Below are 57,671 nucleotides of genomic sequence, written 5' to 3' on the forward strand. Positions count from 1 at the left end.
CAATTATATCTTTTATTACTCCTCTTATTCCCTCATTTTTTTCACACTCAAATATTTCTTCCATATCTTCATCTTTAAATATCTCCCATGTTATTTGAAACAAATCTATTTCCAATATCTTCAACTTTGATTTTTCAATAATAAATTCAATTTCTTTTCTCATTCTAAGCTCTTCTTTTGGATTATAATCAAAAATGTAATAAGGCATTTCATTAGCCAACCCTATTCCCTGGAGAAACTTATCACTATGTATAAAATCGTATAATTCATCCATGGTTCTCACCCTCTATTCTAATAAAATATATATCAAAATTTTCTTGTATTCATCATTATCTTTTATATAATTTCTTAGTTCAGCACTTATTTGTAAAGGTTTTATGTTAAACTCACCCTTTTCCTTTTCTAATATACCACATTGCGTACAAAATTCTAGCACCCTATTTTTTATTCTCTTTGATGTACTTTCTGTCCATTTAGAAATCACATCACTCTGCTGAGCTTTATCATCGAAAAAACAATTAATATCAGCAGTTGTCACTATTTTTTTATAATTAAACCAGTTATGGTAAATCACTTCAACAACGAATTCCCTAGCAATCCTAAATGAACTTAAAAATGTATAAAATAAAATTGCCATGCTATCATTGCTATTGCTATTTACATAAATTCGCATTAAATTTTCATCTAGGTAATTAATCCTGCGATTTATCTTTGATAAGCTCTCCTTAATTGCAGCTACACTTCTCATATTAAATAAATTTTCATCTATAACGATATCTCTAATCTCATCCTTTGTTTTACCTTGCAAATATAACCTTATAACTTGAGTCATTTCATTTTTTATTACTCTTTCCGATGTAAATCCTGATGAATATTCTTGCATACTCTCTATTTACCTCCACAATTAACTGTTGATTATTTCAGCAAAAACTTATAATTTTATCTTTTATTATAAAAGCAAATTTATAATCTATATTGATATTAATTTTGATACTATTTTCAAAACTAAATATAACCTTCTACAGTATTCATGTTTTTCCCTTCTTTTGCAAGAGACTTTCAACATTTATTATAACAATTATCTAAAATCACTTTCTAATACCTCAATAGTATAATTAGAGTTTCTTATATTACAATTAGATTATTATCTTGTTTAGTTATTGCAACTTTACTTGTACTATTATTATCATTTTCTATAACTTCATCAGTAGGCCCTGTAGATTGCTTAATTATTGCTGTAACCCTTCTATTGTTATTTGGTGTTGTACGTTTATAGTATTCCCTTTGTAATAATGTTATGAGATAATATAAAAAGAAGATATCTAAATACCTTCTGCTGCTTCAATAATTTTAATATACTTATCTAAACTTGGTCTTGATGTATCACACATTCTAGCACATTCACTCTTATTTATTCTGCCATTCTTTAATAGGTTATATGCTTTAGTTACTGCAACTGGAACATCTTCTATAGTAGTTGTAGGTCTACCTATTAATTTCCCTTTAGCTTTAGCATTAACCATACCACTTTTAACACGTTCTGAAATCATATTTCTCTCCAACTCCGAAAACACACCCATCATTTTTAGCATGCCCTCCGTCATCGGATCAAGTTGTTTTGTACAATCTACAATAAAGGTTCCTAACACTAATTTAATTTTTGTAATCTTAGCTAGCTCTATAACTTCACATAATTGTTTTGTTGAGCGTGTTATTCTGCTAACTTCTGTAGCATGTATTTACACCCTTTCATTTACACCTCTTAATATTATAGTATTGTAGTTATTCCAATTTGTAAACCAAGTGGTATAAATATTATCATTTACACATTTTAATATAAAAATATCTTCAAACCATTATAAAAATAGTGCAAACTAATCAGATGTGCATAATTTGAAATGCAAAAGAAAACTAATGTTTTTATTACTCATATTCCGCACAATGATTTTCATATTTACTATATTTAAATTTCCGCCGTAAATATTCGTAATATAACAGAAAAACTATTATGAAAATGCTTTTAATATTCGTAAATTGACACCATTTAAAGTTAAAAACTGTATAAAACATTAAATTGCTTAAGTTTTTATGCATTCAGCGGAATATGAGTTATTACATACATATGTTCTTAGTTGCTAGAGGTATAGATAAATCGAATTTAGCAACGGTAGCTATTTTTATAATATAGTGAAAAACGCATTCTCGACATTATAAAAAGACACCTTTTCAAGTGCCTTAGTTACCATATTATTGAATAATACGGTATTTTCAAGGGATTATTCAGTTTTATTAGTTGTGACGTTTTATAAGAAAAAAGCAAATTAAAGTATTTGGGTTTGGTCTTGTTCCAACAATGAACTGGCATACTTAAAATAATCCAATTTTTCTATCTGATTTAAATACTCTTTAAATTTTATCTCTTTTACAGAACTAATCTCTACGTCTATAATCCACTCCTCACCATCAACATAATTACTATGAAGATAGTGACAAGAATCTATAGTGCAAACTACCTTTTTAAAAAATTCTCTTTCAAATAGTGCTTTAAATTGAACACAAGTAAAGTCAAATATAGTTTCCGTATCTATATCTCTTATATAAGCATGCTTACCAATCTCATAGCGATTATATAAATGTTCGACCTCCATTTTCCCTACTATTACTTTTACATTGTAACCTAAATTGCGCAAGTAATTGCCTATTACTTCTGAACTTAATAAACAACAATGAGGATAATCCTTTACAGTCAATTTTAACCAGCTTACATATTCCTCTTCTATCTCTTTAATTAATTTTTCAATTGTATCTGCTCTCATTCTTCTATCTCCTTAATGCTCTTATTTTTATTCAGTTAGCTCCATCATTAATCCCGCATCTCTTTGTATTGTGCTAATCATAACTCCACAGTTTCCTATTGTTGCACTCTCCCCTATTTAAAATGATTTTTTTCTTATTACTATTTTAATACTATATATAATACCACCATTATTATGATCACTAGCTCTTATAAAATGTTCTATATTATGTCTCTCTCACCCATTTCTTGTAAAATCATTGGTTATTTCTAAATTCGATGATTTTGACTTCCTCTTTTAACTCAGCAGTTTGTATTAATTCTTATATCTAAAGCTTTCAAAATATTTCATCTGCTTATTGTTAATTTTATCTACCTACATTGTTCAAGCGTTTAATTTTCTTTACCAATTCAAAGTTATCAATGCTTTCCTTATTCATTTCTTAACTTTACATCATGAGTACCTCTTAAACATTCTCTTAATATAGTTCAATTAAAGCTTTGGGTCAATATTGGGATCTATATTATTATTTGCTGCAGCTACTTTTAAATTCTCTTTATCAAGTTTCTAATATAATATTATTTTTTCATGTTTCGCAGTTTGTAAATCTACAATCCATCCTCTTGCCGTAGTTTCATCACAAGCAGCGTTGAAAACAAATGTATTATATAGCTTTCTAAAACCAAAGGCATTATGTACATGTCCGCAGAAAAAATATGCAGGTTTTTTTACCTTTATCATATCTCTGATAGCTCTACTGCCGCAATAAGCACTATTATTAGTTTTATCTAAGCATTTATATGGTGGAAGATGTGATATGATAATACTTTTATTATCTATATTAAGTTTCAATATCCTAGACACCATATCTTGTTCATTTCCTTCTCGCTTTGTTCCATACATAATGAAATTACTATATTCTATAGGTACGAATTTATTGAACTCTTCTGCATTACAATAAGGTAAGTAATTTGCATCCCCCTTATCAACGTTAAAAACATCGTGGTTACCTAAAATAAATAAAACTCTTTTATTTAATTGATGCAATATCTTCATATTTTTTTTATAATCTTGGTATTGTCTATCTTCAAGCTCATTAAAAGAATTAACTACATGATCTGCTGTTATATCTCCACATAAGATTATGCAATCTATATCCTCCCTATCTCTGATAAACTCTACAATCTTACTAAGTAAATCAAATCTTCCATGGATATCACTTGTTATAAACACTTTCATAGCTTTTGTATCAGCTCCCTGTAGCACTTTCTAATTTTCTTATTTCGTTTTGAATATATATATTTCTACTGTAATAGAGATCATATTAACCCGCCTTTAATTTTCAGGTAGTACCTATGTATTTGAAGATTCTCTCAAAATTCTTATACATTCAAAATCTACGGGTTTATACCCGGTTACCTCAACGCTAACATTTATATATTTATCACTTTCAAGAGTATTACTATGGACATGACCATGAATATTAAAGTAAGGCATATCATCACTCATACTTATAGGTTTATGAGATAATATATAGCATTTTTCTAATATAATTGGATACTCTATAACCTCATCAAACCCAGCATCACTCCACCATCTTCTATTCCCTCTTCTTCTGTCGTGATTTCCCATGATAAGTACCTTATACCCTTTAAGTCTACTCAATAATTCCTTAGTTTTTTCTTTGTTATAAAATCCAAAATCTCCAACAACAATAACTTTATCTTCTGATGCAACTTCTTTATTCCAGTTATTAATTAACGTTGAATCCATTTGCTTAACATCATCAAAAGGCCTGTTTTCATATTTAATTACATTGTCATGTCCAAAATGTAAATCTCCTATTATAAAAGTTCTTTTCACCTGCTAAATCTCCTTTCATAAATCTTCCACGTTACGTTCTTTATAATCCTAGTGGCAGCATAGAAATAATTTCAAGTTAATATCATCAGTGTTAATTACATAATAAGGCATTAACCTAGTTTCAAAACACTATAAAAATAAGATTTTATAAAAGAAAAATATGTACGCATATCAACCGTCTGAGTAACATCATTGTTACTAATTTTATTTGCAATCTAATATATCTTTAAAACATTTGTAATTATTTTTATTAGGTGTTTTATCATATATAGCAAATACAATCTTTTTATATAAAGATGTGTATTTATCACTATTTAATAGTATACTTTTAAAATAATCAGCAACTTTATTTGGATCATTCGCAAAGACTCCACACCCAAATGCTCCAAGGACTATGCAATCCACCCCATGTATTACTCCTATTGAAAGTATCTTATCGATACGATTTATCATAACTTCATCGATCTTAGAAATATTGTAAGGTTCACTGCGCTTAATCACTCCCGCATTTACTGCTGCTGAAGTAATTACAGATGCTAAATATGGATTTTCTAACAAACCTCCATTATCATCCTTAAAAAATGGTACTTTTGGTGAGTAAATCATATAATCAGAATAAAGTGCGGTTTTTTTATCATATAGATGATAATTATACATTTCTTGGATTTGAGATATGCATGGGTATAACCCTGAAGATCTTGCCAAGGTTTCTTCTTGTGCTACAGATCCTTTTAAAAACCCTCCCCCTGGATGTTTAGCAGAAGCAAAATTCAAACAGCAAAGATTATTATCTCCTTCTTCGCTAAGTCTTTCAGTTGCCTGTAACGTTGTTTCATTTGTAATTTCTATTATTGCTTTATTCGAATCATTTACTTCTATTTCTTTAAATTTAGAATTTATAATAGAACCCATATCCGGATTATATAATACAGTATTTTTAATGGCAAACTGCAAGTAATCTTTGATTTTTACAGGGCCCTTTCTAGTTTGATAATATCCTAGTTTTATAATATTTAGCGTATCATTAGCAATTTCTACCTTTTTATTGTTTATCATACAATCCTTCCTTTCAAGAAGCTTATTTGTTTAATTCCAGTTTGAGTCAATGGTGCTAAATCCCTACCATGTCCGATAAACTTTCTTTCGTTAACATATTGATACGTTTCTTCTCCATGCCTTATCAAATAAAATAGTGTCATAAATCCACCCTTGAAATAACAATTATATTTCTACTATCTTTTCATAAAGTAATGATTGCCTATCAAAAATATCTAAAACATCCTCATGATAATGTCCAAAATACCAATGCCTATATTTAATATCAGTCTGAATACTATCAAAATATTTATTCAAAGTATCAATTTCATAATTACCTTTAAAACCACAATAACGACTGACGATTTCAAGTGTTTTGCTGCTAGCGCAGTGAGTTAAAATATAGTCTATCTTCAAATTATTTAGCTCAAGATTCCTGAGGCCTTCTTCAGTTTCTTTAACAGTTGGCATTTCTTCTTTCCACCAGGATATATTTTCAGTTCTATATACTTTACCTATAGATGTGGCACCCCCAAAAGTAAAAAAGGTTTTTCCTTCAAGATAAAATACTTGTCCTCGCATCAGATGAATTACACTGTCATTAATAATATGAAATTTTCCTTCATTCCAATATTCAGAAGAATATTTATTTAAAAGATCAAAATTCTCATGATTTCCATCGATAAATAGAGTAGTAAATTTCCTATCTTGAAGCCATTGTAGCCAATATTTTTCTTCCGCTGAACCATTCCATATAAGGCCAAAATCACCACATACAATGACGTAATCTTCTTTTGTTAAAAATTTTCCCTTTGGAAAGTTTTCATCATTTAATCTATTAATACCATTTGAACCATGAATGTCACCTGTAATATATATCATATTTATTCCTTTCTACCCGCATCTTTACCAGCGTTTCTCTTTATTAAATCTATCCAGTAGTTTATCTTCTAATTCTTTTCTTATTTTCATCACCTATTTTTAACTTCTATTGTGAGCACTAAACATTTACATCAAATTCCATCAACTTTTTAATAATTTTATTAATCAATCCGTATCTTCCAAGGTTTCCTACTTTATGTTTGAAAAATTCATTTCTAAGTCTATAAGCTTTAAACTTTGTATTAATACTTTCTAAGTCAATCTCATACTCAAAACATACCTGATCACTTATAATAATAGAATCTTCTAATTTACAATTAAACCTAATAGCTCTTAATTTCTTCAAATCATCTTGTAGAAAAACTTCATTGTTAATTGGTCTTAGAATCATATTTTCTAAATCCTCAAAACTCTCTTGGAAACCAAAAACTTTTTTACATGTCCAGTCATAATATATACTGTTTATCGTAAGATCTCTTGAAGAAAAATCCTCTTCAAAGTTTTCAGCAAAGCTCATTGTATAATAATTACCTGTAGATTCATCACACACTATTAAAACTCTTTCAAAATCTACCACTACTTCATAATCCTTATTTTTGCTTAGAAAATACTCCTTGCCGCAAAGACAAAATAAATCAAAATCATGATACTCTATATTAAGCATTGCATCTCTAACACATCCTCCTACAAAATAGGCTTCAACGTCTGATTTTTCTAAATTTTTAACAAACTCCAAATAGGATTCAGGAATATCTATAGTTATATCAATTCGCTCTATAATTTTACTCATACATTTCTCCATATTCAGTTAGATCTTCAAAATTTTCTTCGTTACCACATCTGCGTAAATATTCTTGTCCACCATCCACGGCAATACTGTGGCAAGAACAAAATTTAAAATCATGTACAGACTCACTTACAATAGTATCCCCACATAGTTTACATCTGATTTTATTAACGTTTATACTTTTCACTACACTAGTCTTTGAAAAGTTCTTATTGTAATACTCCAGTATTTTTTGTGGATCTCCAGTGAAAACATATTGAGAATTTCTGGTAATAAGTCTTATATTAGTATTACTATTTTCTAATACAATTTTTCTAACCGAGGAAGTATGAATATTACGTTCAAAATCTTTGCCTTCATCATTTTCCTTATTGTTATTGCTTAAAAGCAAATGTACCCTTTTGCACTTATTCCATTCATCCATTCCATAATATAAGCCTATTTTCTCATACTTTCTTATAGATTTTCTTAATTGTGGATTGTATATTTGAGACAGTTCATCGTTAAATTTCAAGTCTCCTAAAAACTGTTCTGGTATTCTTTCTGCAATGTTAGTCCTTAAAATTCTATTTTTTCCAAAGCCATCAAAGATATCATTATCTATAAGCATTATGTTATAAATAGAACTAAAATCAGTGATGTTATTATATTGTAAAAACAAACGCCTAATATTGCTGTTTTCAAAATCCTTCAATATAGAAATATCTACAATATGATTGTGTCTTAGATTTAAATAATAAAGACCTTTTAACCCCTTAAGTGGATTAATATCCGTAATATTGTTATACCTGATTGTTAAATAGTACAGTGAGGATAAATTTGAAAGAGGACTTAAATCACGAATCTTGTTATGTGAAAGATTTACATCTGAAAGATAACTACATTCTGAAAGTGATGAAATATCCGAAATGTTGCAGTCGTCTAAATATAGATTTTCTAATCCACTAAAAAAATTAAACTTTTGATCATTAACATCATTTTTACCTTTATTATAAAACTCTAACTGTTTTTTATAAAGAATAGCTATTGGTGTAATGTCATTAAAACCACTTTTATGCACCGATAAATATCTAAGCATAAGCATATTTTCAATAAAGGACCATTCTGTTTCATTTGAGTCTTTTATATATAACTCCTTCAAGGCTGTAAATTCATTTAGTAAAGATAAATTATCTACAGCTACATATAAATATAAAGACTTAATATGTTGAAATAGCTTCAAATCTTCAAGCCACTTACCATTTTCCGAATTATTAATGTTAAATATAACTTCTGGAAAAGTCATATTAAATACATCTGCATCACAGTGCCATGGTATTTGTATTCCATCCACATCTTCATCTGTAATCAATATACCATTTACCCCTATTAAATCCTCACTTTTTAATTTTCCATCTAGCTTTTTCAAAGCTGCTCTAACTACTTTTTGAAAACCACTATCCTTTAATTCAATGAAATCCATATTTTATCTTCTCCCCTCTCTTAATGCTCATGAAACCATTTCACTCACTTATATCCGTCTCAATTGATACATATCCTACTGAAACAAAATCTACTAACCATACCATATTTTTCGAAAGGTAAAATTTAAACCCATCCTCATGCATTTTTTCAGCATCAATTCTCATTATAATAGGTTTTCCATGGCGCTTACCAACTGCATAAGCGGTTTTAATATCCAAAGATAAATGTACATATTGTCTGTTTTGCTTTTGAATTCCTAAGTCCATAATGCTAGCGGAAGATCTTTCGGATGTACCATGATAGAGATATTGTGGTGGAATCTTTTCTTCAAATTCAATATTCACATCAACTGAATGCCCTTGGTTAGCCCTTATTTTTGTATTATCTTCATTAAAACTATATCTTTGTTTATTGTTTTCATCAACGATACGATTAAGAGTCTGCATATCTATTTTTTTGCCACATTCACACACTCCATTTATTAAATCCTCGACGTTTGCCCAACCAAATTCATCAAGGGTTATACCAACAGAATGTGGCTTATGTCTTAAAATTAAACTTATGAATCTACTCAATCCCACGTCTCTATTATTAAACTCTTTAACCATATCAAAATTCTCCTAAAGTATATTATTGCAATTTCTATATTTCATTTTCTTTATCTTTGTTTAAAAATCCTTTTAAGGACATTTCAGAAGGGAAGTCCGCCACTTCTATAAGTGAGAGCTACATACTATAACAAAGAAAAAACTTGAGTGGGAGTATAAATCTCCTTCTGAAGTCGTTAACATTACAGCACCACTGGTGATGATTTAACAATGGTTTAGTTCCTTTTGAGTCTTATAACAATCTAATAACTTTAGTGTAAAGTAATGTATGTTTTTTATCTTCAAAAACCCAGTTTCTATGAAAATGCCCGAAGTACCAATGTTTATACTGCAAGTCCCCCTCTAACATGTCAAAGAAACTATTTAACTCATTGTTTTCTTTTCTATAACACATTTCTTCCATTAATCGCAAAGATGTTGTATGAGTAATTACATAATCAACTTTCCAGTTATGCTTCTCCAAATTATTTATAGCTTCATCGAATTCTTGCTCAGATGGAATTTCTGCCTTCCACCAAGAAGTACCCTCTTTTCTAAATTCCTTATCGATTGACGTGGCCCCTCCCATGGTAAAAAATTTATTATCTTCTATATTGAATACTTGTCCTCGCATTAAATGTATAACAGATTCCTCTATAAAATGAACCTTTCCGCCATTCCATTCTTTAACTTGAAATTTATTAAGCAAGTCAAAATTTTCATGATTTCCATCAACAAAAAGTGTTGTAAAAGGCTTTTCATTCAGCCACTGACGCCAGTATAAATCAGCCTTTTTATTATTCCATACCATTCCAAAGTCACCACAGATAATTACATAGTCAGACTTTGTCATATTTTTCTGCTCCGCAAAGCTAGTCGTAGTAAATTTTTCTAAATCTAAACTTCCATGAGTATCTCCAGTAACATAAATCATAGCTATCACCACCTAAGAGTTTAATAAACTTCTCACCTTATGGATTTTATAATCCTAGCCGAAGTATGGAAAGAGTTTTAAATCAACTTCATCACTATCAAACACCAAATAATCCCTTTTGAAGCATTCATCCAATATATCAACTAGTTTTAAATCATTCCTTACTTCTGGCTTCTTTGGAAATACTTTTAATTCCCATGATTGTCTTTCAGTCTCATCATCTTCATGTCTCTCTACCCACCAATCTTCGCCAACAATTTTCAAACTCATATCTGTATCAGGTTCAGAATAGCAATCAAAATCAGCTATAGTTTTAAAGTGTTCCCATGTAGTATATTTATCTTCACATTGAACCCACAAAATATCGGTTTCAGTGTATCCATTCATAATTATAACCTCTATGCAAGACTCTACTAAATTTTCCCTTTCATATGTTTCAAAATTTTCATGTAATCTATTACCATAATATCCGCCTGAATATAAAACCCAATTCAAACTAACAATTTTCATGTTACCAACTATAATAGGCTCACCTTTGCTAGAATTGTTTTTAAAATCAGATATGGTTTTAAAGTTTTCCCACGTTGTTATATAATGATCTTTATATTCAACCCACAATACATCATCCTCAGTATATCCTTCTTCAACTATAAGATTTTTACATTCTTCAAGTAAAATCGGGTTATAAGCAAATTTTATATTATTAGAAACTTTTAATTTAAAATCTTCTATTGAAATATTAAAATTTAATTTAAAATATATATTACAAAGTTTATAAACACCCTTAACTACTTGAGTTGAATTATACTTTACTATTAAATGTTGGATTAATTCCCCAAACGTATATTTTTTTTCTAAGTTTATTTTAATATTCTCAGTACACTTTTTGAAATTAGACAAGCTCTGCATTTTATCTGAACTAAATATAAAAATAAAATTATCCTTACTATCTAAAAAATAAAATTTTTCTTCTGCTTTACCAATGAATATTTCTGGATCAGGTATTAGTAAGCAGCCCATGCTCACCCGAGCTCCTATCCATCTAATATCTCCAGTACAAAATTTAAGTAACATTTTAAGATTCACATCTTCTTCTTGACATATCTCTTTCCCTAAATCCGTAAGGGCTAACCCTTTACTGCCATCTTCTTTTATTTTTTCATACACTATTTCTTCTGCTTCATACTGTTTTTTATTTTCCAACATTCATTCCCCTCATTTCATTACTTCATTTTTTCAACTAAGTTAATTAAATCCTTTTTAGATTCTTCTGGTAATATCTCTAATAAATGCTAGAATCCTTAACTATATAGTAATCCCATTAGTACTCTATCTCTTTCGATTTCTGAACCAAATGGCATTCCATCAAATCCCCATTTATATTCATGACTTGTTTGAACATCCCAATCAAATATATCCATCTCTTGACCATCGCTCCTTGGAACTAAATAACTTACCGGAACTCCAGCTTCATATAATGGCTCATCAGAAAAATGTTTTTTTGCATAATATCCTTAAACGGCTCTCCATTGTTAATAAGTTCCTTTATTTCTAATATTAGTTTTTTTAATAACTTCCCAATAAAAACTCTTTTTTCCACATATCAAATTTTTTCATTTCATTTTCCGAACCAAATGGCTTTCCATCAAATCCCCACTTCCATTCATCTAAATCCATCTCTTGTCCATTGCTCCTTGGAACTAAATAACTTACCGGGACTCCAGTTTCATATAATGACTCCTCACAAAATTGATTTCTTTTGATAATATCCTCAAAAGATTCTCCTTCGTTAATAAGTTTCTTTATTTTAAATATTTGTTCTTTTTTAGTGACTTCCCAATAAAAAATCTCTTTTCCCAACGCCGTAATAACTAATTCTTCGCTGCCATCTTCGTTTATTTTTTCATGTAATATTTTTGCAATTTCATAATATTTTTTCTTTTCCATATTCATTTCCCTCATTTCATTACTTTATTTTTTAACTTACTTAATTAAATCCTCTTTCAATTTCCGGAAAACATATACTCTCCATATCAGCATATACCCCTGTAAATACTGAATGACTTTCTACGATTTCTCCAAAGCATTTATACTTTTCTTTTAAATGTTTAACACATAGTCTTCACCAAAGGTACCTATACTTCTTTTTACTTGTATAGTCTCACATGCCACCTCGTCATTTTTATCAAAATCTTCATTATCTAATGTGTAATTATAATTTTCAATACTTAAATGGTGAACGTTATTAACCACACTCTTGCCATCCATTAATCTTAATTGCTCCTTTGCAAGCTTTATTGTCTCTGATAACATTCCTGCTCTTTTTAAAGCTTGAAACTCTAAAAAATCCGGTTTTTCTTGTTCTGATAAATTATCTACCATAGTTTCTAAATTTTTAGAGGGAAATTTCAAAAGCTTTACTATAGGATTATGTCTATTAAATTTTATGTTATAACAGTTCAACTTTTACTTAACCCCTTATAGCTAATAAAACTGACTTTAAAAGTTTTAATTAACTTATATGCATTTTAATACCATCATTTAAATATAGTATATATTAATGATTTTCAGTTGTCAATATATCCAGTATAGTTATACTTATATCTATTTCAAAGTATATATATCAACTGCATTTTGCTTGCGACCTGTTTATGCTTAAAAAAAGTAAACCCAATTCCAATAAAAAAATGTTTATTGGAATTAGGTTTACTTAAATCACTATATTTTCTTAAATCTTAAAGGCTTTCCATCCGTTTTATTTATTTCATCATAAACACATACTAAAAATTCATTTTCAGGCTGCTTATGTAAAGTAGATTCCTGTAATATAGGTTTTTCTACAATTACTTTAATGATTTTTTTCATATCTTCTTTTACCCATTGACCAATGCATTTCTTTAAAGTAAAGATACATAATGAGCAGCCTTTAGTGCAGCTTGTTCTCCTCAGCTCATATCTATCTACAACTGAAGCACTTGTACCAACAGAATAATTTCTAATTTGTTCTTTTGTATAATCATCTATATATTCAAAAACATCTTTTCCGTCTATAAATTCGTTAAACTTCAAAACAAATTCAATAGTATCTTCAATATTTTCTTGGTATTTACATTCATATTCTTTCTTATATCCATACTTCTCAAGTGCATCATTTTCAAACTTGGATATTTCCTGAATAATAATATTATAATATGCTCTTAAATTAACAAGTTCACTATATTTTTTAACTACTTTTTCTATCTGATAATACTTAGAAAAAGGAGCATCTGCTAGTGTATAATAGTAAGAAGTATGAGTATCCTTATTATCTTCTTCATCCCCTTCATCACCTATCTCTCTATCATAGCAATCTTTAAAGTCTTCATTACTAGGTAACATTATTCTTACAATATTGTCTTTATCCGCTTTTTTTAATGCTGCAATAGGACCTGAAATTTCTTTTTCAATTAAAGCAATTGCAAACATCCTATACTTTTCAGCATCAAAGCCATATAGATTAACATATTCTGAATGCTTTAACTCTAGCTTTTCAAACTCTTTAATAAACCTTATGGGTCTTAAATTTAATAATTTATTTAATAAATTATCTATCTCAGCTATTCCTAAATCACATAACTCTTTTAACGAGTATCCTATATAGTCCTTATCATAAATACATACCTTTGAGCCTTTATAACTTGACATTATAATATAATTTTTAAGTTCCGCTTTGGTTATATTATATTTTAATTTTTTAGCACCAATAAATGCAAAATAAAAAACTGCATAATCATAGTATTTAAATGTTAATAATAATTTATTTTTAGCCATTACATCTATTCCTCTTTTATTACTTATTTTTGAATTTTCTACAAAATTATAGACATATTTTCTTCAATTAACACATGTAATTATCTTTATAATAACACCAATGTAGTTGACAATTTTTTTTACAAAAACTATGTAAGTTTATACATACAAAGTAATATATTTATATAATTATTTTTACTAACTTCTAACTTTATATACCTTTAATTTTATCTTTTAAATTATAGTATTCAAAATCCGAATCTACATATTGTACAAATGCACTTTGTATATCTTCATTAGTTAATAAATCCAAACTCGTAGTTTTATAATCTTCATCATTTTTATATCTTAAACAAGCATTAACAATAGACTTTTCTAATATAATTCTAGCTAACCTGGCATTAGCAAAATCTTTAGTTTTATTTTCAACTAACAAATTAAAATTATTAATCAGTACTTCTCTATATTGTTTATCCATACACCATTTTTTAGATTTTGCCATCATTTCAAATATTTCAACTAAATCATGGGCATTATAATCATCAAAGTTTATATACGTACTAAATCTGCTCTTTAAGCCTGGATTAGAATCAATAAATTTTTTCATTTCTTTTGGGTATCCAGCTACTATAATAGTTATTTCATGCCTATGATCTTCCATATATTTAAGTATTGTATCAATAGCTTCTTGTCCAAAATCTTTTTCACCTTTACCTGCTAAAGTATAAGCTTCATCTATAAATAATATACCACCTTTTGCCTCTTCCAACTTTTCTAAAGTTTTTACAGCAGTTTGTCCAACATATTCTGCAACTAACTGTGTTCTATCAACTTCTACCACTTTATCACTCTTCAAAACTTCCATTTTATTAAATATTTTAGCAAGTATTCTTGCAACCGTTGTTTTACCCGTTCCTGGATTTCCTGTAAAAACATAATGTCGTGTTAAAGGTTCATCCTCATATCCTTTTTGTTTTCTAGCCTTTAAGATTTCTGTAACAGCTATAGCATCATTTACTTCCTTTTTCATTTTTTCAAGCCCTATCAATGTATCTAATTCTTTTTCTATTACTTCTTCAACCGTTTCTTCAACTTCCATAATTTGATCCATATGTTTATTAATATTCTCTAATTCTTTAATCTTCTCACCATAACTCGTATACAAGCCTGCATTTAAATCCTGAAGTACTTTTGTAGAAGTATTCACATCTAATTCATCATGCTCTTGTTTTAACATATCATCTACATAATAATTATATTGTGGATTTATTGTAGTCCTTTTTAAATCTAATTCCTCAATCTCACCTTCATTGTAAACTATTTCTCTTCTATAACTAATTTTATTAAATATACCTTGTTTCTTATTATTTTGCCAATTACCCATTAATATCTCATATTCAACTAATCTGGATTTTTCATTTTTAACTTCTCCTTTTAAAGTTACCTCAAATCCAACTCCACTTCTTTCTCCTTCTATATACCAACCTTTAAATCTAGAATTTTCTCTACCATTATATTCAAATACTTCACCATGTAATTTACCTAACTTAGAAATACCACCTTCAATATATTTATTGTTTTTCTTATCATGATAACGAGTAACACCCATAATTTTATTATTATTATAATTTGCATACATTAGCACATCTTCATTTTCAAATAATGTTTTTCCATTTATCATTCCTTTTATAAAACAAGTGCTAAATTTGCCAACATTATTTCCATTTTCATTGTTTTTTTCACAATAAATTTCACCATCTGCATGGCCATCCTTAAAATTCATTTTCACTGAAGTATATGTCTTCAATTCATCTGTATAATCTTTCATATTATTATCTAAAAAATATTTCCTTGTTAAAATGTATAATGGGTAAAATCCATTTTCTTGAATTAAAAAATCCGGTATTATAATTATATCCTTTGAATCTTTGGAAAATTTCATTTCACCATTAAGTTTTCCATTTATATAAATTGCAGATAATTTTGCATTATCACAGAAGCTATATTTATTTTTATTACGACCATCGCAAGATGTCTCTCCTCCGCTAAGTAAAATATCTATTTCACCATTTAATTGGTCATTATTCAACGTACAATTTATTTTTATTTCAAAAAAGCGCTTGCTAGATTTCACTCTATTAGTAATATATTTTACTGTATAATTTAATTTACTAGGCATACATTTAAAATAGTTTCCTTCAAATTCTGTCTCAGGAAAAGCGCCTCTCATTTGTACTGAAAATTCTTCATATTTAATTTCAAAATCTTCTATCGATTCTTTAGACCATGATACTTCTTCACAATAGAAACATTCTGATTTATTATTATCTAAATCAACTTTTATTATAAGATCCCTTTCACTTATAACATATTTTTGTGTCTTTGTACGTAAGTTTATTATAAATTTTTTACCAAGTTTATCAAATAAATCTCCTTCTTTTTCTACATATTCCTCTGAATATGCCCAAGCTACATATCTGTTTTCCGTCATTAATGTTATTGGATTAAAATATTTATTTATTTTAGTTGAAAAAACATTTTTTGCTTCTGTTACGTTTGAACTATTTATCATATTTTCCCAATCTAAATACACAAATACATTAGTTTGTTCTCCCAATTCATATTTTTCAATATCTTCACAACACAAAACATCATAACCTTTAATAATTTTCCCTCTCCCTGACCTTTTTCCATTTTTAAATTCGCCTATATAAACCTCATTTCTATTTTTATATTCAAACTTACCAATTCCTTCTATAATGCCATTTGGCATCGTTCCCGTAAAAGTCCCTTCTTCTAACTTAACTGATGCACTCTCAAAATTATCAAATTTATAATCTTTTAAATTCATAATATCCCATCCTTATAATCTAATTATATATTTCTATATTTCTCATTTTAGTTATATTTTACTTATAAAGTATAATATCGTATTTTTACTATAATGTCAATTCGAAAATAGTGTTTTTATCTTTTTAGCTATATATATATCCAATATAGATAATAAGCATCCTTCTTGTTACGCTATATTCTATTTCATGCAACCAATATTTGTAACCAACATAGTTTTCTATAAGTTTCACTTTTGCATTTAATACAGTTAATATTCTATTTTCAGAACTTATATTTAGCTTTTTTCATTTTGTTTATCAAACAGTAGTTGTTCACTACGCTACCATTTCTGTAATATGGTCGTGTCTGCCGCCAATTACTATTTTTATTATCATAGGTTATAATTGACGTTATATTCTTAAAATTTTCTTATGCCTTGTATATTCAAACTCAAGCACTCTCCCGTTAACAGGAGAATGTATCGACATTACTTGTATTTTTTAGTAGGTTCAACTATATGTTCATACTTTGAAATTTAATCTATTGACTTTTAAATCTCCTGATATTTGTAATCCTATCACCAAATCAGTGTATTTTTTCACTTTAAATGTGTTACTCATTAATTTTCTTTCAACAAGCTGTTTTATCATACAAGGCGTTATATTACAGCCTACCTCAAACACATTATATTTAAATGCTATTTCATTTTTATCTAGTACAATAGTAGTGCTAGATGCAGTTAATCCAGCATTATCTCCTTGATTAAAATTAAAATAATTTAAACATAATATATTGTTATTTATATTAATTACCTCTAAATCTCTAAATTTTTGATCATATTCAAATTCCAGCGTAAACAATTCTTCCAAAAGTTCATTAAAATCTTTTACATCTGCTAGGTACTCTTTTATCTTACTGTACCTATATTGTTCTGCTGCTTTGTGTCCACTTTCAATACTCAAAAAATCTAATATTGATAAAAAAATAGGACTTGCATCTCGCGCATAATTATATTTACCTCGAAAACGTTCTTTAACGAAAGCGTGGATTATTTCATGTTTTATAGTGTTTTTTAGTATCTCCTTAAGTTCATTTGTTTTATAAATACAGTATTTCTTATAGTTTTTCGTTTTAACAATTATTGGTTGATATACTCTTAATAAATACTCAGTTAAAATCTTGTTTGATATTTCTATTTTGTGGATATATTTATGCTTATTCCTAGTTTTTAACGTCAGATACCTTCCAAGTGTTGTTACTGGCATGCTGTAGGTGAGATCCTTATATTGTTATGCAAAACCCTAATATGCCTTCTTCCAAACATCTGCTCATTTAGCTCTATACTACACTCATTTAACAATTCATTTAATAAAGTTTGTTTTTTTATCTTATCCTTAATCATATATTTCTCCCCCTATACAATTTATGGTATTTTCTTATTGGTAATATTTTTTTAATCCTTAAATTGTCGTTGTTATTGGAACTTAAACATGCTCCTTTTTCTTTAGTTCTGAAATCAAATATCCAAGTTCATCCCCTGTTAACATATCTGCTACAATACCAGCCAAAACCTCTGAATATTTTCTTTCTAATATCGTCCTATCCTTTGGAATAATTAAAGTTACTGTATATTTGTTCTTCATAAGTTCCCCCCCATGTTTGTCCTCTTTTTATATTCTTTATTTTTTATTTATTTAATTTGTATATTGGGTATAGTACAGACGACATTAAAAAAATATACGCTATTTAAAATTATTTTTTCATAAATTAAAATTCCACAAAATATAGACTTAATTAAATAGAACAAAATTCACATAATTATTTTCCAAAATGATTAAGCCCTCTATTTTAGAGGGCTATTTATCGCAATTGAACTAAGTATTGCTATACTACTTAGCTTGTAATTTCTTATTGAACTATGTTCTCCTTTTTCTTTAACTCGGAAATCAAATATCCAAGTTCACTAATTGATAACATATCTACTACGATATCAACTAAAACTTCTGAATACTTTCTTTCTAGTATTGTTCTATCTCTAGGAAGTATTAAAGTTACTTTATATTTAGTTTTCATAACAACCTCCTGAATTGTTCAGTATATAATACTCCCAGCAGATCGCTTTTGTTACATTATTGAAAAAAATTGTTTTTATCTAAAAACGAATATATAATGTATAAGATAACCCTTAGTTATATAGTGGGATGATAAGAGTTAAAATTTATAGAGCATGCATTATATGGAATAGTTAAGTTAGGTATTCAAAATGTAATAAGGAGGAGATATTCATGCAAAAAGTAGCTATCTACAGTAGAAAGTCCAAGTTTACCGGCAAAGGTGATTCTATTGAAAATCAAATAGAAATGTGTAAGGAATATATCTCAAGTCATTTAGGTAAAAATGTTGAATACATCATTTATGAGGACGAGGGATTCAGTGGCAGCACATTAAATAGGCCTAATTTTTTAAAGTTAATGCAAGATGTAAAACTTAAAAAAATCAATGTTTTAGCTTGCTATAGGTTGGATCGTATAAGCAGGAATGTTGCTGATTTTTCTTCAACATTAGAAATGTTAAATAACAATAACGTTGACTTCATTAGCATAAGTGAGCAATTTGACACTTCATCTCCTATGGGTAAAGCCATGATATACATAGCTTCTGTTTTTGCACAGCTAGAACGTGAAACTATAGCTGAAAGAGTAAAAGATAATATGTTAGAACTTGCTAAAAATGGCAAATGGACAGGTGGAAGAATACCATTAGGTTTCATCTCTAAGAAAACAAAATATACTGATGAAATGGGATTACAAAGAGAAATAACTACGCTTACAATAAATGAAATTGAAATGAAATTTGTTAAATTCATATATGAGAAGTATTTAGAATTAGGTAGCTTACATAAGCTAGAATGTTATATAACTGAAAATGATTTGAAATCCAGAAATAATATTTTATTTGAAAAGACAAGTTTAAAAATTATACTTCAAAACCCTGTTTACGTAAAAGCTAACGATTTAGTAATTGAATATTTAAAAACTTCAAATTGGATTGTTTATGGTGAAGCTGATAACATACATTCATTATTAACCTATAACAAGACTCAGCAGTCTATTGTGGATGGTAAGCATATTAAAACACTTAAAAGTAAAGAAGAGCGTCTTGCTGCAGTTAGCAATATAGAAGGTGCAATTGAACCAGATTTATGGTTGCAGGTTCAAACTCAATTCGAAGATAATAAAGATAAGTTTCCAAGGCTAGGTAAAACAAATAATGCTTTATTAACTGGAAAACTTAAATGTGGTGTATGTAAAGAATATATGCTTATTCAGCACGGAAGAGTTTCTAAAATTACTGGTGTAAAGGCATTTTATTATATGTGCTCTCTAAAAAGGAAGTCTCATAAAAAATGTTGTGATAATTCAAATGCTAACGCCGCTGATTTAGAAAGTTTAGTTCTTTTAAGTTTAAAAAACTTAGGTAGTACCAAGAAAGTTTTTATTGATGGTCTAATGGCTAAATATAATTTAGATCTTAAGAATAATGAAAAGACGGATGAAAAACTTGCATTGAATAAATTACTTTCTGAAAAGAAAAAACAAATTTCTGGTTTAATAAGCGAGCTTTCAAAAGAAGAAGATGAATATATGAAGGGGCTTATTCGTATCGAGATTAATCCGTTAAAAAACGACTGCATTAAAATTGAAAGTAAACTAATTGCTTCTGAGAACAAAATTAAAAAAGAAAAAGTAGATAAAATTAATCTACAACTAATAGAAAATGTATTAAGTGAATGTGGAATGATAGATACTCTCCCAAGAGAAAGACAAAAGCAAATTATTGATATATTGATAGAGAGTATATATTGGTATGGCAATGATAAAAATAATGGAGAGATTAAAATTAAATTTATTGGTACAGATGGGGAAGATAATGAAGAGTTAGAACTATATGAATCAATGTTGCAGTTTAATACACCTAGCATGACCTGTATCTAAAAGAATTATATTCTCTGCAAACTCTTTAAGTGCATACTGCTGACATACCTTTAGTTTAAGTTTATCCAAATTAATATCTTCTTCTGGAACTTTTAAAATAACTAATCCTGTTTCATCCAGTTGTTTAATAACATCCTCTGCTAATGAATCTTTGGCTAGTTTGCAAGAACCACTAATAGCTCCATATACATCTTCTTCTCTCTCACCCTTTAGGTCTTCAATGCCTGCTCTGTAGCTTATGCTTACCCTTGGCCCAAAAGCTGGACATCTTAAAATGCACATTGAGCATCCATTTCCATATTTTAAACAGTTACCCATTGGCCCTGTGGAGCCTGTAGTTTCTATAAATACATCAGCCTGCACATATTCTCCATCTGATAAATATATGCCTTTTATTCTGTTGCCTTCCTTTTCAACATCTACTATTCTTGTTATCAAGTTTATTTCTATATCCATAGCTTTTAAATATTTTAGAACTGCTGGCTCAATCTTGTTTACATCATAAAGCCAGGCATGTTTATGTCCAGGAAAGTCAATATTTTTATGTCTACTATTTCCATCAGTCAAATGTATTAAATCTCCTGCCCCTAGCGCTATCATTTCTTCTGACGCGGTATACCTTCCATTATTTCTCATTATACCACCTACATTACCAAGTCCTAAAAGCATATCTGTTTTTTCGTATAATACAACCGTAGCACCCGCTTTTTTTGCTGCTATTGCCGCACTACAACCAGACCACCCACCACCAATTACAATAACCTTCAAAATATTCTCCTCCCCTCTAATACATATTTAGGTTCTGTCTGCATTTTGCAGAGCCTTCTTAGTTTACGGTCATTATTTTTTCTTGTGCAGCAACCACATATACCTTCTCCACAGCACATCTTTGCATTATTACAACATGAATATTTAATATTCTCATCTATACCTTCTACGACCTTCATCAATTCATAATTTAAAACATCTGCAGCATCACAATGCACTAATTTGATATCATTATTACTAATTAAATCCTTCAATATATTATTAAATTCCTCTGTGATCTTTCCACGGCATATAGTACTTACAAGTATAACTTTTGAAGCATACTTTTCCATGTATTCATTAACAAAGCTATTTTTATAGGGGGCATTATCAATTATAACGGTAATTTCATTATTATTTCCATGCAAATGTTTAAGCGGGGGTATCATAGGGGCCTGCCCTATACCTCTTGCTACAATTAAACATTTACTATTCTTAATATTATTTATGTTTTTCACCCCTAAAATACCATTCCAAAATGGTGCTTTTACTAACATATCTTCTCCTTCTTCTAATATATCTAAGTCCTTGGTTTTTGTTCCTTTTAGTTCTATAGCAATAGTTATCGTATTATTTCTCGTATCAGTATCCATTATTGATATCGGAGTATCAAACCTCGTATCTGTATCTGGACGGCGAGCAAAAACATAGCTCCCCGCATGAACCAATTCACTTACCAATTTATCACTTACTTCAAGAGTAAATATAACAACATTATCTTCAAACTTATTTTTCTCTACTATTTTGCAATGATAATATTTCCTGCTTTCTTTAGCTTTGTAACTGTTTGAAGCATAGTCTTGATATATGCATACCCCATTCCAATTACAACAATCACAGAAATTTTTACCTGCTAGCTGCGAACATAATATACAGTCTCCTGTTTCTGCCAGACGGCAAGGACATGCTCGAAACACCAAACTGCGATGATCTCTTGTGCATTTTATACCCTCTTTTCAACACATTTTTTTATTTTTTTATAATAATGTCACAATATCCATAAAAAATTTCACGAAAATCATTGAAAATATTGTAATTTTCCGTTAAAATAGTCTTTGAAGAGAGGACTGATTACTTGAAAAAACTTTTTAAAAATTTATTACCACTGTTACTTATTGGTTCTATCCCTTTTTCTAATTTGTTTTATTGGACGCTAAATAATACCCAAAGAGGAGTTTATGACCTAACTACTGATTTAGATAGATTTTTACCACTTATAAAAGTCTTCATAATACCTTATATGACTTTATGGTTTTTCTTAGCCTTTTGTTTTGTTTATTTGTGCTTTAAAAACAGAAAAGTTTATTATAAAATTATGATTACCTTAATCCTATGTTATGTTGTTGCTTTTATAACTTTTTACTTTTTTCAAACCACTGTAACAAGGCCTATTGTCACTGGAGAGGATATATTCTCAAAATTAATTTTATTTACTTATAGCTCTGATATGCCGTATAATTGCTTTCCAAGCATACATGTAATTACTACATACCTAGCAGTTAAAGGGATTAATCTTACAAACGCTAATAAACGCATTAAATTTCCAGTTAATGTTGTAGGATTTCTTATTATAATATCTACTCAGTTTATTAAACAACACGTGATAATGGATATATTTTTCGCAATTTTTTTATGTGAAGTATTTTTCATAGGGATTACTTATATAGAGGAATATTACAAAATCTACAATTCCAAAAAAGCTTATAATTTATTAGAAAAGGATATTAAACAATAACGTGCAAAAGCTGCTGAATAATTTTCAGCAGCTTTTGCACATTACTCCGTACATTAACATAATTTAACTATACTAAAGGCTTATAACAATTTTACCTTCTTTTAATTCTATGGATATATTTGACCCTTCACTAAATTCATTTTGGAGATACTGCTCTGCAATCTCATCCTCGATATACTTTTGAATAGTTCGTCTCAGTGGTCTTGCTCCATATTTGTCATCGTATCCTTTTTCTAATACAAAGTCCTTTACTGCGTCTGTTACGTCCACTGTAATTTTCTTTTCTTTTACTTCTTCCACAACTTCCATAATCATTAAATCTACTATTTTGCGAAGTTCTTCTTTTTTAAGAGGAGTAAATACAATAGTTTCATCTACTCTATTTAAAAATTCCGGTCTAAAGGTTTCTTTTAAAGCATCCTTCACACGGGCTTCTAAAATATCATAATTATCCTGAACAAACCCCATACTACCTGCTTTAAACTGAGTACCTGCATTGGATGTCATTATTATTACAGTGTTATCAAAGAAAACGGTTCTTCCCTGACTATCTGTTAATCTTCCATCCTCAAGGATTTGTAATAGCATATTAAATACATCCGGATGAGCTTTCTCAATTTCATCTAAAAGAATCACGCTGTAAGGCTTTCTTCTGACTTTTTCAGTTAATTGACCAGCTTGATCATAGCCTACATACCCTGGTGGTGCACCAATCAACTTTGAAACAGTATGTTTTTCCATGTATTCAGACATATCTATACGAATTAATGCATCCTCGCTTCCAAAGAGTTCAGAGGCTAGTGCTTTAACTAGCTCTGTTTTTCCAACCCCAGTTGGTCCAACAAAAATAAAAGAGGAAGGCTTTTTCTTCTTTCTAAATCCTGAACGATTCCGCCTAATTGCTCTAGATAAACTAGCAATCGCCTCATTTTGGCCTATAACTCGTTTATGTAGTCTGTTTTCTAAGTCCAATAGCTTTTTCGCTTCTTTTTCTGTAATCTTTTGAATTGGAATTCTAGTCCATGATTCAATTACAAAAGCAATATCCTCCTGCGTAATTTTGACCTCACTGCATTTTTTCTTAATTTCAACAATATTCTCTTTTATTTTACATAGTTTCATCCTATATTCTGCAGCTTTTTCAAAGTCTCCAGTAGCTTCTGCATCATCCTTTTCATTTTGTATCTTTTCTGATTGCTGCTTTAATCCTGAAAGTTCAATAAGTCCAATATTTTTTAAATTAGCCCTAGAACCAGCTTCATCAATAACATCTATAGCTTTATCTGGAAGAAACCTGTCCGTTATATATCTTTCAGATAAGTTTACAACTTCCTCAATAATTTCATCAGATATTTTAACTTTATGATATTCTTCATAATAGCCTCTTATTCCCTTTAAAATTTCTATTGTCTCTTCTATGCTTGGTTCTTCAACTAGGACTGGCTGAAATCTTCTCTCAAGAGCTGCGTCTTTCTCTATATATTTTCTATATTCCTCCAGAGTAGTAACTCCAATAACTTGTATTTCACCTTTGGCTAAAGCTGGTTTTAAAATATTTGCTGCATTCATTGATCCACCCTGAACCTCACCAGCGCCCATAATATTGTGCACCTCGTCAATAACCAATATTATATTTCCACTTTCCTTAGCTTCTTCAATAATTGACTTCATCCGACTTTCAAATTGTCCTCTAAATTGTGTACCTGCAACAACAGCAGTAAGGTCAAGCAAATAAACTTCGGCATTAAACAATTTCTCTGGAACTTGTTTTTCTGAAATTCTCACAGCTAAACCCTCTGCAATAGCTGTCTTACCAACACCTGCTTCCCCAATTAATATGGGATTATTTTTGGTTCTTCTATTTAAAATCTGAACTACGCGATCAATTTCTTTATTCCTCCCAACAACCTTGTCTACACCTTTTTGATTTGCTTTGTTTGTTAGGTTTATCCCATATGTCTCTAAGTGCTTTCGCTTCTTTTTAAAGGGATTCTTTTTTGACTTATCTTCTGATGCATTCACAATCTTTGGTGAAGTTTCAATTTCCTCATCTATGAAATCTTTATTTTCATCCTTAGGTGAAAATAAGCCATTGAAAATATTACCAATAAGTTTTTTACCGTCACCATTCTCATTGCTCATGTCTTCAAGCTTCATATCTTCAAGGTTCATATCTTCTAAATTCATATCTTCTAAATTCATGTCTTTAAAGATATTACCCATTTGCTGATTTAAGTTTTGAATATCCTCTGAAGATATCCCAGCTTGCTGCATCAATTGATCCATAACTGGAACTCCCCTCTTTTTAGCGCATTCTATACATAAAGCTACAGTTTCAGTTTTTCCGCTTTCAATTTTTGATGTTAATATCATTGCTATATTTTTTTTACATACATCACATAACTTCATATAAATCATCTCCATATTTCATCTTGTATTAATATTATAATAGTATATCATTCTTTAATAGAATTTGTTTAGTATATTCAGGATTGTTTGTTTTTTATTAATAAATAACACTACTCATTAGTATTTAACTCGCTCTTTTCTATTTATTCTACCCTTTTAACCATATTACCTCTTAAATACTAGTGTTACTTTTGGTTAAATCATCTATTAATTCGTTTATTTCTTGTAATGAAAGCTCAGGCGCTAATATTTTTAAAGCGGTCCTTGTATATAATCCATTCAAAAGTTCTGTTTCGCTCTTATTTAATTCTAAAAGAATAGTAGATTTAACCTTCATTTATATTCCCCCAAATACACTATTATATTATAGTATGCAGTTTTATCAAAGCTGTGTTACAAAGTTATATATATCTAAATATATTTACTTATATAGATAACATAAGCATATTATTTTTTTAAAATACATATCTTTATTTTGTAAAGCTATTATAGTAATTATGGAATTTCACTTATTATATTCATTTTACCTTTTAACAAACTTTAAATCAATTATTAAGGAGTAAGTAAATTGAAAATTGCCGCTATATACTCCAGAAAATCAAAGATTACAACAAAAGGCGAATCAATAATTAACCAAATTGAACTATGCACGCATGAAGGTACTCATTTAGGAATTGAAAAATTTATAATATACGAAGATGAAGGCTTTTCAGGAAAAAATATTAAAAGACCTCAGTTTCAAAAAATGCTAAGTGATGCAAGAGAAAAAAAATTTAATGTTATTATCTGTTATAGACTAGATAGAATCAGTAGAAATATATCCGATTTTTCTACCCTTATAAATGAATTAGATAGTCTGCATATAAGTTTTATAAGCGTTAATGAGCAATTCGATACCTCAACTCCTATGGGACGTGCAATGATGTATATTGCCTCTGTTTTTGCACAACTAGAACGTGAAACTATCGGTGAGCGGGTTCGTGACAATATGTTAGAGATGGCTAAAAATGGAAGGTGGTTAGGAGGTCAAACACCTTTAGGCTATGAAAGTAAAAAAATCACCTATTTAGATTCCCAGTTCAAAGAAAAAACTATGCATACATTATCACCTATAAAAGAAGAACTAGATGTTGTAGCCTTCATATACGATAAATATTTACATTATAAATCTATTAGCCAAGTTTTTATCTGTGTTTTTCAAAAAAACATAAAAACAAAAAATGGGGCTGACTTTAATAAGAAAAGAATTCAACTTATATTAAGAAATCCCCTCTATGTTAGAGCAAATGAAGCTGTTATGAAACATCTTGAATTTATTGGAATGAATGTAATGGGAAAATTTGATAATAAGCATGGGATTCTAATTTATAACAAAAGTAAAGGAACTAAGATTAAGCGAGATATAAATGAATGGGTAGCTGCTGTTTCTACACATGAAGGAATTATTGATCCGTCTGTTTGGCTTTTAATTCAACAAATTTTAGATGAAAATAAAAATAAAGCACCACGCCTTGGAACTTCCTCTGCTGCATTACTTACCGGAACTTTAAAATGTTCTAAATGCGGTAAAAGTATGATTGTTAAACATGGACATATTAGTGCACATTCCAATAAAAAAATTCAATACTATGTTTGCAGTACTAAAGATTATTCAAGAGGCCTTAGGTGTAACAATCCTAATATCCGCGTAGATGAACTCGAATCAATAGTTATAGAAAATTTGAAAAATGTCACACTAGACAGAAGTGTTCTACTTGAAGAGTTAAATAAAATTAAATCTGATATGACCAAAAATAATTTTATGCATTGTGAAATTAGTAATTTACCAGGACAAATAAAAACAAAACAATCCCAAATGGATATTCTAATAGGCCAATTAGCACTAGACAATGAAATATCAAAATATATAAGACCACAAATTTTGAAATTAGGAGATGAGATAGAAAAATTAAATGATAAATATGAAAGCTTAAAAGCTACTTCATATAAATATAAAAACAATGAGTGGGATGCGAATAAATTTTTATATTCCTTAAGTAACTTTTCTTTTCTAGTAGATGTCTTAGATTTTAATGAAAAGCATCTATTAATCAATAGTATTGTACAATCAATATATTGGGATGGTACTAAAGGTATCATTAAAATAAATCTAATGTCTTTAAAAATGTAATCTCATTATCGCCCTTTAGTGTAGCTAGGACAAAATTCACTTCCTACATCAATACAATCATAGGGTTCATAACTCATAAATATAACCTCCTAAGCACTATACTATTAAAATATTTATAAATGTAAAAATTGTGACAAGTTAAATAATAATAATAATAATAATAATAATAATAATAATTAGAAATGCTAGATGAATACCTAGTCACCCCCTAAATTTAAAATTTGAACTTATCTCTAATAAATAAAAGAGTCTTATGGGCTCTTTTATTTACTAGGAATAATGAAATTCACAATTTCATCTAATTTTTGTCTAAACATATTTTTTCTCGCCACAGAATTTTTAGCTACTAGAGCCTGCGTAAACAAAAGTTTATTATTTGAATATATATCTACCCTACCGAGTTTTTCGCCTAGCTGTACTGGAGCAATTATCTCATATAGTGGCTTTTTTATTTTAATCTCAATATTTTCATCCTTCTTTACTGGAATTATAATATCTCCCTTACTTGCTATTTGAACACTAGATGCACCATTTTTTATATTAAGAGATTCCAAAGTATCATCTTTACTAATCACTTTCTTATATTCATAATTTTTCTCTATATATTTACTTATTTTTTCCGTTTCTTTCCATCTAGGGGTACAATTCAAAGTAATTATAATAACCTCTCTATTTTGAATTTTAACAGAAGTAACTAAACATTTACCTGCCTTTCCGGTAAAACCAGTCTTTACTCCTGTGGCATTTGGTAAAAGATATAGAATTTTATTTATATTATGGTAACTTCTATTAAAACCGTATTCTTTAGCATCAATATCTTTAGAACTTACTATATCATTAAATAGTTTTATTTCTTTTGCCTTTGCAGTAGCCAAAGCTAAATCATAGGCTGTAGAATAATGATTACTACTATCTAAGCCATGAGGAGATTCGAAGTTACTATTTAATAATCCAATTTCTAATGCATACTCGTTCATTAGTTTTAGAAATTCATCAACACTTCCACTTACTCCTTCTGCAATGGCGATTGCTGCATCATTTCCAGATCTTAACATAAGTCCATATAATAGCTCTTTTAAGGTTATTTCTTCTCCAACCTTTAACCCTATTTCTGAACCACGTATAGATGCCGCCTTTTCTGATACAACTATTTTTTTGTTTAAATCCCCACATTTAATTGCTACAAGGCAAGTTATTATTTTTGTAGTGCTTGCAATTTCAATTGGAGTGTATGCATTTTTTTCATATAAAACAAGTTTAGAATCACAATCTAATGCTATAGAACTTATAGCGTTAACATATATATCTTCAGCATAAACATTTTGAATTAGTGATGTGAATAAAAAAAACATACTTAAAATAAGTGATAAGAATATTTTATTTTTTTTCTTCATGATTTCACCTCTTTTTATATATTAGTGTATAATTTTGAATACCTATAAATAATAGTGATTTATTGATTTTTTTATAGATTTTTGGACATAATACCAATTATTAGGCGTACTGGGAGGTTAACATGTTTAAAGGTATAATAGTTTTTCTTTTAACCTTAACAATTATATTATTTCCAATCCCTTTGAAAATAACTCTTAAATATAAAAACAAAGTTTTGGAAATTTACATATATAATAAAAAAATAAAGGCAAAAACGCCTTCGAAAGATAAAGTAAATTCAAAAATAAAAACCATCGAAAAAGAAATCGCAAAGACAGATTTTTTAAAATCATTAACTTTTAATGATTTTAAATTAATTATTAACAAAATTAAGAATTTAAAATTCAAGCCAACAATGAGTTTAAATACTTATTTAGAATATGGTTTTGATGATGCTGCTTTTGTAGCTATTTTATTTGGCTTAATTCACTCCACCTATAGTTTTTTTTATTCACTATTACAAAAATTCACTAAAGTTAAAAAGATAGATTTAAAAGTTACCCCTCACTTTAAAGAAAATGATATTAATATGGAAATTTCGTGTATAATTTATGCCAATTTAGGAAAAATTATTTATATATCATTTATAATGATAAGTTGCCTTATAAATATTAAGCATAAGAAAACAAATTCTAAGAAATATAAAGGAGGAAATGTACATGGATAATCATCCAATTGAAAATTTAATGAGAACCACTATGGAAAGTATAAAAGATATGATAGATGTGAACACCATTGTAGGCGATCCTGTAGAATCTATAGATGGTACTACAATTATTCCTATTTCAAGGGTATGTGTTGGTTTTGCATCTGGAGGTAGTGAATTTAATAATATTAAACCTAGTGTTTCAAGCGATAAATACCCTTTTGGTGGTGGTTCTGGCGCTGGAGTTACCGTTAGACCTGTTGCATTTTTAGTAGTTAAAAACGATTCAGTAAGGCTATTATCTGTAGATCAACAGAATACATATGATAGAATTGTTGATACTGTACCACAGGTTATAGATATTGTTAAAAATATGTTTAAGGATAAAAATGATAAACATACAGAAAATGAAGACAATGAAAAGTGTGATGAATAATTTAATATAAAAACTTATAAATATACCCCCCATAATAAAGTTTTAATTATAAAAGCTTTATTATGGCGAGGTTTTATAATTTTATACCTATAAATCTTTGAAAATAGTTATTCAGCTTCATCGCTTTCAATATTTGTTTGTAAATTTTCTACACTAAACTCTTCTAAGGGTGGCATTTCAGCTAGACTATAAAAATTAAAATGTTTAAGAAATTCATCTGTAGTTACATAAATTATTGGTCTTCCAGGAACATTTTTTCGTCCGCTTTCTTCAATTAACTTTTTTTCTGCTAAGGTATATATTGCTCTATCACTCTTGACACCCCTTATATCCTCTATTTCAACTCTAGTTATAGGTTGTTTATATGCAATTATTGCTAAAGTTTCAAGTGAGGCCTGAGATAATGATTGTCTAATATTGGTTTTTAACAGTTTTTGAACATATTCGCTATTACAGGGTTTTGTAACAAATTGATATTGATCATTAGTTGCTATGATTTTAATTCCTCTGTCCTCTTCTTCATATTTTACTATTAATTCATTTATTAGTTCTCTTGTAAAATCATTGCTACATTCTAATATATTTGCCATAACCGTTAGTTTTAATGAATCTCCAGTAACAAACAACAAGGATTCAATAATGGAAAAATATATTTTTTTAGTAGATACCTCTTCAATGTCTAATTGTTTAATATTAAATTCATTCATTTTAATTTACCCTTTCTAAATATATATCTTTAAAAGTACTTTCCTGAATTACTCTCACACTTCTAATCTTAATTAGTTCGAGTAATGCTAAAAACGTAACAATAACTTCTATTTTTGATGAATATCCAGTGATTAACTTTGAAAAATAGACTTTTCCAAATAAATCAAGCGCTTCTTTCAATTCTAGCATTTTATCTTCTATTTTGTATTCATCTACTAATATTTTTTTATTTATAATATTATTAACGTTCATTTTATTTATATATTGTTGCATTAAATTATTATACAAATTATACAAATCAAGCATTGTAACATTTTTTAGAAAATCTATTTCTTTAATGTTTTTACTATCTTCTTCAATTATTTCTGGTTTCTTACTAAACATTATACCTGCTCCCTGCTCTAGCATCTTTAAGTTATCGGCTATAACTTTATATTTCCTATATTCTATTAATTTATTTAATAATTCTGCTTCTACATCATTTTCTTCTTCTTTACTATTTTCCTCTTTATTTTTAGGTAGCAATCGTTTGGATTTAATTTGGATTAAAGTTGCGGCTATAACAATAAATTCTGATGTAACCTCTAAATCCATTTCTTTCATAGTTTTAAGATACTCAAGGTACTGGCTAGTAATTTCATAAATATTAATATCATAAATATTCATCTCATTTTTCTTAATAAGATGCAATAACAAGTCAAAGGGGCCCTCAAAATTAGTTACTTTTATACTTAATGGCATGTACACTCGCTCCTAGATAAAAATTTAATTATAAAGAAATATGGCATTTATATTAGTTTCTTTATATCAAGTTCTTTTAAGTATAGTGCATCTTCAAAAAAATAACTAGTCAGTATAAAAAATTAGCTTCTAAGCAAAGAAATTTTTGCCTAGAAGCCATAATTTTGTATTACAATAAATGTATTAATTTAAATTGCCCTATCAAACAGGTCAGTAAAATTATTTTTAATATTATCCCATACTCTAGATTTTTTTATATCTCTATCACTATAGATAATAATCTTCCCACATAATTCATTGTCAACATATATTTCACAAGCTCCAATTGCTACATCTTTTTTATACTCTGTAAGGCCTTTATCTAAAACTAATTTTTTAGTGATTTCATTTTTTTTACCTCTCTCAATAGTTATAAGAAAATTTTCTTGTGCTTTAGCTATTATAAATTTATCACCTTTTTTATTTAAAGGTATTTTTTCTAATTCTTCATCTTTTGCTATTACTTTTTTAGTTTCAAATTTAGAGAATCCATAGTTCATTAACATGCTAGCATCACTATTTCTTATTTTAAAAGTTGGAGCACCCATAATTATTGCTAGCATCCTTACATTGTTTTGCAATGCAGTAGCCGATATACAGTATTTTGCCTCACTTGTGAATCCAGTTTTAAGTCCATCACAACCTTTAAAAAATCTAACAAGCTTATTATGATTTACAAGACCTATAGGTGTCTTTCTTCCTTCAGTAATAGTCTCCATATAAGTTGATGAATATTTTAATATTTTAGGATGCTTTAATAACTCTCTAGACATAATTGAAATATCAAAGGCTGAGGTAAAATGTCCATCTGCACTGAGTCCTGTGCAATTTTTAAAAGCTGTGTCTTTCATATTGAGGCTTTTTGCTTTTTCATTCATCATAGATACAAATGCACTTTCACTACCACCTAAATATTCTGCCATTGCTACAGCTGCATCATTTCCAGATGCAATAGCAATACCTTTTAAAATTTCTTCCACAGTTCTAATTTCACCAGTATCAAGTATCATACTACTTCCACCCATTTTTTTTGAGTTTTCACTTATAGTTATTTTATCTTGTAATTTAATCTTACCTGAATCTACAGCCTCCATAGCGAGTAACATAGTCATTATTTTAGTTACTGAGGCCGGAGCAAACTTTTCATGAGAATTTTTTTCATATATTATTTTGCCACTAGACGGTTCCATTAGTAGTGCCGACTTTGCTTCTACTGTAATTCCGCTGTTAACTTTATTTTCTCCTTCTGCCTTTGCTGATATTGTAAAAACCTGTGCCGTAAAAATTAACGATAACATCAAACATAATACATTTTTAATATTTCTTTTCATATGTATCCTCCTCATGTTTTTTCCGCTAGGCAACAATTATTAAATGCTGTCTACCTTGCTTAAAATTTATATCATTATTTTTACCAAGTTACCACAATATTATCACTATATATTTAAATAAAGTAAAAAAATTATAATATGTATAAAACAAAACTTGCCTTCACATTTGAAAGCAAGTTTTATTATTTATTTTATGAATGCTTTAGCCTCTAAAAAACAAATAAAATGTAAGAACATAGTTATAAGCTAATTTATGATTTTTATCCACTAATTTATAAACAAATATAGAATTTTTGTAAATTGTTGTATTATTTAAATTTTGAAGTATGCAATCCACAGCTTTAGGCAATAGAACTCCAATTACTAGTAAAATCACAAAGCATTTTATCGTTAGCATTACAAACCGCCATAAATCCTTATTCTTCATTTACTTACGCTCCCAAGACCATTAATAAGATTTTTTATGAAATAAGGTGCAATATACGATTCTATAATTATACCTATAAACAAGAATGCTATTAGTACAATAAATATTACGCTATAATATATTATTCTGCTAGATATACTACTTGTCCATTGTTTATTAAACTTGTCTTTAAGTAGCATTATAGAAAATTCCATTGATACTACCGATGCGAAAATGATGCATGGAATATAAATTAAATTTTGAGGCAGAACTCCCAGTACTGCAATTCCAATTCCACTTTTTCCAAGGCCACTAATCATAAAACTAAATGTAAATCCAACTGTAAAGCCCTTTAATAAATCAATAATTATGATTATTGGTATTCCCACAATAGTTAAACCTAAAAACCAAAGAAAAATAATCACAGGTAGATTATTTTTAAGTGATTGGAAGAATATTAATTTATAACTGATGCCACTTGTATTAGAGGGGTCAATAAAATTCATCAAATAATTTACTAAATTATTTTGTTCAATTTCCCCCATGTATTTCACACTATAGATTCCTAAAATTATACCTGTAAATACACAAAGAATACTTATAATATATAGCCAAAAATTTTCTTGTATGTGTTTGTTTATATTACTTATTAGTGTATTAGATGACATAAATTAATCCCCCTTTGTTAATCATTTTTCTTATTTATTAGTATCATAATTAATTATAAAATTAACTTATTTCATATTTATGATAAGGAAGAGTGTTATATGCCTACTTAGTTTAAGATTATTTTCTTATTAAAAAAATATAACCTATGTGCATAGTGCACATAGGTTATATTCTTAATTAACTTACTCTATTTTGTAATCTTAGCTTATCAGCTACCATAGCTATAAACTCGCTATTTGTGGGTTTACCTTTAGCATTATGTATGGTGTACCCAAATATCTTATTTATAGTTTCGACTTGACCACGACCCCATGCTACTTCTATAGCATGCCTTATTGCTCTTTCTACCCTACTAGCAGTTGTATTGAATTTCTTAGCAATAGATGGATATAATTCTTTTGTTACTGCAGATAAAAGTTCAATATCGTTTACTACCATAGTTATTGCTTCTCTTAGATACATATATCCTTTAATATGAGCTGGAACACCAATTTCATGAATTATACTTGTGATTTCAGCTTCTAAATCCATTGGTTCATTGCGATTACTTTTTCTAGGTTCAGTTGTGTCAATAAAAGAGATTGATTTCTTACTGCTATCACTAGAGATTGTATTATTAAACATCTGTCTTATTCGTTTTGTAAAAACATCCATATCGAAAGGTTTTACTACATAATAATCTGCTCCCAAAGTAATGGCTCTTTGCGTTATTTTATCTTGACCTACCGCCGATAATACTATTATTTTAGGTATTGGATCAAGATCCATGCTACCTAATCTCTCTAGTACACCAAGACCATCTAAATGAGGCATTATTATATCTAGTACTACTAAATCAGGTTTTCTCTCCTTTATTAATTTAAGAGCTTCTATTCCGTCTTTTGCAATGCCTGTAACCACAATATCCCTTTGACTTAACAAATAATCATTTAATATATTACAGAATTCTTTATTATCATCTGCAATAAGTACACTAATTCTAGGTTCTTCCATATTATAACTCCCCCTTACAAATAAATTATCATTTCCCATAACTTAACAAATTATAAATTCGACAAAAGAATCTTAATTCCTTCTAATATTGAAAAAAATTACAAATAAATAAATATTTATTATTATTCATAAAATAAAAGATAGCATTTGCTATCCTTTACCTGTTAATCTCTATTTTACCTCTTTTTTTTTAAAATTGCTAGTTATTTTGATAATATACCTGCATCTTTAAGCATCCACTCTATATATATCCCATATCCCATATCAGGCTTATTAATTAAAACATGGGTAACCGCTCCAATAATTTTATTGCTTTGAATTATTGGACTGCCGCTCATACCTTGCACTATACCTCCAGTTTTTTCTAGAAGCCTAGGATCTGTAATTTTAATAATCATGCTTTTAGATCCAGATGTATCTTGAGGTAATAATTTCTGAATTTCTATTTGGAACAATTCAGGTTCACTACCATTTATAGTAGTTAGAATTTCAGCTTTTCCTTCTTTAATTTCATTTCTTATACCTATTTTCATAGGCTTATTAAATTTACTATTTATAAGGCTTTTGGTTCCGTTCCCAAATATACCACATTCTGTATTATTTATTATTTGCCCTTTAATTTTATCTTCATCTATAAAAACCCCTCTTAATTCTCCTGGATTTCCTCTTGTTCCTTTTTTTATAGATGCAATATTAGATGATACAATTACACCATTACTGACACTTAGTATTGTTCCAGTATCTGCATCTGTAATAGGGTGTCCAAGCGCTGCAAATTTTTTAGTTTTATCATCATATAAAGTTAATGTTCCAACGCCGGCTGTTGAATCCCTTACCCACAGTCCTATTTTTCTTTTCCCATCTTTAGAATCAACTGCAGGTTTAACCTTAATTTCAAAAGCGTTTGTATTATTTTTTCGCTGTACTTTAAGAGTGATTTCTGAATTATCTTCCCTATTTACAAATCTTGTTACATCTTCTGCATGATTTATTTCAATATCATTTATCTTTATTATACTATCTCCTATTTGCACACCTGAAGTTGCCGCTGGACTTGCTATTTTGCCATTACTACTATCAATATCAGATAAAGCTACTACTAAGACACCTTTAATATTTAATTTTACACCAATTGGTTGTCCTCCTGGATAAACCATGATTTCTTCATTTTTTTGCACAAAAGTAGATTTGGTTTCTATAAGCTTTGAAGGATTTAAATCTCGATCTTTGCTTTTCTCAGTTATATAGGAATTAGTAAGAATATTGTTTTTGCCTACATTAACTTTTGGAATTTGACTCGAATATAAAGTTTTCATTGGTATATTAAATATAGGAGCAATATTATTTTGAGTTTTAAAATATAAATTTAAAGCAATAATTACTATAGGTGTCATAATCCAGCATATTAAATTTAATCTTTTCTTCATGTGCTTTACCTCCTTCTTATAGTTATGAGTTTAAGTTACCCTCGAATTCTTTACATTATGCTATAACATTAATTCAATAATAGTTAAAGACATAGATTGAAAACTAATTTATCATAAATTAAAAAAATTGTTCAGTATTTCAATTATTTTCACATTTCTTTATAAATTATATAGCTTAAAATTTATTATTATAGATATGCCAACATTATTTTCTTATTTACTATATTTTTAAAAGAATAAAATCATAAAAAAAATAAAGTTATCAATGAAATTTTTCATTGATAACTTTATTTTTTCCTATAAACCTATTTTTATTACTATATTATTTTATAAAGACAAATACTAGAGTAACTTTTGTTTTTTTGCCATATTTATCATTTCTTTAGAATTTTCTAAAGTTAATTTTGTAACCTCTGTACCACCTATCATTCTAGCTATTTCCTGTTGTTTTTCATCATCATTCATTTTTATAATATTAGTATAAGTTTTATCATTTTTAACATTTTTAGATATTAAATAATTTGTATCCGCCATACTAGCTATTTGTGGCAAATGAGTTACGCAAAAAATTTGATGGTTTTTAGATATTAAATACATTTTTTCTGCCACACATTGTGCAATTCTACCACTAATACCAGTATCTATTTCATCAAATATAACAGTAGGTATTTCATCCTTATCAACGAATACTGTTTTCAGTGCAAGCATTATACGTGATAGCTCTCCTCCAGACACAATATCCACAAGTGGGCTAAGAGGTTCTCCTGGGTTTGTAGATATACAAAATTGAACCCTATCACATCCATTTTCATAAAATTCATTTTCTAATTTTACTTCTATATAGAATTTGCTTTTTTCAAGTCCAATATAATTTAATTCATCCTTTATTTTGTCTTGGAGCTCTTTTGAAATATCACATCTAATTTCATGAATTTCACTGCCTAAAATTCTCATTTCACGCTCATAATCTGCTTTTTCTTTTTGAAGAGCAGTAATTATTTCATCACTATTAGTTAATTCTTCATATTCAGTTTCAATTTTTTCTTTATATTCATAAATTTCTTCAATAGTGGGTCCATATTTCCTCTTGCAAATATTAATTTGGTTTATTCTGCTATTTAAATATTCCAATTCTTTTTCATCATAGTAAATTGTCTCTTTTAAGTTTCGAAGGTCTGCAATATTTTCTTCTATATTATAATAGCTTTCTTCTATTGAGTCTGTAATTGTTTTTATCTTTTCCATATGTTTTTCTATGGTTCGGAGTTCCTTAATTGCTATAGCTAAATTGTAAAAAACAGAGGTACTTTCCTCATCGTTAATATATAACAATCCATAACTTTTTGATAGATGCTTCTCCAATTTTTCTGCATTACTAAGGATTGCATACTTTTCTAAAAGTTCTGTGTCTTCACCAATTTTTATATTAACACTTTTAATTTCTTCTATTTGGTAATTTAAGAAATCAATTCGCTTTGCACGCTCTCCTTCATTTCCTTCAAGTTTGTGAATCTTATTTTTAATCTGGGTGAGCCTTGCATATTTCTCATTATATCTTGAAAGAACCACATTAATCTTATCATCGCCAAAGGAATCTACATAAAATATATGATTAGCACTATCTAATAAATTATGATTATCATGTTGACCATGAATATCAAGTAAGGTCTTACTAATATATTTAATCTTTGATAGTAGCAATGATTTACCATTGACTTTAGCAATACTTTTTCCAGATTGAAATGTTTCCCGACTTACAATTACCATGTCTTCATAATCAATTTCCATCTCATCTAGTGCATTTTTGTTATTTTTATTATCGATGGTAAATATGGCTTCAACATAAGTTTTGTCTTCCCCCGTCCTAATTGTGCTTTTATTAAATTTCCCACCTAACACATAATTTATAGCATCAATCAAAATTGATTTTCCTGCTCCTGTTTCACCAGAAAGCACGTTAAATCCCCCTTCAAAATTAATACTTAAATTTTCAATTAGAGCAAAATTTATAATATTTAATTGTAGGAGCATACTAATTCCTCCTATACGTTAATCATTTTTTTGATTTTTTGAACTATTACTTTAGTATCTTCTTCATTTCTAGCTAAAATAAAAACAGTGTTATCCCCAGCTAAAGTTCCTACAATACCATTGAATTTCAAAGAATCTAAAGCTTCAGCAGCAGCTGGAGCCGCTCCAGATATAGTTTTAAGTACTATAAATTTATCTACATTGTCAACATATATCACGGTTTGACAAAAAATATTAACCAATTTATTTGATAAAAAACTATCCTCTGGAGAAATAGTAGCATATTTGTGGGTTCCATGTGAATTCATAACCTTAATTAATTTTAGCTCTTTTATGTCTCTTGATACTGTTGCTTGAGTAATATCAAAACCTTTACTTCTCAGTTCTTCTGCTAACTGCTCTTGTGTTTCAACTTCTTTTACCTGAATGATTTCAATTATTTTCGCATGACGTGCAATCTTCATTTTTATCCCCTTCACAATCTGTAGTTCTAGAAATTATTTTTTTTCTTAAGATTTCAAAATAATTATAATCATTAAATTTAACCAATCTACATTTTTTATTTGAAACACTTACTAATATCTTCTCATAATTATTTAACTTTATTGCGCGTTGTCCATCTAATGTCAAAAATATGCTTTCATGTTCACATTTTATATTTATAGCTATTTCACTTTTACAGTCCAGCACTATAGTTCTCATGGATAGTGACAATGGACAAATAGGTGTTACAGCTATAACATCTAGATTGGGATAAATTATAGGCCCACCAGCAGATAATGAATATGCTGTAGATCCTGTTGGTGTAGCAATTATAAGTCCATCTCCTGTAAAATCAATATAGAATTTATTATCTATGTAAAGTTCATATTTAACAACCCTTGCTAGTGTTCCCTTTGATACTACTATATCATTTAAAGCAGTATACTCTTCATGTCTTGTTCTACCAGGTAATTTACAATTAAGAATCATTCTATCTTCTACATAATAATCATCTTCAATAAATCTTTTCATGGCCTTTTCAAATTCTAGAAGCTCCACACTAGAAAGAAAGCCCAAATTGCCTATATTCACCCCGAGTATTGGAATATTATAGTTATTTAGATTTCTTGATGTTCTTAAAATAGTTCCATCTCCACCTAAGGCTATAATAATATCTAAATCGTTATGTTTTATATTTTCAAGGCCAATTGAATCTTTAAACATGAATATATTAGTTTCATCAATATATTTGCTAATAATATTTTTTACATGTTTAATTATTTTGCCATCTTTATCCTTTGTGGTATTTATATTAATGCCAATGCTTTTCATAGTTCCTCCTTGCCCTTCTCTATAGCAAATATGGACTATTAATTTTTGCTTGCCCTACCACTAATTTAGGTTCTTATGGGCATTACTAACTAATAGCTCTATATTTTCCATCACAAAATTCACATAGTGATCTTTAGATTTTGTAAAATAAATTAAATATTCAATATTACCATTAGGTCCTTTTATTGATGAGTAATCAATATTGATAACATTTACATTAAGACATTTCAAAAAGTTTATTACTCTAGTTATTACCTCTATGTGTTCACTCTGTTTTTTAACCACACCTTTTTTATTAACTCTGCCTACGCCTACTTCAAATTGTGGCTTTAATAATGCTACAACACTTGCATTATTTTTTAATAGGCCCAGCAAATTTGGAATAACTTTTTCAAGTGATATAAACGACACATCTATACTTGCAAAGTCGGCAAGTTCCCCTATACTATCCAGGCTTAAATACCTTATGTTTGTATTTTCCATTGACACTACCCGTGCGTCGCATCGCAGCTTATCATCTAATTGGTCGGTTCCAACATCTATAGAGTATACTCTGCATGCCCCATGCAAAAGCATGCAATCTGTAAACCCTCCTGTGGATGCTCCTATGTCCAGGCATACTTTATCTTTAAGGTCAATGTGAAAAGAGTCTATAGCCTTTTTTAGTTTTAATCCACCTCGACTTACATAAGGAATATCTTCTCCAATAAATTCAATCTTGGATGATAAATCTATTTTTTTTCCGTATTTGCGAGTTATAATTCCATCCACAAATATATTACCAGCAATAATATTTTCCTTTGCTCTTTCTCTAGAAAATAAAATTCCCCTTTGGACTACAAGAACATCTAATCTCTCTTTATTTTCTATCATGAAAAACTCCTTATAAATCCACTAAAGTGGATTGTTTAAATTAACTTTAGAATGCTTTGGAAAATTCCAGAAGCGTCTAGTTTATATAATTTATATAGTATATCAACTGTTCCATGAGGAATAAATTCATCTTTAAACCCTAAATTAATAACCTTTGTTTTCTCCTCAAGTGTATTTACATATTCTAGTACTAAGGAACCTAATCCTCCATGTACAATATTATCTTCTATAGTTACTATTGAATATTTTTTATGGACCAATTCTGAAATTAGTGCTTCATCAATGGGCTTAATAAAGCAGGCATTAATTACTGTAACTTCTACCCCCATGTCTTTCAGTTTTTCTCTAACTAAAACAGCATTTTGGACCATTTTGCCTGTAGCTACTAAGGCTATTTTACCGCCTTGGAAAAGAATCTCCCATTTCCCTCTTTTAAAATTTTGAATAGAAGACATGCTAATATTTGGATTGTCTCCTCCCCTAGGATATCTTATAGCAATTGGATAATCTTGTTTAACTGCAAAAGCGAGCATTGACTTAAGTTCACTGATACATTTTGGAGCCATAATTGTCATATTAGGAATATGAGATAAGTAGGATAAATCAAATATGCCTTGGTGTGTTTCTCCGTCTTGGCCAACTATGCCAGCTCTATCTATGGCAAAAATAACAGGTAGCTTTTGAATACATACATCATGTACAATTTGGTCATAAGCTCTCTGAAGAAAAGTTGAGTAAACTGCAAAAATAGGTTTTAAACCTTGCGATGCCATTCCTGCTGCCATAGTAACTGCATGTTGCTCCGCAATACCTACATCAAAAAATCTATTTGGAAACTGTTTTGAGAACTTCTCTAGCCCAGTGCCTTCAGGCATAGCAGCTGTTATTGCCACTATATTTTTGTTTTCCTTTGCAAGGCTTACAATTTGCTCCCCAAATCCATCTGAATAACTTTCCTTAGAACCACCACGCAACTCTCCAATTAAGGGGTTAAATGGACCTACGCTATGATATTTACCTGGCTGATTTTCAGCAAATTTATAACCCTTTCCTTTTTTAGTTATAACATGAATAATTACTGGTCCCTCTATATTTTTAGCTAGCTTTAAAACCTTACTTACTTCTTTAATATCATGTCCATCTATAGGTCCTAAATACTTTATACCCATATGTTCAAATAACATCCCTGGAACAACAACCTGTTTAATTCCATCCTTAATTTTATGAATTGATTTGGCCATACCATTGCCTACACTAGGAATTTTTCTAAGGGTAGAATTTATTTCTTTTTTTAATCTATTATAAGTTGGATCAATTCTAAATCCGCTTAGGTACTTAGATATTCCTCCAACATTTTTAGAAATAGACATTTGATTATCATTGAGTACAATAATCATTTTAGTTTTCCTAAAGCCTACATCATTTAAAGCCTCCATTGCCATGCCGCCTGTAAGTGCACCATCACCTATTACTGAAATAACATCGTAATCTTTACCTTGCAAATCTCTAGCTCTTGCCATACCAAGGCCAGCAGAAATAGAAGTGCTACTATGTCCCGATTCAAAGATATCATATTTACTTTCTTCTCTTTTAGGAAATCCACTGAGTCCATCAAAATTTCTAAGTGAATCAAATTTATCTTTTCTACCTGTAAGAATTTTATGTACGTAGGATTGGTGCCCTACATCCCATATTATTTTATCCCTATCTAAATCAAATACATTGTATAAACTTAGGGTTAATTCTACTATACCTAAATTTGAAGCTAAATGCCCTCCAGTTTTAGAAACTTTTTCAATGAGAAAATTTCTAATTTCCACTGCAAAAATATTTAATTCTTCTATAGACATTTTTTTCACTGCATTTATATCATTAAAATCATCTAAAATTCTACTCATATTTTTCTACCTTCTTTATTAATTATAATATTTAAAAATCCCCAAAAATAAAATCAATGCACCCCTACTATAATAAACTATTAATAGAAATGTACCAAAAACTAATAAGGCATTGACTTTATTTTGACCGCATTTATGGGGACATTATATCATATAATAATATTTAATTCAAAAGCTATTTCCACTTATATAAGCAATTTAGTGTAATTTTAGAATGTTCTCATTAATAGCAATATACGGATTTTTAAAATTCCCTTTTCAATAAAAATTCTGTAATTTCTTCTAAATATTTTGTATTTACCTCAAGTTTCTTTAATATTTGGAAACATTCCTGAGTTAAAGTATTACACCTTTCCTTGCATTTTTCTAAGCCATACATGGTTATAAAAGTTGTTTTATTATTGCACTCATCACCTTTTATATTTTTACCCAGAATATCAACGTCACCAATTACATCCAATATATCATCTTTTATTTGAAAAGCCAGACCCAATTTTTCACCGTAGTCACTTAAACTCGCTAAATCTTCCACCGGTGCATTTGCAAGGATTGCACCACTCACTATTGCCGCTTTAATTAGTTGACCTGTTTTATTTCTATGCATATAAAGAAGCTCTTCCTCGGATATTGTAATGCCTTCACTTAAAATATCGCAAATTTGCCCAGCTATCATTCCTTGAGATCCAGAAGCAGTTGCTATAACAGTACTTGCTTTAATTTTGTTTAAATCTCCATCTAAACATTGATTTAGCATTATTATCATGGCCTCATTTAATAATCCATCTCCTGCAAGTATAGCTATTGCTTCCCCATAAATTTTATGATTTGTGGGCTTTCCTCTACGCAAATCATCATTGTCCATGCTAGGCAGATCATCATGAATAAGAGAATATGTATGAATCATCTCAAGAGCTGCTCCAAACGGCATTATATCTCTATAATCACTCTTGTACATATCATATGTAAGAAGCATTAAAATTGGCCTAACTCTCTTACCACCAACCTTTATACTATAAATCATTGCTTCAAAATTTCTATTATCAACTTCAGGCTTATTATCAAAATAATCGCTTATCCACTGTTCTAATGTATCCTTAACGGATTTTATATTCATTTTATCCCTTCTTTTCTTTACAAATTTTAAAAATAATATAGTTCAAGGCACATTAAAATAAATAACAAGCACCTATACTAATCTATCTTGACTTGTTGTTTATTTACATGTACCTAAATTGATTTTTAAGGACATTTTAGAAGTAAAATCTTCTATTTAACCACTTCAGGTATTGCCATAAAATCTTTTTCGCCTTCAGCTGTTAGTATTTTTATTTTACCCTCTGTATCATTTAAAATTTTATATAAACTGTTACAAATTTTCGTACCTTCTTCGTAAATAGTCATGGTTTGCTCTAATGTAATTTCATTGCCATCCATGGTATCTACAATTTCTTCAAGTCTTAACATCATATTTTCATAAGATTCTTTTTTCTTTGCCATTAAAACTCCTCCAAATCGCTTATTTTAAATTCAGCGCTACCATCTTTTAATGTAATTTTAACCTGTTTTATATCTTTCAAATTGCTAATTTCACTAATAACTTTATTTTCATCATTTTGCAATAGTGCATAGCCCTTATTTAATACATTCAAAGGGTTATGTGCCTGCAAAAGAGCATTGAACTTGGAAAGCTTCTGCTTTTCTAATGAAATCACAACATTAAATTTATAACTTAGATTTTCTTTTAAATTATCTATATGAATATATTGATTAACTATATAATTTAAAGGGTTATTTATTTTTAGTGATTTATTTAGTAAATTAACCTTATTGTATTCCTTAGTGAGCTTAGATTCCACCGATCTCAGTAATAATTCTCTATGTGCTTTAATTTCATTATTTAAATCTTTTAAATTCTTCACAGCAATTTCCGCTGCAGCTGATGGGGTTGGTGCTCTATAGTCAGATGCAAAATCTGCTATAGTAAAGTCTGTTTCATGGCCAATTCCAGTAATTATAGGTATTTTAGAATTGTAAATTGCATAAGCTAAATTCTCTTCATTGAATGCCCATAATTCCTCTATAGAGCCTCCTCCTCTTGCAATAATAATTAAATCAACATTTTTTGTGCTATTAAAATATTTTATGCCACCTTCAATGTCCGCGCTTGCGCTTACACCTTGAACTAGTGCTGGATATATTAAAATATTAACCAAAGCGTTACGTCTTGTAGCAACATTAATAATGTCCTTAATCGCAGCCCCTGTTTCTGATGTAATTATTCCTATTTTAGTAGGAAATAAGGGTATATTTTTCTTATGAGTACTTTCAAATACTCCTTGTTTTTCTAACTTTTCCTTTAGATTTTGAAAAGCTAAATATAACTGCCCTTCACCATCTGGCTCTATAGACTCACAATAAATTTGATATGCCCCATCTCGTTCATAAACCGAAACCTTCCCACGAACAATAACATTCATCCCATCTCTAGGGGTAATTTTAAGTTTATGTGTTTGAGATTTAAACATTACACAATTTATCTTCCCAAATGCATCTTTTAATGAAAAATATATATGCCCACTAGAATGCAATTTTACATTAGATAGCTCGCCTTTAACATTTGCATTGTTTAATATAAAGTCACTATCTACTATTTTTTTAATGTATCCATTAAGGGCAGTTACTGTTATTACTTTAATAAACATTATTCCTCCAGGCTTCGCAAGCATTTTTAATAAGCATTGTGGTAGTCATGAGGCCCGTTCCACCTGGCACAGGTGTAACATAGCTTGCATGATTAATAACATCGTAAAAATTTACATCTCCTGCAATTTTATCATTTATCATTGTAGTACCAACATCTATAACTACTGCTCCCTCTTTAATAAACTCACTTGTAACAAACCCTGGTTTACCAATAGCCGCAACTATTATGTCTGCTGTTTTACAAATTTCTTTTAAATTTAGTGTTTTAGAGTGACATATAGTTACTGTTGCATCTTCATTAAGTAGTAATTGTGCTGCTGGTTTTCCTACAATATTGCTTCTACCCAAAACAACAGCATGCTTTCCTTTAATAACGCATCCAGTATTTTTAATCATTTCAATTACCCCTAAAGCAGTACAAGGAATAAAACAATTCTCTCCCTTATAAAATCTGCCCATATTCTTATCGGTTAATCCATCAATATCTTTTTTATATGAAATTTTAGAAGTAATTTCTTTCTCATTATATTTTTTTGGTAATGGCAATTGAAGTATTATACCGTCTACACTACTATCTTCATTAAATTTTTCTATAAGCTCTATAATATCTCTTTCATCCACGTCTTTATCTAAATGAGTACAACTATATGAAACACCTAATTTATCGCAGAGGTTATTCTGACTTTTTACATATGACAAGGAGCCACCATCATCACCAACTAAAATAGTTTTAATTGAAGGCACTCTTAGTCCCTTTGAAGTCCCTTCACTTATAACTGCCTTAATTTCATTTCTGTAGTTTTCAACTATTATTTTACCATTAACTTTAATTCCCATATTATCCTCTCCTTATTGGTTTTAAAATATTAATTACTACAATAGACTTCTCTTATAATTTCAAATTTCCTCTTTTAAAGTAATAAAATAGACTAGTATAGTGACTAGTCTATTTAAAAATAGCATAAAAGGCTCTAACTTTTTAAATCATTTTTGCTAAAATACCATTTATAAAAGCAGGAGAAGCATCTTCTCCATATTTCTTAGCAAGTTCTATTCCCTCATTTACAGAAACTACACTCGGTATCTCTTCCTCGAATAGTATTTCATATGTACTAATTCTTAAAATGGCTAGGTTCATTTTTGATAGTCTATCCAATTTCCACTTAATTAAATGCTTTTCAATATTTTTATCAATTTCCACACCATGTTCATGAATTCCTGCGAGCACCCTTGTAATATATGACATATCAACATCGTTTAAATCCACATCTGTATACTCTTTGAAGTTTTCAATTATCTCCTCATAGCTCTCTTTATTTATTGACATTTCAAAAAGTAATTTCATTGCTACTTCTCTTGACTTTCTTCTATTCATTAGTAATCCTCCTAGTTTTTCTATCAAATATAATAAACATCATAAAAATATAAAATTTGTTTTAATTACAATTATGTCCAAATTCATATATTTTTAACGTATAAACACCCTCTGATTAGAGAGGGTGTTTATTCCTATGCTTCTATTTCCTCTACCTTTTCTGTTTTAGGTAGTACAACATTTTGTACATACACATTTACTGCTGAAACTGTAAGTCCAGTCATTAGCTCTACAGATTTTTTTACATTCATTTGTGCTTTCTCAGTTACTTCTGGAATTTTAACCCCATATTCAACTACAACGTGTAAATCAATTACTGCACTATTTTCTCCAACATTGACTTTAACGCCTTTAGATAAATTTTTCTTACCACTTAATATTTGAGTTATTCCACCAACGAGACTAGCACTCATTCCCACAATTCCCTGTATTTCAGCAACAGCGAGTCCCGCTATAACACTAACTACATCCTCAGATATCTTAACAGTACCCATTTCCGTTTCATTTAAAATATTATCTTCCATATTAGTACCCCCTTGTTTAGCTTAGGTAAAACATGATAATGCTACATTTATTATAGCAGATAAATATTTGATTTACAATTATTATTCTTTTACCTTAACATCGATATTCTCTAATTTTGTTTTACTCATTACAACATCTTGAATACCTCGAAGCTCTTCTTTTGAAAGTTCTTTCTTAGAACTTTTAACAAATATTTCCACTTTGTCATCCACTATACTGCAAAGTGCTTCCTCAAACCCTTTAGCTTTTAGTGCAAGTTCCACGTCTGATTCTTTCTGCGTAGTAGTTGATACATCTAAATATTCATCAGCAGCCTTTTTCTTTTCTTCTTTTGGAGTATTAGCGTCATCGATTATTAATTTAATTGCTTGAAGCGCTTTTGCACTTTCTTGATTTCTTGATAATTTTGCTTCTGCAAAAAAGGTTGAAGAACTTTTGTTTTCTTTTAAAGATATTGCACTCTTCTCACCAAAATCACTATCATTTACATATAATGGCCCATTTACCTTTGTTGCAAGATACCCTGCACAAATTATAAGTACTACCAACGTAACAATTATACCTGATTGTTTTTTATTCATAATATTTCCCCCCATCTACCTTTCTAAGAAATTATATGCTAATTATTCATAGGATATACATTAACTTTATTTTCAGGCAAATTAAATAAATTAATTACTGCCTGTCTAATCCTAAGTTCAGTTATTTTTTCATTTGATCCTTCTGCCACCACACATACGCCAGTAATAATAGGCTTGTATTTTTTTACAATTAGCGGTTCATTTGTATTTCCATTATTGGACATAACAACTGTTCTTCCATCATTTTTTTGAGTGATATTTCTTTTTCCTCCTCCAGTATCATTTTCTACTGTAAGACTTTCAGAATCATTTATGTTTACTGCAGGGACACTCTCCTCCCCACTCTCAAAATAGATCATAAGCTGTACCTTTCCAACTCCTCTAATTTCTTCAAGTGTTGATTTAAGTTTATTTTCTAATTGTGATTCATAATCACTTAATCCTGAAACCTTTGTTTCTTTTATAATTTTATCCTTCTGCGTCTCTTCTAAGGCAGCTGATGTTGAACTATTATTTTTAAAAAAACTACTCCCAAGGACTATTACAACTGCCACTAAGATCATTAATACCAAATTTCCGAGTAGCTTGTCAGATTTTTTACCATTACCCAGTTTATTTTTGTCATCACCACCATTTAATTTTGATTTAATATACTTAGTAAATTTACTAAGCAAATCATCATTGTTCATAGAAATCCCCCTTTTTCTTATTTTTAATCTTAATCACATATAGATAAATAATCAGTATGCTATTCTAACTTAACAAGCCTTATTCAATATACTAATTGTTAATCTCATCTTTTATAAGTTTAATTTATAAACAGTAACAATATTCGCAGATATTTTAAATTTACTACTTAATAGCCTCTTTATTTTGTCCCCCTGCTCACCCTTTAAAATATCTCTTTTTGAGGCATTAACACTTTTAGCATTAATTTCTATTTTCCTAATATTTCTAACTCCTTTATCTACAATTCCAATTTCAATTTTATTAATATTAAATACTGCCTTTTTATCATCATAGATAATATCTATATCAGCATTATACTTATTTTCGGGATAAGATTGTTCTAAGTCTATAATACATTGCTTCTCTAAGTTTTTTTTAAAATTTTCAGTGGTATTTAACATGTTAATATCTTTATACTTTTTTATATCTGTGACTGCAGTACTTGACTCCATGTAACTTGTTGCTTTATTTGTATAAGAATAAAAATTAAAGTCCTTATTAAAAATCTTTATTATAGGGTTTATAATTACTACAATTAACATCAGTCCTAATACAAATTTAGCATATTTTTTCATATTATTATCTGGTAAAATCATCTCCACTGCTGTAATAAAAAATATAGCAATAGTGATGTTGATTACCCAGACTTTTAATGCTTCAATCAAATTAGCACCACCCCCTTTTTTATAAGTTTAGAGCTTATTTGTTTCAACCCATCATTATCCCTTTTCCAGTGGAAGCTATTATTGCCACCATTATGAAAAACATTACACTTACAGATATGACGCAGGACATTAAAAGAATAATAGAATCCCCTACTGAATTTATACAATCTACTGTGCGACTATCACTTATTGGTTCAATAATTGCAGCTGTAACTTTATATAGAAAAGCCATAATTAACAGTTTTATAATAGGCAATAAAACTATTACTAAAATAATAATAAGACCTAACCCACTTATGGCATTTTTTAAAAGAAGTGAGTATCCAGCTACTGTAGAAATTGCATCAGATAAACATTTCCCAACTACAGGTATAAAATTATCTACTGCAAATTTTGCTGTTTTTATAGTAACTTGATCTATAGTTTTTGCTGCTATACTTCTTAAGGTAATTACCCCAATGAAGACTGTCATTACTATTCCCTGAACCCATATAGCAACTTGTTTTAAAAGTTTTGTTAAATTATTAATTTTAAAATCACTAGATATATTGTTAACAAATTGTAGTACAAAGCTCATAAATATTATAGGAATGAGAATATCCACATAAACTCTAGAACTTACAGTAGCAAAACCCATTATTACAGGGTCCAGCAGTGTAGCTTCGGTAAATCCTCCCACACTAGCTAGTAGCATCATTAGTACTGGCATAAGCGCTGCCATAAAATCCGCCATATTAATAATTGTGCTTTTAGCAAGCTCTACTCCTATATAAAAGCTTTTAGTTATTAGAATTATCATTACACCATAACAGGCAAAATAAGCAATGCTTGATAAATTTTCACTACTAAAAGCACTTTGTAGATTGTGAAGTAGGGCGCACACAATAGCAATAATTAAAAGACTACCAATTAGTTGCAATGACGCACATATTTCTTTAAATGTGAATTTAATAAGATAATTAGAGATATTTTTAAAACTAAATCCATTTTCGCCAGTTTTCATAAATCCATCTACAAACGCTTTTGGCTCCATATCATTAAATATCTCATACTTTGTTTTTATATTAGTAATGTAATCATATAAATTGCTTATTTCTTTTTGCTGTTTTTCTCCAATTTTGCCTACTTCGGTAGCATGTACACTAATAGGTAAACATATTAAAAGTAATAAAATCATCAATATTTTTTTCATATTATACCTCTACATTATTTTTAGAATAGATTGCATTATTGCCATTAAGATAGGTATTGCCAAAACTAATATCAATATTTTCCCGGCAAATTCAACTTTTGCCCCGATGCTATTTTCACCAGCATCCCTACAAATCTCACTGCAAAAAGATGCTAAATATGCAATGCCAAGTATTTTGAAAACTGTGTTTAAATATACAACATCAATATTGGCCCTATTTGCTAATGTTTGCAAAAAACTCATTATTATTGTAAGTTTGTTTATCATAAACAAAAAAATTAATATTCCTGCTGCAATACTAACTTGAATAGCTAAATCATCCCTTTTGTCTTTAAATATAAGCACAATAAATAAAGCCATGAAAGCAAATGCAACAACTTTAATTATTTCCATAATGCCCTCCTCTTGTGCTAAAACTGAAACAAAGTTTTTACAGAAGTAAATAGTTTGCTTACTAGATTTATCACCATAATAAGAATTATTATTACTCCGGCTAAATTTGCAACTACAGCAATATCTTCCTTTCCCCCACTTTTTAAAATCTTGTCAATAATAATTATGAGAATACCTGTTGCCCCTATTTTAAACAGCAAACTAACATCTAACACTTAGAAAACCTCCCCCCTATATTAATACTATTACAATCATCGCCCCAAAAGAAAAACCTAAATATCTATACATTCTTATATTTTTATTCATAAAATCTTCTGATATTTTAATTTGTTTTTTTAAATTTGCAAGGGTCAATGAAAATATATTGATTTGACCTTCAATATCAGACTCTCCCAAAGTTTTAGATAAATCCAAAATAACATTTATATCATCAGAGTTTAGATATATTCTACTTTTTACTGAATTCATGGCACTGTTCATTGCCTCATAAACATTTTCATAGTTATTGCCTGATAATAATTCACTGGTTTTATTAAAAAGCTCCCCTATTGGCTCTTTGCTTTTTTGTGCTACACTTTTAAATGCATCCGGCAAAAGAGCATGTACATAAGTTATTTCATTTTGTAGTTGATATATCGCTCTTTGAACTTCATTTAGTTGAAAAACCCTATACTTTAACCTTTCACTATATATAAAACCAGCTATAGTTGAAGCAGTTACAATCACAGCACATGCAATTATTTTAATCATATTATGACCTCCATATATCTGCACCTTTAGTAAAATCATAAATGCATTCTATTGTCCCAATACCTTTTTTGTTAGAAAGCACTATGCCTCTTGAAAATACGTAATTTTCCATGATATCTTTAAAAACCAATCTTTTATACAGGTCTTCAATTCCAAAGCCATGAATAGTTGTAATTAAACTAATACCAGAATTTAATGCCATTAAAATACTTTCCATATCATTTTGAGTACCAATTTCATCACATACAATAACATCAGGTGACATACTTCTAATTGCCATCATAATCCCTTGGCTCTTTGGACAATTATCTAGTACATCCGTTCGAATGCCCACATCCATTTGTGGTATGCCTTTAAAAGAACCTGCTATTTCAGACCTCTCATCAATTATAGAAACATTTTTACCATTAAAATTTTTATTTTTATCCCCCTGGGATATATGCCTCGTAATATCTCTAAGTAAAGTTGTTTTTCCACATTTAGGAGGAGATATAATAATTGTATTGTGTACTGAATTGTTACAAGTAATATAAGGCATTACTCTGCCCGCACAACCAATAATTTCTTTACACGCTCTTATGTTTATAGATGATATATCTTTAATAGTTTTTATGCTATTATTCTCAATAACACAAATTCCACATAGTCCAACTCTATGTCCACCTTTTATAGTTATATATCCTTGCCTGATTTCGTCTTCAAAAGCATATATTGAGTAATTGCTTATTCTCTGCATTATATATTTAATATCTTCAGCCGTTGCAATATAATCCCAAATTTCTTCAATATTCCCAATGTGTGCAAATATAGGCTTGTTTACTTTTATCCTAAGCTCTTCAAGTTCCTGTATTTTATTAACCTGTTCTAATTTACTTCTAATAGTCATAGGTAATATTTCAAATAAATCTTTTGTAACTAAAATTTTTATCACCCTCTCATATATAATTTCTATTATAGGTTACTGTAAAATATTCCATATAAAGCTAAAAATTATTAGCTTGAATGGATTCATTTTACATAATATATGTGATAGGTCTCCAAAAAAGAATAAAAAAAAAGAACCAAATTGGCTCTTTTTAAATATATAATCTATAGCTTATACCCTTAGCATATAGTCACCATTTCTGGTATCTATTCTTATAGTTTCGCCTTCATTAACGAACATTGGAACTTGAATTATTGCTCCTGTTTCAACAGTAGCTGGTTTTGTTACACTTGAAGACGTATTACCCCGAACACCTGGTTCAGTAGCTGTTACAACTAGTTCTACAAAATTTGGAGCTTCCACTGAGAAAGCCTCATTCTTATAAAATTTTATTACAGCAAACATGTTTTCTTTTAAATATTTTATGGCATCTTCAACTTTTTCGTAGTTAAGTGGTATTTGTTCATATGTTTCTTGATCCATAAAGTAGTATAATCCATCTGCTGCATATAAGTACTGCATTTCTTTTCTTTCTATAACCGCTTCTTGTAATTTTGTAGTTGGATTAAAGGTTTTTTCTGTAACCCCTTGGTTAATAACATTTCTTAACTTAGTTCTAACAAAAGCAGCCCCTTTACCAGGTTTTACATGTAAAAATTCTATTACTGTGTAAACTTGTCCACCTTCATCAAATGTAGTTCCTTTTCTTATATCTCCTGCTGAAATCATTAAGTATCCCTCCAAAATTCATTGTTAATTCAATTAACCCATTATATTATAACCTTATTAGATATATTAATACCAATTTCTACAATTATATTGTAGAAATCTTTTTATCCCAGTAAATTTAAATTTGACCCGTTTATAATTCAAATTTCCCTATGTAAAAATCGCTTTAAAATTTTTCTTATAATCTCAGTAAATGTAAACATTACAGTGGAACAATGTTATTTTATCAAAACTTAATGATATTTGCAAATATAATTATATAATATTTAAATAATCTTTATCTTTTTCATAATTATACCACTTAATCATCTTCTTGAGGCTGAAATATTAAGGTTATCACCCATAATTTACTTGTTTTTTTTAAAATCAATACTTATAGTTGTAGTTTTAGATTCCTTATTAATATTAATACTGTTTATGCTTAAAAGACTCTTACTTTCATTTAAAGAATATAATGAAGTATTCAATAATTTTATATCTCCCCTGTAATCTACTTGGACATTACATTTCTCCTGTCCTATCATATTTATAGTTTTCACTCCAAAATCACTATTTCTTCCTATAAGTTCCAAAATGTCACTGTATCCATATTTTTCTACCATCACAGGGTTTTTATCCACTTTAATATTAACTAGGGCTTGGTTTTTAAGATAGTTAAATTTATACGCTACAAAAATAAGTTTAAAAGACAAAATCCCCATTATAATTAGTAAAGTAAATAGAACCCATTTAAATTGTCTGTTTTTATTCATCATTATACCTATAATATAACTTTAAAGTTAAACTTCCCTTCATTTTTAATGTTTGGAGTTAATTTTTTAATGGAATATTTATCTTCTATGAGTCTTACTACACGAATATATTCCTCATAGTTATTAACTTCTATATCTATTTCCAAATTATCTTTTGTTATATTAATATTCTTGTAGGTGAAATTATTATTCTCAAAAAATTTGCTTATTTCTTTATGCTTTTCAATAATAATTCTATCTTTTCTAGCCGTTTCTATAATATTAACAGCTTTATTTTCACTAGCTTTCTCGCCAGCCACATCTTTTATTCCATTAGAAATATTAAATATGAGGCTTATCAAAATAATGTTTACTATTAAAACTATTTTAATACATAATTTAACTTTTTTACTCCATATTTCACTTTTTCTATCTTCGTACCAATTTGGAATGAATGTTTTTTTTACCATAACATCACCCTTTTATTATCATATATTTTAGCAATTGTTCCCTTTTTAAATTTTCTAACATTTCCTTAGGCAATGTAAGATATTTGAATTCTTCTATATTTAACCCTTCCACATTTACATAATATATTTTTTTACATAGTTTAGCATAGTCGTTGTACTTATCTAAAAACTCATTCATTGCATATGAAAATTTAAACAATAGCAAATCCACAACCCTAACAATAGTATTAGCCACAATTTCATCATTATTACATATTATGAAGTATAAAATATCATTGTAATAAAAAACCAATATATAGTTTTTCTCATGGATTTTGTTACAATAGTAATTTTTAAAACAAAACTGAATTAAGTTTACTTTTTTTAAACTGATATTATTATCAATGGAGCTTTCTAATACATTTAGCTTATTTCCACTAAGGCAAAAAACTAATATTTCCATATTAAATTTATCTTTTTTAATAAGCTTATAGGTAAATGAAATATGCTCTATGTCTTTATAATAATATCTTAGTTCATTTTTAATCAAATCATTAATTAGATGTTTTTTCACCAGCGGTAGGGTTATCATTTTAATATATACTGTCTCCCCCTCAACAAGAACATATAGATTTTTGTTCTTTATATCCATTTCAAAATCTTTTATATTAAGAGTATCCTTATAATATGTATTTCCGCAGGCTATAGTATTAACTCTATTTAATATTCTGTTTTTAGAAAATCCTATGCCTGAAATTCTTTCTGCTGAAACTTCTAAAAGCATATTCCTTCTAAATTTCATTTTTTCCACCACCATTTATTGTTATAATCAATTATTTAAAGATCCAGCCACTTGCCCAGGGGGTGGCACTTTATACTCTGTTTTTATAAATACCATATGAAAACTTTCACCAATAGTTTGTAATTCAAAGTAATCATTTCTATTTGCACCATACTTGTAAGGTGTTGTAAAAATGAACTCATTGCTTTTATTAGAATAGTTCACCTCCGCTTTTTCATACTTTACTATGTAGCTTTTAGAATTGTAGAAAAACTCATTTATTCCTTTTTTTATTTCTTCTTTATTTTCATTAATATAAGTAAAAAATAAAGTCATTAGGTATTCACTATATCTTTGATATTCATCCTCTTTAAGTAGATATACTTTAGTACTTTTGGAATACTTTACTTCTGACAGTTGAATGTCAAATATATACATCATTATAGTTAAACAAATAATTCCTACTAAAGTAACATAAACCATTATAAATCCCTTTTTAGTTTGCATTTTCTATTGCTAAACACCTCTCAATGCTTTGACCATTATGCCAGGTAACTTTAATATAAAGAGTTTTTCTGGTTCTTCTGGCCACAAAGTCTTTCAAATCATCTATAATTACATTTTTATGGGAATTTTCTACAGGTGTAATATTCTTTGTACCATACAAGATATAAAGATTTCCATTGATACATTTTATGTAATTTATGGTAATTCCATCAGAATGATTTATTTTAATAATATTATCCTCAGTTGTTATTGTACTTGCATCCTCATTAACTTCTTTTTCTATTATTGCTATGGCTTCGTTTAAATAATTAAACCCTTCATTTTCTAATACATTATTTTTATAATTTTTCAAATAAGAGATAAGCATACTATCTAAAGCCCCCACCATTAAAAATACCAAGCCCATAACAATTACTATTTCTATAAGTGTAGCTCCACTTTTTTTCATTTATGATCACCTTTATAGAAATTACACTGTAATTCTATAATATTCTTTGGACTCCTAGAATGTAATGATAATCTTAAAGTGTATACCTTAAATTCACATTTTAAAAAGCTCAATTCTATATAGGGATCCGTAAGTATTGCTTTCTCTGAAAACACGTCCAGTACTCCGCTTTGAATTTTATTCAAAGTCATATTTTCCTTATTTACAAAAACTCTGTTATTTTTCTGTAACCCTTCTAACCCCTCAAAGGTCATAGAATATATAATATTATTTTTAAGGCCCTCCATTATAGATACATTATTATTTATAGTTTTAATATCTTTTTTTATATTATGAGAAGTTAGGTCAAAGGACATCATGCAAATGAAAATGGTAGAGAATATTCCTAGGCTACATAGTACCTCAAGCAATGTAAATCCTTTTTTACTTATTGATTTTGACATATGACGTACCTACTCTCATTGTAATTTCCTGTTCTATTGAATTATTATCCTTTAATATTATTGTACATGCATCATTACTAAAACCATCCTTATCAATTTCAATTTTTCCATTTATTCGTCTACCTTGAACTTTATATAAGGTTATCCCCTTTGTGAATGCTAGTGTTTTTACCGTATTACGGTCATTTTCTAAATTCATTTCATTTTTTTCTATATCAAAAGTTATTTTTGCACTACAAGAATTTTCTCTACAATACATCTTTGAATTATTAATAAAACCTACTGTTGCATTGCAATAATAATCTAAATCCACTTTATTTTTTACTGATTTATGGAATCTTATAGAAATAACACTACAGCCTGCAATCATGCTCATAATGCCTATAACTAATACCATCTCAATTAATGTAAATCCCTTACGCATAATTTTACCTTCCTTATTAAATCATTACCTGTGGTGCTGAACAGCAACATCGGTGCTGAACAGCAACATCGGTGCTGAAGTGTCTTTAAAATTTGCCTGCGGAGTCCATAACGCTTAGCATTGGTAGCATAACCGCTAATATTATTGTACCTATCATAACTCCTAAAAATATTATTAGAATTGGCTCTAGTAGTGCAGTAGCTTTTTCTACATTTTCCTCTGCATCTTCATAGAAGATGTCTGCAGCTATTAAAAACATGCCATCTAAATTACCGGTTTCTTCTCCTATTT

At 28.9% G+C, this 57,671-nt stretch carries 65 protein-coding genes and 1 pseudogene (2 of these 66 running past the window's edge); 5 read left to right on the forward strand and 61 right to left on the reverse strand.

Features of this window, described 5'->3' with window-relative positions; genetic code table 11:
- From G9F71_RS16325 to G9F71_RS16425, 21 genes are all read right to left on the reverse strand, one after another.
- A protein-coding gene (locus G9F71_RS16325) for a BREX protein BrxB domain-containing protein (protein WP_164950922.1) crosses the window boundary here: on the reverse strand, positions 1-274 show its 5' portion. The gene continues 257 nt to the left of window position 1, outside the view; the window shows 274 of its 531 coding nt (coding positions 1-274); its start codon is at positions 272-274; its stop codon lies off the left edge, out of view.
- A 12-nt stretch (positions 275-286) separates the two neighbouring features.
- Positions 287-883, reverse strand: a complete 597-nt coding sequence (locus G9F71_RS16330) for a DUF1819 family protein (protein WP_164950921.1) — start codon at positions 881-883, stop codon at positions 287-289.
- A gap of 439 nt (positions 884-1,322) precedes the next feature.
- The gene (locus tag G9F71_RS16335; protein ID WP_164950943.1) at positions 1,323-1,739 is read right to left on the reverse strand and encodes a recombinase family protein; all 417 of its coding nucleotides are present in this window, start codon (positions 1,737-1,739) and stop codon (positions 1,323-1,325) included.
- A gap of 582 nt (positions 1,740-2,321) precedes the next feature.
- Positions 2,322-2,816 (reverse strand): hypothetical protein, encoded by a 495-nt coding sequence (locus G9F71_RS16340; RefSeq protein ID WP_164950920.1) that lies wholly within the window; start codon positions 2,814-2,816, stop codon positions 2,322-2,324.
- A gap of 546 nt (positions 2,817-3,362) precedes the next feature.
- Entirely contained in the window at positions 3,363-4,034 is a 672-nt protein-coding gene (locus tag G9F71_RS16345) for a metallophosphoesterase (RefSeq protein ID WP_164950919.1), read from the reverse strand.
- Between the two features lie 114 nt (positions 4,035-4,148).
- Positions 4,149-4,658 carry a metallophosphoesterase gene (locus tag G9F71_RS16350; RefSeq protein WP_164950918.1) on the reverse strand — a complete coding sequence of 170 codons (510 nt, stop codon included), beginning with the start codon at positions 4,656-4,658 and terminating at the stop codon, positions 4,149-4,151.
- Positions 4,659-4,862: 204 nt separating this feature from the next.
- On the reverse strand, positions 4,863-5,714 hold the full coding sequence (locus tag G9F71_RS16355; protein WP_164950917.1) for a TIGR02452 family protein: 852 nt from the start codon (positions 5,712-5,714) through the stop codon (positions 4,863-4,865).
- A gap of 165 nt (positions 5,715-5,879) precedes the next feature.
- Positions 5,880-6,575: a metallophosphoesterase gene (locus tag G9F71_RS16360; protein WP_164950916.1), complete on the reverse strand. Its 696-nt coding sequence runs from the start codon at positions 6,573-6,575 to the stop codon at positions 5,880-5,882.
- Positions 6,576-6,693: 118 nt separating this feature from the next.
- A complete protein-coding gene (locus G9F71_RS16365; RefSeq protein WP_164950915.1) occupies positions 6,694-7,365 on the reverse strand; it encodes a CCA tRNA nucleotidyltransferase in 672 nt (223 codons plus the stop codon).
- Positions 7,358-8,824, reverse strand: coding sequence for a leucine-rich repeat domain-containing protein (locus G9F71_RS16370; RefSeq protein ID WP_164950914.1), 1,467 nt, complete (start codon positions 8,822-8,824; stop codon positions 7,358-7,360). Before G9F71_RS16370 ends, G9F71_RS16365 begins: the two co-directional genes overlap by 8 nt.
- 40 nt (positions 8,825-8,864) lie before the next feature.
- Positions 8,865-9,434, reverse strand: coding sequence for an RNA 2'-phosphotransferase (locus G9F71_RS16375; protein WP_164950913.1), 570 nt, complete (start codon positions 9,432-9,434; stop codon positions 8,865-8,867).
- A gap of 232 nt (positions 9,435-9,666) precedes the next feature.
- Positions 9,667-10,347: a metallophosphoesterase gene (locus G9F71_RS16380; RefSeq protein ID WP_164950912.1), complete on the reverse strand. Its 681-nt coding sequence runs from the start codon at positions 10,345-10,347 to the stop codon at positions 9,667-9,669.
- Positions 10,348-10,401: 54 nt separating this feature from the next.
- Positions 10,402-11,553, reverse strand: coding sequence for a hypothetical protein (locus G9F71_RS16385; protein ID WP_164950911.1), 1,152 nt, complete (start codon positions 11,551-11,553; stop codon positions 10,402-10,404).
- A 360-nt stretch (positions 11,554-11,913) separates the two neighbouring features.
- The gene (locus tag G9F71_RS16390) at positions 11,914-12,294 is read right to left on the reverse strand and encodes a hypothetical protein (protein ID WP_164950910.1); all 381 of its coding nucleotides are present in this window, start codon (positions 12,292-12,294) and stop codon (positions 11,914-11,916) included.
- 153 nt (positions 12,295-12,447) lie between these two features.
- Positions 12,448-12,729, reverse strand: a complete 282-nt coding sequence (locus G9F71_RS16395; protein WP_224626431.1) for a hypothetical protein — start codon at positions 12,727-12,729, stop codon at positions 12,448-12,450.
- A gap of 336 nt (positions 12,730-13,065) precedes the next feature.
- Complete coding sequence (locus tag G9F71_RS16400) at positions 13,066-14,157, reverse strand: hypothetical protein (RefSeq protein WP_164950908.1); 1,092 nt, start codon at positions 14,155-14,157, stop codon at positions 13,066-13,068.
- Between the two features lie 190 nt (positions 14,158-14,347).
- A complete protein-coding gene (locus tag G9F71_RS16405; RefSeq protein ID WP_164950907.1) occupies positions 14,348-16,987 on the reverse strand; it encodes an AAA family ATPase in 2,640 nt (879 codons plus the stop codon).
- A gap of 502 nt (positions 16,988-17,489) precedes the next feature.
- Positions 17,490-18,233: a hypothetical protein gene (locus tag G9F71_RS16410; protein WP_164950906.1), complete on the reverse strand. Its 744-nt coding sequence runs from the start codon at positions 18,231-18,233 to the stop codon at positions 17,490-17,492.
- Positions 18,224-18,370, reverse strand: coding sequence for a hypothetical protein (locus tag G9F71_RS16415; protein ID WP_164950905.1), 147 nt, complete (start codon positions 18,368-18,370; stop codon positions 18,224-18,226). The genes G9F71_RS16410 and G9F71_RS16415 overlap by 10 nt, the downstream gene beginning before the upstream one ends.
- Before the next feature lie 82 nt (positions 18,371-18,452).
- On the reverse strand, positions 18,453-18,611 hold the full coding sequence (locus tag G9F71_RS16420) for a hypothetical protein (protein ID WP_164950904.1): 159 nt from the start codon (positions 18,609-18,611) through the stop codon (positions 18,453-18,455).
- A gap of 265 nt (positions 18,612-18,876) precedes the next feature.
- Positions 18,877-19,041, reverse strand: coding sequence for a hypothetical protein (locus tag G9F71_RS16425; RefSeq protein ID WP_164950903.1), 165 nt, complete (start codon positions 19,039-19,041; stop codon positions 18,877-18,879).
- A 212-nt stretch (positions 19,042-19,253) separates the two neighbouring features.
- Between G9F71_RS16425 and G9F71_RS16430 the strand changes: the two genes are divergently transcribed.
- On the forward strand, positions 19,254-20,963 hold the full coding sequence (locus tag G9F71_RS16430) for a recombinase family protein (protein WP_164950902.1): 1,710 nt from the start codon (positions 19,254-19,256) through the stop codon (positions 20,961-20,963).
- Here the strand turns inward: G9F71_RS16430 and G9F71_RS16435 are convergent.
- Positions 20,943-21,731: pseudogene (locus G9F71_RS16435) on the reverse strand (FAD-dependent oxidoreductase); the annotation flags it as partial. The gene G9F71_RS16430 and the pseudogene G9F71_RS16435 overlap by 21 nt on opposite strands.
- Positions 21,728-22,687 carry a sulfide/dihydroorotate dehydrogenase-like FAD/NAD-binding protein gene (locus tag G9F71_RS16440; protein ID WP_224626434.1) on the reverse strand — a complete coding sequence of 320 codons (960 nt, stop codon included), beginning with the start codon at positions 22,685-22,687 and terminating at the stop codon, positions 21,728-21,730. The gene G9F71_RS16440 and the pseudogene G9F71_RS16435, both read right to left, overlap by 4 nt.
- A 158-nt stretch (positions 22,688-22,845) precedes the next feature.
- On the opposite strand from G9F71_RS16440, the gene G9F71_RS16445 reads away from it, so the two are divergent.
- A complete protein-coding gene (locus tag G9F71_RS16445; RefSeq protein ID WP_164950900.1) occupies positions 22,846-23,505 on the forward strand; it encodes a phosphatase PAP2 family protein in 660 nt (219 codons plus the stop codon).
- 72 nt (positions 23,506-23,577) lie between these two features.
- Here G9F71_RS16445 and G9F71_RS16450 read toward each other — a convergent pair whose 3' ends face one another.
- Both G9F71_RS16450 and G9F71_RS16455 read right to left on the reverse strand, forming a co-directional pair.
- Entirely contained in the window at positions 23,578-25,914 is a 2,337-nt protein-coding gene (locus tag G9F71_RS16450) for an ATP-dependent Clp protease ATP-binding subunit (RefSeq protein ID WP_164950899.1), read from the reverse strand.
- Between the two features lie 172 nt (positions 25,915-26,086).
- Positions 26,087-26,251 carry a hypothetical protein gene (locus G9F71_RS16455; RefSeq protein ID WP_164950898.1) on the reverse strand — a complete coding sequence of 55 codons (165 nt, stop codon included), beginning with the start codon at positions 26,249-26,251 and terminating at the stop codon, positions 26,087-26,089.
- A 231-nt stretch (positions 26,252-26,482) separates the two neighbouring features.
- On the opposite strand from G9F71_RS16455, the gene G9F71_RS16460 reads away from it, so the two are divergent.
- Positions 26,483-28,084, forward strand: coding sequence for a recombinase family protein (locus G9F71_RS16460; protein ID WP_164950897.1), 1,602 nt, complete (start codon positions 26,483-26,485; stop codon positions 28,082-28,084).
- A 263-nt stretch (positions 28,085-28,347) separates the two neighbouring features.
- Here G9F71_RS16460 and G9F71_RS16465 read toward each other — a convergent pair whose 3' ends face one another.
- On the reverse strand, positions 28,348-29,478 hold the full coding sequence (locus G9F71_RS16465) for a D-alanyl-D-alanine carboxypeptidase family protein (RefSeq protein ID WP_164950896.1): 1,131 nt from the start codon (positions 29,476-29,478) through the stop codon (positions 28,348-28,350).
- Positions 29,479-29,600: 122 nt separating this feature from the next.
- On the opposite strand from G9F71_RS16465, the gene G9F71_RS16470 reads away from it, so the two are divergent.
- Both G9F71_RS16470 and ytfJ read left to right on the forward strand, forming a co-directional pair.
- Positions 29,601-30,185 (forward strand): DUF2953 domain-containing protein, encoded by a 585-nt coding sequence (locus G9F71_RS16470; RefSeq protein ID WP_164950895.1) that lies wholly within the window; start codon positions 29,601-29,603, stop codon positions 30,183-30,185.
- Positions 30,178-30,600: a GerW family sporulation protein gene (ytfJ, locus tag G9F71_RS16475; protein ID WP_164950894.1), complete on the forward strand. Its 423-nt coding sequence runs from the start codon at positions 30,178-30,180 to the stop codon at positions 30,598-30,600. The genes G9F71_RS16470 and ytfJ overlap by 8 nt, the downstream gene beginning before the upstream one ends.
- Before the next feature lie 107 nt (positions 30,601-30,707).
- On the opposite strand, the gene scpB is transcribed toward ytfJ, so the two are convergent.
- From scpB to G9F71_RS16650, 35 genes are all read right to left on the reverse strand, one after another.
- On the reverse strand, positions 30,708-31,307 hold the full coding sequence (scpB, locus tag G9F71_RS16480; RefSeq protein WP_164950893.1) for an SMC-Scp complex subunit ScpB: 600 nt from the start codon (positions 31,305-31,307) through the stop codon (positions 30,708-30,710).
- Between the two features lies 1 nt (position 31,308).
- Positions 31,309-32,049: a segregation/condensation protein A gene (locus G9F71_RS16485; protein WP_164950892.1), complete on the reverse strand. Its 741-nt coding sequence runs from the start codon at positions 32,047-32,049 to the stop codon at positions 31,309-31,311.
- Positions 32,050-32,237: 188 nt separating this feature from the next.
- Positions 32,238-33,419, reverse strand: a complete 1,182-nt coding sequence (locus G9F71_RS16490) for a D-alanyl-D-alanine carboxypeptidase family protein (protein WP_164950891.1) — start codon at positions 33,417-33,419, stop codon at positions 32,238-32,240.
- A 202-nt stretch (positions 33,420-33,621) separates the two neighbouring features.
- Positions 33,622-33,846: an endonuclease III gene (locus tag G9F71_RS16495; RefSeq protein ID WP_164950890.1), complete on the reverse strand. Its 225-nt coding sequence runs from the start codon at positions 33,844-33,846 to the stop codon at positions 33,622-33,624.
- Positions 33,843-34,493, reverse strand: a complete 651-nt coding sequence (spoIIM, locus tag G9F71_RS16500; protein WP_164950889.1) for a stage II sporulation protein M — start codon at positions 34,491-34,493, stop codon at positions 33,843-33,845. The genes G9F71_RS16495 and spoIIM overlap by 4 nt, the downstream gene beginning before the upstream one ends.
- Positions 34,494-34,671: 178 nt before the next feature.
- Complete coding sequence (gene spo0A, locus G9F71_RS16505) at positions 34,672-35,487, reverse strand: sporulation transcription factor Spo0A (RefSeq protein WP_124998911.1); 816 nt, start codon at positions 35,485-35,487, stop codon at positions 34,672-34,674.
- Positions 35,488-35,690: 203 nt separating this feature from the next.
- Positions 35,691-36,914 (reverse strand): SpoIVB peptidase, encoded by a 1,224-nt coding sequence (spoIVB, locus tag G9F71_RS16510; RefSeq protein WP_164950888.1) that lies wholly within the window; start codon positions 36,912-36,914, stop codon positions 35,691-35,693.
- Between the two features lie 342 nt (positions 36,915-37,256).
- Entirely contained in the window at positions 37,257-38,945 is a 1,689-nt protein-coding gene (gene recN / locus G9F71_RS16515; RefSeq protein WP_164950887.1) for a DNA repair protein RecN, read from the reverse strand.
- A gap of 11 nt (positions 38,946-38,956) precedes the next feature.
- Positions 38,957-39,409 (reverse strand): arginine repressor, encoded by a 453-nt coding sequence (locus G9F71_RS16520; RefSeq protein ID WP_164944261.1) that lies wholly within the window; start codon positions 39,407-39,409, stop codon positions 38,957-38,959.
- Positions 39,378-40,259 carry an NAD(+)/NADH kinase gene (locus G9F71_RS16525; RefSeq protein ID WP_164950886.1) on the reverse strand — a complete coding sequence of 294 codons (882 nt, stop codon included), beginning with the start codon at positions 40,257-40,259 and terminating at the stop codon, positions 39,378-39,380. The genes G9F71_RS16520 and G9F71_RS16525 overlap by 32 nt, the downstream gene beginning before the upstream one ends.
- A 60-nt stretch (positions 40,260-40,319) precedes the next feature.
- A complete protein-coding gene (locus G9F71_RS16530; protein ID WP_164950885.1) occupies positions 40,320-41,132 on the reverse strand; it encodes a TlyA family RNA methyltransferase in 813 nt (270 codons plus the stop codon).
- A gap of 35 nt (positions 41,133-41,167) precedes the next feature.
- A complete protein-coding gene (dxs, locus tag G9F71_RS16535; protein ID WP_164950884.1) occupies positions 41,168-43,030 on the reverse strand; it encodes a 1-deoxy-D-xylulose-5-phosphate synthase in 1,863 nt (620 codons plus the stop codon).
- Positions 43,031-43,274: 244 nt separating this feature from the next.
- Positions 43,275-44,144 carry a polyprenyl synthetase family protein gene (locus G9F71_RS16540; protein WP_164950883.1) on the reverse strand — a complete coding sequence of 290 codons (870 nt, stop codon included), beginning with the start codon at positions 44,142-44,144 and terminating at the stop codon, positions 43,275-43,277.
- A gap of 152 nt (positions 44,145-44,296) precedes the next feature.
- Positions 44,297-44,527 (reverse strand): exodeoxyribonuclease VII small subunit, encoded by a 231-nt coding sequence (locus tag G9F71_RS16545; RefSeq protein WP_124998895.1) that lies wholly within the window; start codon positions 44,525-44,527, stop codon positions 44,297-44,299.
- On the reverse strand, positions 44,527-45,732 hold the full coding sequence (gene xseA / locus G9F71_RS16550) for an exodeoxyribonuclease VII large subunit (protein ID WP_164950882.1): 1,206 nt from the start codon (positions 45,730-45,732) through the stop codon (positions 44,527-44,529). Before xseA ends, G9F71_RS16545 begins: the two co-directional genes overlap by 1 nt.
- Positions 45,722-46,570, reverse strand: coding sequence for a bifunctional 5,10-methylenetetrahydrofolate dehydrogenase/5,10-methenyltetrahydrofolate cyclohydrolase (locus G9F71_RS16555; protein ID WP_164950881.1), 849 nt, complete (start codon positions 46,568-46,570; stop codon positions 45,722-45,724). The genes xseA and G9F71_RS16555 overlap by 11 nt, the downstream gene beginning before the upstream one ends.
- Before the next feature lie 142 nt (positions 46,571-46,712).
- Positions 46,713-47,108, reverse strand: coding sequence for a transcription antitermination factor NusB (nusB, locus tag G9F71_RS16560; protein WP_124998889.1), 396 nt, complete (start codon positions 47,106-47,108; stop codon positions 46,713-46,715).
- 134 nt (positions 47,109-47,242) lie between these two features.
- Positions 47,243-47,632: an Asp23/Gls24 family envelope stress response protein gene (locus tag G9F71_RS16565; protein WP_124998886.1), complete on the reverse strand. Its 390-nt coding sequence runs from the start codon at positions 47,630-47,632 to the stop codon at positions 47,243-47,245.
- A gap of 81 nt (positions 47,633-47,713) precedes the next feature.
- Positions 47,714-48,214, reverse strand: coding sequence for a SpoIIIAH-like family protein (locus G9F71_RS16570; RefSeq protein ID WP_164950880.1), 501 nt, complete (start codon positions 48,212-48,214; stop codon positions 47,714-47,716).
- A gap of 38 nt (positions 48,215-48,252) precedes the next feature.
- A complete protein-coding gene (gene spoIIIAG / locus G9F71_RS16575) occupies positions 48,253-48,903 on the reverse strand; it encodes a stage III sporulation protein AG (RefSeq protein ID WP_164950879.1) in 651 nt (216 codons plus the stop codon).
- 111 nt (positions 48,904-49,014) lie between these two features.
- Positions 49,015-49,608, reverse strand: a complete 594-nt coding sequence (gene spoIIIAF / locus G9F71_RS16580; RefSeq protein ID WP_124998880.1) for a stage III sporulation protein AF — start codon at positions 49,606-49,608, stop codon at positions 49,015-49,017.
- Positions 49,609-49,651: 43 nt separating this feature from the next.
- The gene (spoIIIAE, locus tag G9F71_RS16585; RefSeq protein ID WP_164944274.1) at positions 49,652-50,800 is read right to left on the reverse strand and encodes a stage III sporulation protein AE; all 1,149 of its coding nucleotides are present in this window, start codon (positions 50,798-50,800) and stop codon (positions 49,652-49,654) included.
- A gap of 9 nt (positions 50,801-50,809) precedes the next feature.
- Complete coding sequence (gene spoIIIAD, locus G9F71_RS16590; protein WP_124998876.1) at positions 50,810-51,193, reverse strand: stage III sporulation protein AD; 384 nt, start codon at positions 51,191-51,193, stop codon at positions 50,810-50,812.
- Between the two features lie 17 nt (positions 51,194-51,210).
- Positions 51,211-51,408, reverse strand: coding sequence for a stage III sporulation protein AC (spoIIIAC, locus tag G9F71_RS16595; RefSeq protein ID WP_124998874.1), 198 nt, complete (start codon positions 51,406-51,408; stop codon positions 51,211-51,213).
- A gap of 16 nt (positions 51,409-51,424) precedes the next feature.
- The gene (spoIIIAB, locus tag G9F71_RS16600; protein ID WP_164950878.1) at positions 51,425-51,943 is read right to left on the reverse strand and encodes a stage III sporulation protein SpoIIIAB; all 519 of its coding nucleotides are present in this window, start codon (positions 51,941-51,943) and stop codon (positions 51,425-51,427) included.
- Between the two features lies 1 nt (position 51,944).
- Positions 51,945-52,865 carry a stage III sporulation protein AA gene (gene spoIIIAA / locus G9F71_RS16605; protein WP_220321353.1) on the reverse strand — a complete coding sequence of 307 codons (921 nt, stop codon included), beginning with the start codon at positions 52,863-52,865 and terminating at the stop codon, positions 51,945-51,947.
- A gap of 174 nt (positions 52,866-53,039) precedes the next feature.
- Positions 53,040-53,597 carry an elongation factor P gene (efp, locus tag G9F71_RS16610; protein WP_124997840.1) on the reverse strand — a complete coding sequence of 186 codons (558 nt, stop codon included), beginning with the start codon at positions 53,595-53,597 and terminating at the stop codon, positions 53,040-53,042.
- 347 nt (positions 53,598-53,944) lie between these two features.
- Positions 53,945-54,352 carry a hypothetical protein gene (locus G9F71_RS16615; protein WP_164950877.1) on the reverse strand — a complete coding sequence of 136 codons (408 nt, stop codon included), beginning with the start codon at positions 54,350-54,352 and terminating at the stop codon, positions 53,945-53,947.
- Between the two features lie 5 nt (positions 54,353-54,357).
- Positions 54,358-54,798: a hypothetical protein gene (locus G9F71_RS16620; protein WP_164950876.1), complete on the reverse strand. Its 441-nt coding sequence runs from the start codon at positions 54,796-54,798 to the stop codon at positions 54,358-54,360.
- A 4-nt stretch (positions 54,799-54,802) separates the two neighbouring features.
- Positions 54,803-55,579 carry a hypothetical protein gene (locus G9F71_RS16625; protein ID WP_164950875.1) on the reverse strand — a complete coding sequence of 259 codons (777 nt, stop codon included), beginning with the start codon at positions 55,577-55,579 and terminating at the stop codon, positions 54,803-54,805.
- Between the two features lie 27 nt (positions 55,580-55,606).
- Positions 55,607-56,065: a hypothetical protein gene (locus tag G9F71_RS16630; RefSeq protein WP_164950874.1), complete on the reverse strand. Its 459-nt coding sequence runs from the start codon at positions 56,063-56,065 to the stop codon at positions 55,607-55,609.
- Entirely contained in the window at positions 56,055-56,513 is a 459-nt protein-coding gene (locus G9F71_RS16635) for a hypothetical protein (protein WP_164950873.1), read from the reverse strand. The genes G9F71_RS16630 and G9F71_RS16635 overlap by 11 nt, the downstream gene beginning before the upstream one ends.
- Positions 56,510-56,956 carry a type II secretion system protein gene (locus G9F71_RS16640; RefSeq protein ID WP_164950872.1) on the reverse strand — a complete coding sequence of 149 codons (447 nt, stop codon included), beginning with the start codon at positions 56,954-56,956 and terminating at the stop codon, positions 56,510-56,512. The genes G9F71_RS16635 and G9F71_RS16640 overlap by 4 nt, the downstream gene beginning before the upstream one ends.
- Positions 56,937-57,380 (reverse strand): type II secretion system protein, encoded by a 444-nt coding sequence (locus G9F71_RS16645; protein ID WP_164950871.1) that lies wholly within the window; start codon positions 57,378-57,380, stop codon positions 56,937-56,939. The genes G9F71_RS16640 and G9F71_RS16645 overlap by 20 nt, the downstream gene beginning before the upstream one ends.
- Before the next feature lie 85 nt (positions 57,381-57,465).
- Positions 57,466-57,671 carry the final stretch of a type II secretion system F family protein gene (locus G9F71_RS16650; protein WP_164950870.1) on the reverse strand. It continues 991 nt past the right edge of the window, so only the last 206 of its 1,197 coding nucleotides appear in the window; its start codon lies off the right edge, out of view; the stop codon is at positions 57,466-57,468.

This window comes from Clostridium sp. FP2 (assembly GCF_011065955.2).
GTDB lineage: Bacteria > Bacillota > Clostridia > Clostridiales > Clostridiaceae > Clostridium_AD > Clostridium_AD tagluense.

What these genes read in the sequence shown, in the direction of transcription:
- G9F71_RS16420 (WP_164950904.1), bottom strand. Translation starts at nt 18,611, where the DNA reads ATGAAGAACAAATATACAGTAACTTTAATTATTCCAAAGGATAGGACG.
- G9F71_RS16520 (WP_164944261.1), bottom strand. Translation starts at nt 39,409, where the DNA reads ATGAAGATTGCACGTCATGCGAAAATAATTGAAATCATTCAGGTAAAA.
- G9F71_RS16465 (WP_164950896.1), bottom strand. Translation starts at nt 29,478, where the DNA reads ATGAAGAAAAAAAATAAAATATTCTTATCACTTATTTTAAGTATGTTT.
- G9F71_RS16635 (WP_164950873.1), bottom strand. Translation starts at nt 56,513, where the DNA reads ATGAAAAAAAGTGGAGCTACACTTATAGAAATAGTAATTGTTATGGGC.
- spoIIIAE (WP_164944274.1), bottom strand. Translation starts at nt 50,800, where the DNA reads ATGAAAAAAATATTGATGATTTTATTACTTTTAATATGTTTACCTATT.
- G9F71_RS16455 (WP_164950898.1), bottom strand. Translation starts at nt 26,251, where the DNA reads ATGAAGGTTAAATCTACTATTCTTTTAGAATTAAATAAGAGCGAAACA.
- efp (WP_124997840.1), bottom strand. Translation starts at nt 53,597, where the DNA reads ATGATTTCAGCAGGAGATATAAGAAAAGGAACTACATTTGATGAAGGT.
- nusB (WP_124998889.1), bottom strand. Translation starts at nt 47,108, where the DNA reads ATGAATAGAAGAAAGTCAAGAGAAGTAGCAATGAAATTACTTTTTGAA.
- G9F71_RS16390 (WP_164950910.1), bottom strand. Translation starts at nt 12,294, where the DNA reads ATGGAAAAGAAAAAATATTATGAAATTGCAAAAATATTACATGAAAAA.
- G9F71_RS16495 (WP_164950890.1), bottom strand. Translation starts at nt 33,846, where the DNA reads ATGAAGAATAAGGATTTATGGCGGTTTGTAATGCTAACGATAAAATGC.
- G9F71_RS16425 (WP_164950903.1), bottom strand. Translation starts at nt 19,041, where the DNA reads ATGAAAACTAAATATAAAGTAACTTTAATACTTCCTAGAGATAGAACA.
- G9F71_RS16410 (WP_164950906.1), bottom strand. Translation starts at nt 18,233, where the DNA reads ATGCCAGTAACAACACTTGGAAGGTATCTGACGTTAAAAACTAGGAAT.
- spo0A (WP_124998911.1), bottom strand. Translation starts at nt 35,487, where the DNA reads ATGGAAGAACCTAGAATTAGTGTACTTATTGCAGATGATAATAAAGAA.
- dxs (WP_164950884.1), bottom strand. Translation starts at nt 43,030, where the DNA reads ATGAGTAGAATTTTAGATGATTTTAATGATATAAATGCAGTGAAAAAA.
- G9F71_RS16645 (WP_164950871.1), bottom strand. Translation starts at nt 57,380, where the DNA reads ATGCGTAAGGGATTTACATTAATTGAGATGGTATTAGTTATAGGCATT.
- G9F71_RS16370 (WP_164950914.1), bottom strand. Translation starts at nt 8,824, where the DNA reads ATGGATTTCATTGAATTAAAGGATAGTGGTTTTCAAAAAGTAGTTAGA.
- G9F71_RS16400 (WP_164950908.1), bottom strand. Translation starts at nt 14,157, where the DNA reads ATGGCTAAAAATAAATTATTATTAACATTTAAATACTATGATTATGCA.
- spoIVB (WP_164950888.1), bottom strand. Translation starts at nt 36,914, where the DNA reads ATGAAGAAAAGATTAAATTTAATATGCTGGATTATGACACCTATAGTA.
- recN (WP_164950887.1), bottom strand. Translation starts at nt 38,945, where the DNA reads ATGCTCCTACAATTAAATATTATAAATTTTGCTCTAATTGAAAATTTA.
- spoIIIAB (WP_164950878.1), bottom strand. Translation starts at nt 51,943, where the DNA reads ATGATTAAAATAATTGCATGTGCTGTGATTGTAACTGCTTCAACTATA.
- G9F71_RS16555 (WP_164950881.1), bottom strand. Translation starts at nt 46,570, where the DNA reads ATGGGAATTAAAGTTAATGGTAAAATAATAGTTGAAAACTACAGAAAT.
- G9F71_RS16525 (WP_164950886.1), bottom strand. Translation starts at nt 40,259, where the DNA reads ATGAAAAGCATTGGCATTAATATAAATACCACAAAGGATAAAGATGGC.
- G9F71_RS16565 (WP_124998886.1), bottom strand. Translation starts at nt 47,632, where the DNA reads ATGGAAGATAATATTTTAAATGAAACGGAAATGGGTACTGTTAAGATA.
- spoIIIAG (WP_164950879.1), bottom strand. Translation starts at nt 48,903, where the DNA reads ATGAACAATGATGATTTGCTTAGTAAATTTACTAAGTATATTAAATCA.
- scpB (WP_164950893.1), bottom strand. Translation starts at nt 31,307, where the DNA reads ATGAATGAATTTAATATTAAACAATTAGACATTGAAGAGGTATCTACT.
- G9F71_RS16340 (WP_164950920.1), bottom strand. Translation starts at nt 2,816, where the DNA reads ATGAGAGCAGATACAATTGAAAAATTAATTAAAGAGATAGAAGAGGAA.
- G9F71_RS16625 (WP_164950875.1), bottom strand. Translation starts at nt 55,579, where the DNA reads ATGAAATTTAGAAGGAATATGCTTTTAGAAGTTTCAGCAGAAAGAATT.
- G9F71_RS16385 (WP_164950911.1), bottom strand. Translation starts at nt 11,553, where the DNA reads ATGTTGGAAAATAAAAAACAGTATGAAGCAGAAGAAATAGTGTATGAA.
- G9F71_RS16540 (WP_164950883.1), bottom strand. Translation starts at nt 44,144, where the DNA reads ATGAATATAAAATCCGTTAAGGATACATTAGAACAGTGGATAAGCGAT.
- G9F71_RS16570 (WP_164950880.1), bottom strand. Translation starts at nt 48,214, where the DNA reads ATGAATAAAAAACAATCAGGTATAATTGTTACGTTGGTAGTACTTATA.
- G9F71_RS16365 (WP_164950915.1), bottom strand. Translation starts at nt 7,365, where the DNA reads ATGAGTAAAATTATAGAGCGAATTGATATAACTATAGATATTCCTGAA.
- spoIIM (WP_164950889.1), bottom strand. Translation starts at nt 34,493, where the DNA reads ATGTCATCTAATACACTAATAAGTAATATAAACAAACACATACAAGAA.
- G9F71_RS16345 (WP_164950919.1), bottom strand. Translation starts at nt 4,034, where the DNA reads ATGAAAGTGTTTATAACAAGTGATATCCATGGAAGATTTGATTTACTT.
- xseA (WP_164950882.1), bottom strand. Translation starts at nt 45,732, where the DNA reads ATGTTTATTAAAGTAATAACAGTAACTGCCCTTAATGGATACATTAAA.
- G9F71_RS16375 (WP_164950913.1), bottom strand. Translation starts at nt 9,434, where the DNA reads ATGGTTAAAGAGTTTAATAATAGAGACGTGGGATTGAGTAGATTCATA.
- G9F71_RS16470 (WP_164950895.1), top strand. Translation starts at nt 29,601, where the DNA reads ATGTTTAAAGGTATAATAGTTTTTCTTTTAACCTTAACAATTATATTA.
- G9F71_RS16630 (WP_164950874.1), bottom strand. Translation starts at nt 56,065, where the DNA reads ATGCAAACTAAAAAGGGATTTATAATGGTTTATGTTACTTTAGTAGGA.
- spoIIIAD (WP_124998876.1), bottom strand. Translation starts at nt 51,193, where the DNA reads ATGGAAATAATTAAAGTTGTTGCATTTGCTTTCATGGCTTTATTTATT.
- G9F71_RS16620 (WP_164950876.1), bottom strand. Translation starts at nt 54,798, where the DNA reads ATGGTAAAAAAAACATTCATTCCAAATTGGTACGAAGATAGAAAAAGT.
- G9F71_RS16530 (WP_164950885.1), bottom strand. Translation starts at nt 41,132, where the DNA reads ATGATAGAAAATAAAGAGAGATTAGATGTTCTTGTAGTCCAAAGGGGA.
- G9F71_RS16360 (WP_164950916.1), bottom strand. Translation starts at nt 6,575, where the DNA reads ATGATATATATTACAGGTGACATTCATGGTTCAAATGGTATTAATAGA.
- ytfJ (WP_164950894.1), top strand. Translation starts at nt 30,178, where the DNA reads ATGGATAATCATCCAATTGAAAATTTAATGAGAACCACTATGGAAAGT.
- G9F71_RS16640 (WP_164950872.1), bottom strand. Translation starts at nt 56,956, where the DNA reads ATGTCAAAATCAATAAGTAAAAAAGGATTTACATTGCTTGAGGTACTA.
- G9F71_RS16450 (WP_164950899.1), bottom strand. Translation starts at nt 25,914, where the DNA reads ATGAAGTTATGTGATGTATGTAAAAAAAATATAGCAATGATATTAACA.
- G9F71_RS16415 (WP_164950905.1), bottom strand. Translation starts at nt 18,370, where the DNA reads ATGATTAAGGATAAGATAAAAAAACAAACTTTATTAAATGAATTGTTA.
- G9F71_RS16430 (WP_164950902.1), top strand. Translation starts at nt 19,254, where the DNA reads ATGCAAAAAGTAGCTATCTACAGTAGAAAGTCCAAGTTTACCGGCAAA.
- G9F71_RS16330 (WP_164950921.1), bottom strand. Translation starts at nt 883, where the DNA reads ATGCAAGAATATTCATCAGGATTTACATCGGAAAGAGTAATAAAAAAT.
- G9F71_RS16485 (WP_164950892.1), bottom strand. Translation starts at nt 32,049, where the DNA reads ATGCCATTAAGTATAAAAGTAACTAATTTTGAGGGCCCCTTTGACTTG.
- G9F71_RS16355 (WP_164950917.1), bottom strand. Translation starts at nt 5,714, where the DNA reads ATGATAAACAATAAAAAGGTAGAAATTGCTAATGATACGCTAAATATT.
- G9F71_RS16380 (WP_164950912.1), bottom strand. Translation starts at nt 10,347, where the DNA reads ATGATTTATGTTACTGGAGATACTCATGGAAGTTTAGATTTAGAAAAA.
- G9F71_RS16490 (WP_164950891.1), bottom strand. Translation starts at nt 33,419, where the DNA reads ATGAAAAGAAATATTAAAAATGTATTATGTTTGATGTTATCGTTAATT.
- G9F71_RS16395 (WP_224626431.1), bottom strand. Translation starts at nt 12,729, where the DNA reads ATGGTAGATAATTTATCAGAACAAGAAAAACCGGATTTTTTAGAGTTT.
- G9F71_RS16545 (WP_124998895.1), bottom strand. Translation starts at nt 44,527, where the DNA reads ATGGCAAAGAAAAAAGAATCTTATGAAAATATGATGTTAAGACTTGAA.
- G9F71_RS16615 (WP_164950877.1), bottom strand. Translation starts at nt 54,352, where the DNA reads ATGATGAATAAAAACAGACAATTTAAATGGGTTCTATTTACTTTACTA.
- G9F71_RS16405 (WP_164950907.1), bottom strand. Translation starts at nt 16,987, where the DNA reads ATGAATTTAAAAGATTATAAATTTGATAATTTTGAGAGTGCATCAGTT.